This window comes from Paenibacillus sp. FSL K6-2524, from assembly GCF_038005525.1.
Taxonomy (GTDB): Bacteria; Bacillota; Bacilli; order Paenibacillales; family Paenibacillaceae; genus Fontibacillus; species Fontibacillus anaericanus.
This window is the reverse complement of sequence record NZ_JBBOSP010000001.1, coordinates 2532297-2589967: the sequence shown is the minus strand read 5'-3', so window position 1 is coordinate 2589967 and position 57671 is coordinate 2532297. Positions and strand designations below refer to the sequence as shown.

The window sequence follows — 57671 nt, the reverse complement described above, 5'->3', positions numbered from 1 at the left end:
CTGCAGGGTTTGCAGACTGATTTCTTGCCAATCTTCCGGTAACCCTATCGGGCTGATTTCTGACATCAAATCGGGATTACGGAACATTTGAGCATACAGATTAGTCACATCAACAAACCGTAAACCTTTCACCCATTTTCGAAGTGGCTTCAGGCGATCGCTAACAATCATTTTTGCGAGGATATCCCGCTCCTGTTCGTATTCTCCAAAGGAATCCGCTTTACCTTGTTGTTGCTTGCGCCGCAAACGTTGATAGGCCTTCTGAAAATCATCGATATCGAGTAATTGAATCTGCTCCTCAACCCAAGGTAGTTCCAACTCTCCCACCGCAAAGGTTGCCAGCTCCTTCAATAGCCAATCCTTAAGTAATTCACAGCGATTAGCTAGCCGAATAGCTGAATCAAACGAGTAAAATTTATCTTTAATGCGCTCTGCACTCACGAACTCTTTGCCTTGGAACCTAAGTGGCTTGAACTGCATTCCTTCCTTCTCCAGCAGTTCCTTATAACGATTAATTGCATCTAAATAAATGGATGACGACTTATAACGAATGCCGTTAATACGTGAAGCATAGTGCTCATCCTCTTCTCCAGATAGTACATATTCAATTTGCAGAAAAGGATCCTCAAGCTGAAATTCTCTGCCAAGCCGATGCTCAAGGTATTCTTGAAATGTCGTTTGTCGCATGTTCTCTTCCCCAAGCTCGGGGAGAACGGTAGACACATAGCTATTGAACATTGGATTAGGTGAAAATAGGATCATTTGATCGGCCCTTAGATGCTCTCTATGTTTATAGAGTAAATAAGCCACACGTTGCAATGCAGCAGAGGTCTTGCCACTGCCAGCCGCGCCCTGAACAATCAGCATTCGACTTCGATCGTCGCGAATAATTCGATTTTGCTCGCGTTGAATTGTTGCCACGATACTCCGCATTTGAGCATCAGAACTTCGACTAAGCACTTGCTGTAATAATTCATCACCTATCGTTACTCCGGTATCAAACATTACCTTAATTTTTCGACCCTGTATAACAAACTGACGCTTAAGCGTCAAATTTCCTTGAATAGTTCCCGAAGGTGTTGAGTAAGATGTTGGTCCTGGGACGCTATCGTAATACAGATTTGAAATCGGCGCACGCCAGTCATATACAAGAAACGTTTCATCTCCCTCTTCCATCAGCGAGGCAATCCCGAGATAAATACATTCTGCTTCTTGGCCCTCTTCAGCAAAATCAATTCTCCCGAAATACGGTGATTGCCGTAGCCGTTTCAACTTTCCAAGTGCTGCCGAAGTATGCAAATGACTGCGCTCACGTTCTGAGAGCACCTGCGATTGTTGCCGTAAGCTGGTCGAGGTTTCCCCTACATCATCCTCTTCACCAAAGTTAACTGTTACCTCGTCCCAGTAGTCCTTACGCATCTTAACTACATCGTCCCGAACGACGCCAACTTCTTGCTCCAAACTAGTAATTCTCGATTCAATTTGGTCGCCTACATACTCTACTCGTAGCTGTTCTTCTTGCCAAGCTTTATCCGAATTACTCAATTGTAATCGCCCCTCTTGATTTCTAAAAATATATTGTTGACCAAATTAATTAAATATGATATAATTTTATAGGATGCGTATTTATACATAAACCTTTAAGGTCCAGTCATTATCATAACAATTTTACGTAAGGATTACAATCTTAGCTTTATCCTTTATTTATAATGAAAGTCCCGCCGACTGGCGGGACTTTTTAGATTGAAGTAATAAACTTATTTCTCTCCATGTGCAACGGGAGAATGATCTGCCAGCCGGTTTAGCCTTTCCAACTGATGCCCATATTCATACATTTCAGCAGAAACAATCGACAGACGTAATACACCTTCTCGCTGTTCAGCAAAACGATCCAACATTCTTCGCATAAATTCGTCATTCTCCTGCTCAAATTGCATACCTTCCAAAAAGTTCGGCTTCAGCTTATCGTTAAACTTCAACATAATATGCTCATGAAACTTGATCATTTTCTCCAAATGCATATCGAACTCATCATTAAGCTCAGGTGATCGAACGGCTTGAAAATAATGTTCCTCCACTGCATCTAGTACCTCATATCCCTTGCGCAGAACTTTAAGCATCTGTTTGTAAACCACAAGCTGACGGCCTTCGCTGAACCTAGCTTTAGCCGTTTTTAATTTTTTCGAATCCTCATCCATAAGCTTATATTTGTCACTTAGCGAATCAATCGTTTCTTCTAATGAACGCTTTTCACTTCGATAGACCGTTGCTTTAATCTCATCTGAAACAGCTGTGCGTAGCAGCAAAGACAATTGTTCAAATGTTTGGCGGATTTGCTGATCATACTGCACCTTGGGTTTCGGTGGATACACGATAATGTTGATAATAAACGCAGATAAGATACCAATCAAACTGAGCACAAAGCGATTAAGTGCAAATTCCCATTGACCATTAGCTTCCATTACCGCAACCACGGTTACCAGCGTAATCCCGATCGTATCTCCCATTTTGAATTTAAGACAAATCATGATGACAAGAATACATACTAGCCCGACAGCAATAGGTTCATTGGACAATAACATCCCACCTAACACCGCCAGTATCGCACCAAACGTAATCGTCTGAAGCTGATCCATCAAATAGCGCCATGACCGATAAATAGATGGTTGCATGGCAAATATGGCAGCAACCGCCGCTATAACGGGCGAAGGCAAATTAAACCAAAGCACTACATAAAGTGCAAGAGTTACCGCTAATCCTGTTTTGAGCATTCTCGCGCCAAATGTCACTTCTAATCCCTCTTTCTCTAACTCCATATACTGTTACAGGTTGTACTAAAGTTTATACTAACCGCATCCCATATAGACTTGATATAGGAATAACAAGAACACTTTATTCGGTTCAATCGGTTAGTTATTTATTTATTACCCCATTCGCGGATATATTGGATCATTTTTAGTCACCCTGTTTATTATAGGTGTCTACTTGTCAAAACTATATGACAGTAAGACCCAATAATTTTAAACGAAGGGGTGACAAATGTCTAATGAAAAAGCTTAAGCGTCTCATTATCAAAAGCACTCTCGTAGCATCCATCTTAGCTACAGGAGGCATCACAGCTACAAGCAACATCTACGCGGAACCCCAGCAGGATCCAAATCAGGCTGGAATACCACGCGCGGAACATCGCGAGCCTGGACAGCGGCACCATCACAAGGGTCATCTCAAAGGCGGTCCGATTATCACAGATACAGCAAGCTTAATTGGAACCGAGCCCAAATTACTGCTTGCACAATTAGAACAAGGGAAAACCTTGTTGCAAATCGTACATGCGAAGAAGGGCTGGAGCGAGAAAGAATATTTACAGCAGCTGACAGTTAAGGCGTTCCAGCATATTGATAAAGTAGTTGCAGAAGGAAAACTCACCAAAGAGCAAGCTGAAAAGATCAAAGCAGACCTTCCTACGAGATTAAAAACTGTAATCAATCGTACGTGGAAAAGCGCTCCTCCAGGACATCCTGTTTCTGAATATAAAAACAATACTATTCAATGGAATGTGTCCGAATAGAGAACCGATTTATTAAAAATGGCAGACCAAGAGGATAATCCTTGGCCTGCCATTTTTAGTTTTCACTTAGTCTTTCTTGGTTACCTGAGCTGGAGGGCTCGGTAATGGAATAGGAGGGTGTAACCCCACGGGTACTTCAAGAATGTCGAGTAAGAACATAAATACAGGGACACCTACGATCAATCCCCATACTCCGAAGAAATGCTCCGAGACTAACAAAATAAGAAAGGTGTAGAATATAGGCATATGCGTCTTATTGGACATGAATTTCGGATTCAAGAAATATGTTTCAATAGCATGTATAACAGCGATCATCACTAGTACATAAACGATTTTTAATAATCCGCCTATTTTGAATGCAATAGCACATAACGGAATTAATGAAATGATAACACCCATTACTGGAATGAGACCGAGTAAGAAGATCATGATTCCAAGAGCAATTAGATTCGGAAATCCGAAAATCCACAGAAAGATCGTGGATAATATAGCGTTAACCAAAGCGATTAAAAACTGCACTTCAATAACTTTACCAAAAGAGAGCACAAATTTTTTACCGAAGTACTCTAATTCATTAAACAGGAATGCTACCCGGCTTTGTTTGAATTTAGCGGTGAAATTGGTCACCTTTTCTTTCTCAAGCAAGAAGAACAAGCTCAGTACAATTGAAACAAACAAGTTCAAGCTCCACTTGCCTATATCAGAAACAGTCTTAAGTAGGAAATCAAAGCCACTGCCAATATAAGCTGACAAATCAATTTCTTTCATTGAGTCAACTAGGAAGTTAAGTAGAATATTATCCGGAAGGTTCTCGGGAGGATGATCATAAAATGATAGGACTTGATTCACCAAATCATTAAGTTCAGCAATAAAGATTGGTAAATAATTATAAATTGCTATCACGAGCAACGAAATAATTAAAATATAAATAAATAATATCGTGATTCTTCGATTGATGCGTATAACCTTCTGTACATTCCGACTAATAGAATTATGTAGACGATTAATCAAATAAGTCAGGATAAACGTAATCAGAATCATGTCGAGCATGCTGCGGGAAAAATATAATACCAATACCACAAACAATAATGCAAGAATTCTGCGGAATCCTGCAAGTTGAGAAAGTTCTCTGAAAAAATTCATTATAAGCAACCTGCTCCTTTATGATAGTCTGACAAAAACCTATGTATTAATATTATGTCAGCACATGCAACAAAGCAAGAAGCTATCCACCTCTTTCTAAATATATAATGCCTATTTTTTTTATTGATGTACAGCGTGTCGGACATTACTCCTACCAATCAGACCTCCAACACTTTAATACAACACAGCTTCTAAGTTGCATAACTGAGATGTAAGTTCTTGCCAATTGGTAAAGTGCAGCATATAATTTCGTATAAATCAAATGACAATGACGGAGAGAGTAAGTGGATGCGTTCTTTACAGGGACGGTGGTGCCATAGATTGAGAGCACACCGCATGAATCGTACCAACTGAAGTTCACTCCCGAGTTGACTCCTGAAATGCCACTGTATGTGGTTACGTAGGGAAGTCCGGTCACACACCGTTATCTGTGTCTAAGCTGAGAAACTTAAAGGTTGTCTAACGAGGGTGGTACCGCGGAATTATTCCGTCCCTTGATAGGCGGCCTTTTCTGTTTAATTTGATTGAAATGTACTTATTCCTACACTAAAGGAGAGAGAAAAATGAAGGATCATTTAGAAGAGTTACGTGTCAAACTAGGTGGAATTAACAAGGAATTACTGAAGCTGTTAAATGAACGCGCTGAAATCGTACGTAACATCGGTGAAATTAAAGAAAAGCAAGGTGTGCCGAAATTTGATCCGGTGCGCGAACGGGCCATGCTAGAGGATTTGACTAGTCAAAATAACGGGCCATTTAAAGATGCAGAGATCAAACATATCTTCAAAGAAATCTTTAAAGCCTCTCTCCATTTGCAGGAAGAAGACCACAAGAAGTTACTAATCGTTAGTCGCAAGAATCAACCTGATAATACCGTGATCAAAGTGCAAGACTGCCTAATCGGCGGGAGCGCTCAAGTGATGATCGCGGGTCCGTGCTCTGTGGAATCATATGAGCAATTGCGAAGCGTTGCCTCCGCATTGAAAGATGCAGGAGTGAAAATTATGCGGGGCGGCGCCTTCAAGCCAAGAACATCCCCCTATGATTTCCAAGGGCTTGGTGTCGAAGGACTCCGTATGCTTAAGGAAGTAGCTGATGAATTCGGATTGGCAACGATCAGTGAGATTGTCCATCCTGCACATATGGAGCTAGCCGAACAGTATATCGATATCATTCAAATCGGTGCTAGAAACATGCAAAACTTCGAATTGCTTAAGGCTGCAGGAGAAGCGAAAATTCCAGTGTTACTTAAACGAGGGATCGCCGCTACCTTGGAGGAATTCGTTCACGCAGCAGAATATATTGCTGTTAAAGGCAACACTAATGTCATGCTTATCGAACGCGGCATTCGTACTTACGAGAAATGGACGCGTAATACACTCGACATCTCTGCCGTACCACTGCTGAAGCAAGAGACTCATTTGCCGGTGCTTGTCGATGTCAGTCATTCAACGGGTCGCAAGGATATCCTACTACCTTGTGCAAAGGCAGCATTGGCGGCAGGAGCAGACGGTGTGATGGTCGAAGTCCATCCAGATCCACAAACAGCCCTCTCAGATGCAGCTCAGCAGCTTGACATCCCTCAATTCCAGCAACTATGGGAAGGTATAAGGAATTCCGGACTGTTCAAGGAACAGGATTAATCATTTATAGCCTATAACAATCCAAAACACCCCTATCCATTTCTGATCATGGAGAGGGGTGTTCTAAATTTATATTCCATACACTTCATTTTACAAATTAAATAGGACAGGCTGTACGCATACAGGTTTAGATACATGCGCTGTTTGACCTGTATAACTTAATCTTCCTTGCAGCGGGTCCACTTTAAAAAGGTTCAGCCCGTTTGTATCCCGATTAGCCACAATTAAATAACTACCGTCTGGTGTTAACGCGAAATGACGGGGATGTCCCCCCTCTGTAGACACATGCTCTACATACGTCAGTTGTCCGGTATCCGGATTAATCGTAAACAAGACGATACTATCATGACCACGATTTGAGCCATACAGAAATAATCCGTCTTTAGAAATAGCAATTTCCGCTGTCGTATTCTCATCCAGGAAATCTGCTGGTAAAGTTGACACCGTCTCTATCTCTGTTAGCTGACCCGCCTCTGCATCATATGAGAAGGCCGTAATGCTTGAATTCACTTCGTTGATGGAATATAGCAGACGTCCGTTCGGGTGGAACGCCAAATGACGAGGACCACATCCTGGCGGAGTATGCGTTTCTCCGTGGTAAATCAATTGATCTTTATCCTGATCAAGCCTATAAATTTTGATGATATCTAGGCCTAGATCGGATACCAATACAAATCGGTTATCTGGACTACACAGTGTCGAATGAGGATGTGGTCGGTCTTGTCTTACCGAGTCTGCCCCATGACCTGTATGTAACTTCTCATCCGTCAACTGACCAACTGTTTCTTCATCATTTAGCTTAACGAGACCTACATTACCACCATGGTAACCGGACAATATTAGATATTTGTCTTCTCTGTCTCTTTGTATATGAGAAGTTGAGGGTTTTAGGGTCAATGACCGGTTACATTCAGTCAGACTTCCTAGAGTAGGATCAATCTCGAAAGAGATCACTTCCCCTATTCTCTCCCCTTCCATATTTTTCGTCTCTGCAATGGAATAGAGTTTCCGGTTCGGACCGTCCACATTAACGAAAGTTGGGTTCTTCATTCCAGATACTTGATCAAGAAGAGTCATCTCTCCACTGGACTGATTTAATTCATACACATATATTCCGGGATCCGCTTCTTCCGCATAAGAGCCCACAAACAATAATAGACGTTGATGTTGTTCAGACAAAGCATATTCCTCCTTTAAACGTTGGTGTTATGGTGTTTCGTCCTTCTATTTTTCTCTATTTTCACTCAAAAGTCCAGCTTGTCTATTTACAAATAAATTTAAATTTTTAACAAACCCCTACCCAAGCAATCAAAAATATGGTATACTGCAAGCGCTTCCATTAATCATCTGAAGGGGGATTTTGGAATGATGAATACCGTAGTAGAGGAGCAAAACGTTTATGAGGATCTCGATCCACATGATACGTATTTCTTCAAGATTGGGGTTCGTGGACTTGTTTGCTTTCATGGCAGGAATTATAGTTTAAAAAAGAGATTATCCGCCGAACAAACATCCAAACTAATCTCTGACTCCTCGTTTTACCGAATTAGCACGAACTGTTATGTCAATTTATTTAAGGTTCATGCTGTTCAAGACAATGTTCTACTGTTTAGAGATGAGTACCACGGGATTAAGACAATTAACGTCTCCAGACGCAACATCGAGGGAGTCAAACGACTACTTCCAGGGACCGATCGAGCTTTAGCATCTAGGATTCATTAATCCCACACTCCAGCTTAATTTTTCGGGAAAGAAACAGCAGCCCGGGAAGTCAATCGACTTCCTAGGCTGCTGTTTCTGTATATCCGCTATATTATGAATGCAATTCCCCTATTTTACATATATACGAGCTGTTTCTTCCCATATTTCGCCTGGAGCCAAACTGAACAACCCGATCTCATCAGCTGGAAGATCCACCTTTGGTGCGTTCACCAAATTGATTTGTGGTTCAGGACAGAAGAAGCCTTCCGTCGCCCCATTGTTCCAGATCATCCATTGCTTATAAGAAGTACCCACGTCATAGACAAGAGTTACTCCATGTTTTGTATCTCGTAATTCCATCAGATTTCTACCGTTCTGTGGTGCCACCGTATAATGATTATCCAATGGAGCAAAGAATGGATTCACACCTTCACCTTGGAGCGCCTTCTCCTCTTCACTCAAAGGCTGGAATTTACCTGTCGGTAACATGCGCTCATTTAACTCCCAACGCTCTCCAATGGTCGCCTTCACTAGATAGTCTCCTGCCACCCCATTTGGTGCGAAAGGTGCATTTATAGCAGTATGGAAGGCTAGTAAGCAAGGCATCTCATTCGTACCTTCATTACGCACAAACAAATGCTGCGATAGTCCGTTCTCACTGAGTGTGTATTTCAATCTTATCGTAAACTTGAATGGCAGATATTTAAAAGATTCATGTTTCTCATCTACTACAGCTTTGACGGTAACATAACTTTCAAATGGAGTTGTCCCGAAGTCCTCTACTAGCCAAGGTGTTGTATGTAGAAAGCCGTGTAAATGATTCCCCGTAGCTTCCTCGTTCACTGGCAGTTGATACACTTCACCGCGCCATGGAAATTTTCCATCTTCATAGCGATTCGGTGGGAACAGCACCGGAATACCATAAATTCCAGGGTTGCTCTTAAAGTCTTCAATCTGGCCTTCTGCCGGTTCACGAAGAAAATTATAACCGCTTTCAAGATCACGAAATGCAATCAAATTCCCACCGATTTCGGGTAAAATAGCTGCTTCATATTTTCCAAATTGTAACCATACTGCTTGCTCCCCTTGAAAAGATCCTTGATAAGCCTTATTGTCTGTCATCTAACTAAACTCTCCCTTCAATAGTTGCTTAATAAGTACCATATCACTCACTTAGAGTAATAGGCAATCTCTTAATTCACCTTACTTTACATATAACAATCTCATGCATCACGCAAAATACGTCGTCCCAAACTCATCATTAATAGAATCATAATAATACCAACCACTAGCTGCATTCCATATATTTGAGTCCAATTTGGCCAATGATCAATCCATCCATATACCTTACCACCTATTAAAGGTCCGAAGAAGGAAGCAACCCCAGTTATAGCAGAATACATCGCCGTATACATCGGCCTCTCCGATTTTGGTGTGTCACCGATCATAAAATTAAAGGCAAGCTGGTTAAACCCGCCAACACCCACTCCAAATATCATCTGAGCTGTAAATAGTATCGGAAGTAACGGAAATATCGATAACGTTCCCCATAATAAGATAGAAGTCGCAATCACGGGTAGTGTCCAGAACAACAGTCGCCTGTTGCTATATCTAGCATTGAGGTTACCCCACACATAAAAACTTGCCATCATAAACACCGTCTGCGTCACATTGATCAATGAGATCGTCTGATAGTTAATATGTAGCAGTTCCAGCATGACATAAGAATATAAAGGAACAACCAAATTTTGTAGAAATAGAAAACTAGCTAGAAACAACGTCGGCTTCATAAAAGACGAGTCACGAAGTGGCTTCTTAAGCATGGGTATAAATTTACTCTCAGTCGAACGCTCAAATGGGATATCCGGATAGAAGAAGAACACAATGATATTCGCTGTGATGCAAATCCAAATAATTATATACAGATACAGAAATCCTTGACTACCGGGATAATGATCTAGAATCATTCCCCCCAAGAACATGAACAACGTACCGAGAGCGTTAAGCATCGTATTCCTAATTCCGAAATATCGCCCCCTAACCTTAGGTGGGACCATATCACTGATCGTTGAGTTCCAGAGCACCGCTCCCACTGTATTGAACAGAAACGCTGCGACATAAAAAACAATAAACGCTTGTACCCACTTATCCTGCGAGAAAAGAAAAGGGACTAGTCCTGTAAATCCCCACAATAACCTATGCATTCCAACAAAAAAGACGAGCGGCCATTTTCGGCTATTCAGTCTCTGAATGAGAAACGCAACGGCTAGCTGAGCTATATTCACAAATGTTGTGATCGCTAGCACAAAACCTATTTGCTCTGAGTTAGCTCCTAAATACAGTAAAAATCCTGTAAGAAATTGTCCCCCGAGCAATGTTTGAAAGATAACTGAAGGAACACCTTCTAAAGTTGCAATCGTCAAATGCCTACGCTGTTGAGAAGTTTTTCGACGTTTGTTAAAAAGCCTCATTTTTACGATGCCTCTCATGCTGCATACTCCTTTTACCGCCTTTGCCGAAGGGAGTTCCTGCGGATAAAGCGATTATATTTGCTCCCCATACATAAAAATCAGCAAGTTTTGCATACTTCAAATAATGCGGTTTTTCTAGGCCGTAACTAAACCTCTTAGAATGGAGTGCAAGCTTAGAATGCATAGCTCAGGAATTAGATTGTTATTTCCCCGTTTGTTAACTGGAGCGCTACTCATAGCTTTGGTGGCCTGCAGTAATCAGTCATCTCAATCTCAGTATGATATTCGTGACCATTCTCGTGATCCTTATGAACCGAGTATCCAATCGACAAATAAGAAGCCCATTACCGTGATTCCAACTGAAATTCTGACCAATACCGGTCACACGGCCTGGATTCCCCTTCAGCAAGTAGTCGAGAGTTTGGGACTCCGGCAGAAAGAAACTAAAGACTCGATAAAAATAGGGTTTTCGGATGTTATGTTTCAGGTACAACCCGGTCAAAATTCCGCCATTTCTAATGGACGCACTATCACATTATCTCAAGCCCCAATAGTGCAGAATGGTCAGGTATACCTCACCGCGAAATCACTATCTGAGCTACTCCAAACCCAGGTTCGGGTCGATTCCTGGACAAACTCACTACAGATCTTACCAATCAATAATTACAGTAAAGTAGAAGATACCCCACAGCAAACAGAGCAAAAATACGGTATTCTAGGTATTGCTGAGAACCGGAATGAACTTGTTACTTACGCCAAAAAATTTATGGGGGTTCCCTATGAATTTGGAGCGGATCCTTATGAAAAATCTAAAACATTTGATTGCTCCTCTTTCACCCAACATGTGTTCAAGCGCTTTGGCAGCAGTCTCCCAAGACTTGCGAGAGAACAGGCCAAAGAAGGTACCCCAGTAAATCGAAGCGAACTAGTTCCGGGAGATCTTATCTTCTTCACAGTTAAAGGTCGATTCGAAAGTGACAAAATACCAGGTCATGTCGGAATCTATATCGGCGACGGAAATTTTATCCATACTTGGGGAGATCCAGGAGTCCAAATCAGCCCGTTAGATTCTGGATATTGGAAGGACGTGACCCTCTTCATGCGCCGAACAAAATAACCAGGATAGAATCCTAATCACCAGGGGGCTTTGTGCCCCTTGGCCCCCTTTCTATCTTTTTATTACAAATTTCCTTTACTACTAATTACACAGTATAATGAATGTAAGCAATACTTTCTATATAATAAAATTACATACTGAAATGAACCTAGAGGAGAATAATAATGGATAATTTGAAACAGGCATACGAAACCCTGGGACTTCCCGAGAACGCTTCCAGAGCAGATGTGGAGAAGGCCTTTGAAATCGAATTAAGAAAAACTAAAAACCGCCAATCTACGACGAATTTGAAAGATGGAGAAGAAAGTGAATACAGCATAAAACTCAAAGCCTATAAACAAATTGTTGAATATGAGGATCGATTAATCATAGAGGATAAGAATCGAGAGCGTTATCGAAAATGGGGTAAATTTGCTGGTCCTGCTGAGAAAGTAGATGATTTCTTCCGGATATATAAAGCTCGTGTCATCATTAGCCTAGTAGCAATTATCGTTCTTATTTTTGGAATAAATGCATTCATTGATCACCGAGAAGAACAAAAAAGACTTGCGGCGCTTCCTCCGGTCGATTTGTCCATACTTTATGTTGGCAACTATATGACGAATGATTCAAGTGGGAAAACGGAGGAACTTGAGCAAGCTTTCCTAACGCAATTCCCCGAATTCAAGCGGGTAGAGGTTACGCTGACCTACCTTCCCTCTAGTGAAAGTGGCGGTCAGTCTGACTTAGCCTTTCAACAGAAAGCAATGGCTATGTTGGCTACCGAGAAACCAGATATCTATATTATGGACAAGCCATCCTTTGAATGGCTAAGCAACAGCGGTGCCTTACAGCATCTCGACGTTGAAGCCGAAGGCGTCCTAAAGCCGCTATTACCTCCTGGCGCAGCGATTATAGCTCGTACAGAAGATGACACTTCGGATCATGTTTATGGTGTGGATGTATCAAACAGCACTCTATCTAGCCAACTTCCAATCAACAATAAGAACATGATCATCACGGTTCGTGTAGATCCGAAGAAAATGGATAATGTCCTCCTATTCACACAGCGATATTTGGAGAATATGAAATAATATCTTATATATCCCTTCTATCCCAAAGCCAAAGTTGGCTTTGGGATAATTTATTTTCCCCTGAAAATCTGTTATTGATTTATTGAACTACATCATCTATTATACTGGTATAAACGCGCGTTTATAGAAAGAAGGACTACCATGCGCAGCGAAGATATTGCTAAGTTAGCCGGGGTGTCCCGTAGTACGGTATCCCGCGTTATCAACAACTACCCTAATGTTCCAGCAGCTACCCGGGATAAGGTACTCAAGGTTATTGAGCAACACCATTACGAACCGAATAGCTTCGCTAGAGCGTTAGCGGGTAAAAGTACAGACACCATTGGTTTGTTCGCCATCAGTATGAATGAAAATGCAGACGCAAGCCGGATTTACCAGAACAGCTATTTCGCCCCTATTGTCGACCTCGTCGTCGATACAGCGAACGCCCAAGGGTTCTACGTACTGATTCATACGATTTATTCACCGGGTGATTTCCAAAAGGTAAAGCAGGCCTTTCTGCAGAAGCGAATTGACGGAGGCATTCTAGTTGGTACGCAGAAAGACATCAATTTCGTGTCTGATATGGTGGGACATGGCGCTCCATTGGTACTTATCGACTATGACATAACCGAGATCATAGCGGAGCGTCTCGATAAGAATCATTTGTCGATCATTAACTCCAGGGACTACGAGGGTACTGTCGAAGCCATCGAGTATTTGATCAAGCTAGGTCACCGCGAAATTGGTATCATCAAGGGACGAATGAGCACATTCTCAGGGCGCGAGCGTTATTTAGCTTATGAGAGCACTATGAAGAAGCACGGGCTCGCTATTCAGGATAACTTCGTTCTAGCTGGCGACTTTCTGAAAGAAAGCGCTTATCGTGAAGTCTTGAATCTACTGCAATCAGGGAAATTACCAACTGCTCTATTCTGTTCAAATGATGCGATGGCTGTATCGGCTATGGAAGCCTTGATGGAACATGGGGTTCACGTTCCAGATGATATTTCCATCGTTGGGTTCGATGATGCACTGCTTGCTTCTCATGTCAGCCCGAAATTAACCACAGTACGACTGCCAATTGATGACATGTCCAAAGCAGCGGTCGAGAAAATCATTGAGCTATGTCAGTCTGGACAGCCTGCCTTCAGTACTGCTAGCTTTCCAACTCGTCTCGTGGTTAGGGATTCCTGTAAGCCGCCCGCCATATAATATGCGGGCCCCTCGTTAGAGGTATATTTTTCGCAACAAAATAAACGCGCGTTCACAAACGGAAGGAGAGTTATTATCCATGAAATTTGGTACATTTGATGACGTTCGCAAAGAGTATGTTATTAACACCCCTAAGACACCTTACCCTTGGATTAACTATTTAGGTAACGAGCAATTTTTCGGTCTGATCTCCAATACGGCCGGTGGGTACACTTTCTACAGAGATGCACGACTTCGCAGATTGACACGTTACCGCTATAATAATATTCCTTTAGATTCAGGCGGTCGTTACTACTATCTCTATGATAATGGTGATTTCTGGACCCCTGGCTGGATGCCAGTTAAACGGGATCTCGATTTCTACGAATGTCGTCATGGTCTTGGATATACCTCCATTACTGGCGAACGGAATGGGATTTCCGTGAATCAATTGGCCTTCGTGCCACTTGGCCATAATGCAGAAGTTCATCGTCTCGTCGTTAAAAATACTGGAAGTGAATCGAAATCAGTAAAACTCTTCTCTTTTGCCGAGTTCTGCCTGTGGAACGCGCAAGATGATATGACCAACTTCCAACGCAATCTCAGCACTGGGGAAGTTGAAGTGAAGGATTCCGTTATTTATCACAAAACAGAATATCGCGAACGTAGAAATCATTATGCTTTTTATTCCGTAAACAAACCTATCAACGGTTTTGATACTGACCGTGAATCATTCGTCGGTATGTACAATGGACTCGACAACCCACAAGCTGTAGCTGCCGGAGAAGCAACCAATTCTGTAGCTAGCGGATGGTCCCCTATTGGCTCTCACGCCCTGAACATTACGCTGGAACCGGGTGAAGAACAAAGTTTCATATTTGTACTTGGCTATATCGAGAACGAAGAAGATGACAAATGGGAATCCCTTAACGTTGTCAACAAGAAACCAGCATTAGCGATGATTGAGAAGTTCGCTACTGACGACCAAGTTGATGCTGCCCTCGCCGATCTAGCGGCTCACTGGGATAACCTCCTATCCAAGTATCAGATTCAAAGTGGAGATGACAAGCTGAATCGGATGGTCAATATCTGGAATCCGTATCAATGCATGGTCACTTTCAATATGTCTCGTTCAGCTTCTTACTTCGAGTCCGGTATTGGGCGCGGTATGGGCTTCCGAGATTCCAATCAAGATCTGCTTGGATTCGTACATCAAATTCCAGAGCGTGCGAAAGAACGTATTCTTGACATCGCCGCAACACAGTTCGAAGACGGTAGTGCCTATCACCAGTATCAACCGCTAACGAAAAAGGGTAATAATGAAGTCGGAACCGGATTTAACGATGATCCGCTCTGGCTCATCCTTGGTACATCTGCTTATATTAAAGAAACAGGTGATACCAGCATTCTAGATGAACAGGTACCGTTCGACAGTAATCCAGATAACACGGCTACCCTGTTCGAACATTTGAAGCGCTCATTTGAACATGTGACTAACAACCTGGGACCTCATGGTTTGCCATTGATTGGTCGGGCAGATTGGAATGACTGTCTGAACCTGAACTGCTTCTCCAAAGAACCGGGAGAGTCTTTCCAAACAACTGCAAACATTGAAGGTCGTGTGGCAGAGTCTGTCTTTATTGCAGGACTGTTTGTCTTCGTTGGCCCAGACTATGCTGAAATTTGCCGGATGCGTGGACTTGATGATGTTGCTACTGATGCGGAAGATAAGATTGACAACATGCGTGATATCACACTGACACATGGTTTCGATGGAGACTGGTTCCTACGTGCCTATGATCATTACGGCGATAAGATCGGTAGCAAAGAAAACGAAGAAGGTCAAATCTTCATCGAACCGCAAGGTATTTGTGTTATGGCTGGTATCGGCGTGGAGAACGGAGAAGCCCAAAAGGCACTCACTGCAGTGGAAGAGCATCTTGATACAAAATACGGTATCGTACTGCAACAGCCTCCTTATTCGAAATATTATTTAAACCTTGGGGAAATTTCGACGTATCCACCAGGATACAAAGAGAATGCAGGTATCTTCTGCCACAATAACCCATGGATCATGATCGCGGAAACTGTGCTTGGACATGGGGATAGAGCTTTTGATATCTATGCTAAAATCGCTCCTGCTTATTTGGAAGATATCAGTGAAATTCACCGGACAGAGCCTTACGTCTACTCGCAAATGATCGCAGGTAAAGATGCTGTTAATCATGGGGAAGCGAAGAATTCATGGCTGACAGGTACCGCCGCTTGGAACTATGTCGCCATTACTCAATCCATTCTTGGGGTGCAAGCAGACTTTGCTGGTCTTAAAGTGGATCCATGTATCCCTACTGCGTGGGATGGGGTTGAAATTACTCGTGTATTCCGTGGCGATGCTTACGTGATCAAGGTAAGTAATCCTGATCATGTATCTAAAGGTATAAAGAGTATTACAATAGACGGGGTATTGGTAGAAGGCAACATTATTACTCCTGTTGGTGACGGCGGAACTCATAACGTCCATGTTGTGCTCGGTTAACTCTCAACGACTAAATTGTAAATATACTTCTTAACACAGGGAACCCCAGTCCCTACCGATCGATGGTAGTGGAACTGGGGTTCCCTGTGTTAGTTCAGATCATGCTGAACATACCACTCTTCGATAATTCCGATTATCGTTTTGTTGCTTCAAAAGTCATGATCCCACCGGCATGCGTTGGGGCAGTTCCATATGAATAATCTGCGCTGATAGAGACCTCTGTGTATCCAATACTTTCAAGAAGTAGTTTAAATTCGTGAATTCCGTACCAGCAAAGTGGAAACCTCTGTAACTCCGACTGAAGTAGATTCCCCTCGCTCCATTTCTCGTATTTCAATAGAGAGACTGTTCTTTGCTTAAGAAAATCTAGTTCAATGAGTCGACTCTCTAACGTAATGACCTCACGAGGCGGAATTTCCCATGTCCGCATAGACACCTTTCCTACCTCAAGCTCGACATCAAGAAATAAATCAAGCGTTAACCGTCCACCAAATTGTAAATGGTTATAAAAATTTTGTAGAGCTTGAACGGCTTCCCTTCTGTTTTCTATTAATTGAAAAGATCCCGCCGGAATAATAATGTCAGCGTACATTTCATCGAGTGAAAAATCCTGCATATTGCCATGATATAATACGGTGGATAATCCTCGTTCATGGCACTGATTACGACAAGATTCAAGCATGGCATCAGAATAATCAATTCCTTCGATTGCAATCCCAGATTCCAATAATGGCACCAGCACTCTACCAGTACCACATCCTACCTCAAGCGTCTTTCCCTCACGTCCAGTCAGTCTCTCTTTGTAATATTCGACATCGCCAGTAGAATAACCGACTGGTTTACTAAGTTCGTAAACTTCCGTACAGAGGGTTCCATATGAACTATATATAATTATCAAACCTTTCATTTAGTAATGATAGCGTTTCTGTTACATGCTCTCACGAAGCTTGGATCGTACATATTTACCAGATGGTGTCAGATCTTGATCACTCCAGTTCCCTTGTGATGCAGCTCCAGGCAATAATACTGCCGAATCCTCAATACGGTCGGACAGATTCCAATTGATCCAACTAATCCCCTTCTCATTTAGAAAGTTCAGCCACACATCAGACTCTTGCGTAAATACTCCTCCATCACCGGATGCTAGTGTAGTGCCCCATTCACTTACAAAAATCGCTGCCCCCTTATCAAGCGCATACTTGATCTTATCGCGGAGCTCCTGACCATGGGTTCCAGCGTAAAAGTGAGCGACATACATTATATTATCCTGCGCGAATGGATGATCCGCTGCATGATGAACATCTTGACTCCATGTGCCAGTACCTACCAGTATTACGTTGTCTTTATCGTACTGCCTAATAACCGAAATGAGTTCCTCTGCATAGGGCCTAATCACATCATTCCAAGTCACGTTGACTCCATTAGGCTCGTTACAAATTTCGTATATGATGTTTGGATATCCTGCGTACGATTGGGCCATCTCGGCGAAAAAGACCATGGCTTCTTCTTTATGTAAGTTGGGATCATTGTCTGATAGAATGTGCCAGTCAATGATTACATATAGCCCAAGTTCAATTGAAGCCTCCACAGCTTCTTTAACCTTGTTCTTAAGCTCTGGATGCTCGATATATCCGTTCTCCCCTGTATACATCGCAACCCTGTACACGTTGATATTCCAATCATCACGCAACCACTGGATCGTGTCCTTGTTAACGTAATGAGGATACCATTGAAGTCCATGTGAGCTAATCCCCCGCAATTGTACCCTTTCGCCTTGCTCATCATACAGTCCTGTACCTTTGACATGCAGCTTTCCTATAGGCATAATTATTTTCTCCTTCCATAGTTTTCGTGTTTTTTATATATTTCACATATATTTTAATTTTTAAGAGGAGCATTTACTAGTCCAAAATCGTTCTTATTAGGTATAAATACTTATTACAAAAAAACAGTGTATCCCCTTTTGTCTCTCAATGCTATAATCATGGTATACATATCCAATATCTCAGGGAGGTCATAATACCTATGTCATGGTTTAACAAACTACCCTTTTCTCAGAAGATCACAACTGCCTGTTACCTAATTGCTGCGTTATTTGCAATACCTACGCTGATAGCATTTATTCTCGCAGGTAAAGCCCTAATCGGAATAATACTTATCGTTTTATTGGCAGCGCTTACCTACCCTATTTCCAATTATTTCAAAACAGCATTAACGGATACTTTTACCGAAATTTCCAATGCTTCCGCTAAAATTGCAAAAGGTGATTTCACAAGCAAAATCGCAGAGTCTAATAATATGGACAGCCTTACCCTCTCCTTCAACAGTATGGTGGACAAGCTGCGTAAGATTCTACAAGAAACATCTGATATTACCCGCAAAGTTATGGATTCTAGCCGTGGTATATCTGAGAAGAATCAGAATCTAATCGGTGTTATGACACAAGTTGCCATATCGTCAAATGAATTGGCGCTTGGTTCCAATGAAATCTCCGAAGATGTTAGCGGTATGACCGATTCTATCCGCGATATTGAAGAGAAAGTAACGAATTATACGAACTCTACGCAAGAAATGAACCATCGTTCTATTGATACACTTAAGCTAGTAGAAAAGGGCCGTGAATCCGTGTCCCTGCAAGCTGAAGGTATGCAGAGGAATATTGAAGCTACGGAGAAGGTATCCAGTTCCATCGCAACACTCGCCATAAACGCAAAGGGTATTACTAAAATTACTGCGACAATCTCAGAGATTGCCGAACAGACGAACCTACTATCTCTAAACGCATCCATCGAAGCTGCCAGAGCTGGTGAGCATGGGGCCGGCTTTGCGGTAGTTGCACAAGAAGTTCGCAAACTGGCAGAGGAGTCTACCTCTGCTACGAAAGAAGTTTTCAATCTAGTCCGCAGTATCGACAATGATGTAAAGCAAGCTGGGTTGAACATCAAGATTAATGAAGAAGTAGTTCGCCAGCAAAGCGAGATGATCAAGGAATCGGAAGAAATTTTTCAACAGATTGTCCAAAGTGTACAATATATCAGCGAGCAAATTGCTGAATTCACCAAGGAAAGCGAAGCCATGTTGGTAGCTGCTCATGGCATTTCTTCGTCAATCCAGAATATATCTGCCATCACTGAGCAGTCAGCTGCAGGTACTGAAGAAGTGTCCGCATCCATGAATGAACAGATTACTTCTATTCAGCAAATGGCCGAAGATACAGAAGCGATGAAAAATGCTGTATTCCAATTACAAAAGACGATAACTATTTTCAAATTCTAATTCTATAGTTAAACGGACAATCATCACATAATGTGATAAAAGAGGCTGACCCACATGTAAAAGGTCAGCCTCTTTCGTTGTTATAGACCCTGCAAAGGGACACTGTTCACCTGCCACTGGATCATGGATTATCTATTATCATTTCTCAAGGTCGTTCTTAACTTCCTTCACTTCACTGCTAGGATCAGAATGAGAATCTAACAATTCTCCGACTTCTGGTTTGAACTTTTCCGACAATATAGTATGATTCATCTTTGCTTCTTTACGCTTACGGTCTCTGCGTAGTAACCACCATGGGATACCTATCACTGCACCGATTATAATAATTGGTAAAGCTCCCGACAATACGACAATTCCCCATTGTAGGATCATAGACAATACTTCAAGGCTTCCACTTAAAGCATTTTTAGCCCGTTCTAACAGTGGAGTATCTTCTTTTGCTTTTGTAATAAGACTCTCTTCCGGTTGATACAATCGAATCTCAACTGTTGAGAAAGAAACATTCTTATCAATATAGCGCATTCTACCTTTGATTTGCTCAATCTCCGTTTGAATTCGTTCAAGTTCATTAGCAAATTCTACTAATTCATTCGTTTTGGTCGCTTCATTGATAAATTTAAGATACCTAGCTTCCATCGCTTCCTTCACTTTTAGGCGAGACTCCATATCCACATACTCTTCAGAAACATCCTGACCTTGGATACTGCGTTGCTGTGATTCAGATTTCATCTTCTCCAGTTGATCCAGAAAGGAAGAGAAGCCGGATGCTGGTACTTTGAGAATAAAGGTACCTCCACGTTCATCCTGCGATTGACTCTCCGAGAACTCAACAATGTACCCACCTGATAAAGTTACAAGGTTACGTACCGCGGATTGAGCTTTACCGTAATCAGTCACTTCCATAACAACATTCGCCTTATACATCAACTTCTTGTTCAGACCAGCCGCCGAATCCGCAGGCATAAATCCTGAAGCAGCCCGATCAGAAGCTTCCGCAGCAGATGTATCTGAAACCTGCGACTCTCCACCAAGATCTGCTGCAGGGGCTGCTGCAGGAACTTCTGCCTCTTGAGAAAACGATAAACTTTCCGTAGAAGTGGTAGTGTTTAACATCATATCTGATGTTTCTGTACTACTTCCACCATTCGCCTTCGAATCACTGGCCATGTCTCTGTTAGCGCTTCCGCAACCCCCAAGCAATAAAGATAAAGCTAAAATCATAACGGTGAAAAATGTTCCCCATTTGCGCATTTTTATGCCCCCTATATATATATATGTCTTGAGGTGCTTCCACGATGCGACTTCACTTTATGTACTTCATGACTGGAAATATCCTCTTGTATCTCTTGACGTTTCCATACTTTGGAATGTTGCCGAAAAATAATAAAAACCCGCAAAAAATGCGGGTCCATTGAACAGAATATCATAAATTTTTGAGTTTATAGAATTCACCTTTTTGTTTGAGAAGTTCTTCATAAGTTCCACTCTCAACAATGCGCCCCTTCTTCATCACGACGATCTTATCGGCATTTTTCACCGTAGATAAGCGGTGAGCCACGATAAATGTAGTTCTTCCCTTCATCAATTGCTCCATGGCCTGCTGCACATGACGTTCAGATAAATTATCCAAAGCCGAAGTTGCTTCATCCAAAATGATAATTTGTGGATCTCGGACTAAAGCGCGTGCAATCGCAATACGTTGACGTTGTCCACCTGACAAACGTCCCCCATGCTCGCCGACAGATGTCTCAAGTCCGTCCGGAAGATTCTCGATTACGTCCTGCAAGTTCGCCATCCAGATCGCTTGCTGAACCTTCTCTTCTGAAATATGCGGTAACCCATAAGTAATATTCTCACGGATGGTTCCAGAGAACAGGATGTTATCCTGCAGTACAATCGCGAGGGATTGTCGGTATTTTGCCATGCTCAGTTCACTCATAGAAATACCATCTATCCAAATTTTACCACCTTGCGGCTTATAGAAACCAATAATCAGGCTCAAAATAGTTGATTTCCCTGAACCTGACTCCCCGACAAATGCAACCGTCTCTCCCGGTTTCACTTTCAAGGTGAAATCATCAAGTACGTGTCTGTCTGAATCTTTATATTGAAAACTTACGTTCTCAAATTTGAATTCACCACGAACAGATTCAGGTTTCTGACGACCTTTGTACTCTTCGGTCTCATCGGACATAAGCACTTCGGTCACGGAGTGCAGTGATTCGAAACCTTTCACCAAATTCGGGTAAACATTTAGAATAGATGTAACTGATCCAATAATCATGTTAAAGAAGCTTTGGTACATAACAATGTCACCAATTTGCATATAGCCAAGGTGAGCCAGGTAAGCACTGAAGAACAAACACCCTACCTGGAACAACTGAAATACAACCCAGCTCGATGAGCCGAAATAGGCTTCGAGTACATCCAAACGATGCCCGCGCTCCCGAATCCCTTCCAGGGCAGCATCAACTTTGCGGATTTCCACATCTTCCAAACCGTGTGCGCGCGTAACCGGAATCATCTCTACCGTCTCGGAGACTTTGCCGGACATTTCCTCTATATTTTTCCGAACATCGTGGTTGCGTTTTGACATTTGAGCACTGAAGAAACGTACCAAAAAAATGGATGCTGGCGCCATTAACACAAAGAATAAAGCAACGATCCAGCTATGATACAAGGTTAAGCCAATTACAATAATAAGATTGATTCCGGCTGGAATGATTGTCATCAACATCTGTCGAGAAAGGAAGTCGATGGCCTCGACATCTCGAAGCACTTTGGACTGCAATCGCCCAGCATTCATATCTCCATGATAACTTAACGACAACTGTTGCATTTTCCTAACTAAGGTACTCCGTAACCCCGCCTCAACATGCCGAACTGCTTTACTGACATAACTAACATGAAGTGTATGTGTTGGTATGTTCTGAACAATCACTACAATAGCAACCACCAGATTAATCCAAAATTCATTCATAGAATGCTTATCAGGATAGCTGATGATGTTAATAATATTGGCTGTTATGATTGAAAGCACCCACATTGGTGAAGCTTTAACCGTATAATATAGGGCTGATAATGCGACTTTTCCGAAATGATCACGGAATAATTTGGTTAGTAAACTAAATGGCTTCATTTTAGCCGACTGCTCGTTCTCAAATACTTTGGAATAATCTAATGAAATCTCGGTCTTACTCATGTAATCCACCCACCTATAGCTTATAATAAAATAGTATGTCTATGAGCTTAGCCGCTTTCGACCAGCAATAACACCAGAGTTAAGTATAGAACTCCTAGTTCTCTTTCTCTATAACATATTCGGTCTGTATTGCTCATAATCATTAACCAAATCGGACATCAAGGAGCTTTCATCTATGAATACAATCTATCCCGATATTATGTTTCCTCATATTCGTTCTGAAATTTGTTTGTTTGCTCCGCATACTCGAACGGTCGACAAAGGCTGGATCTGCGGACGACATGTCCATCATATGATGTTCGAAGTTTTACTGGTGCTGGATGGCGTTCAAACTGCCATACTTGGAGCCTCTGAATATGAACAACAAGCAGGCGACTTAATTATCGTCTCTCCAATGCAGCCTCACGATTTCCAAGTTCGTCAAGCAGAAAAGGTCTCCTTCTTCACCCTTCATATTCATATCGAAGAACCTGGGCTCCTGCATTTAATCGGGGCGGAGAATCAAGGGTTCTATCCAACGGATCATCCATTAAATAAAACACTGGTTCCATATATTAGAAACTTGATGGATACGTTATTCGAACGCCCTGATTCAAAAATGTCCTTGCTACGGGGTTTGTACACCATTCTGGACGAATTGCAAAACTATATGATCTCTGGAAGTAATAGATTTCACCCTGCTTATCATTCCGAACTATCTTCCCGGATTGCTCGAGAGATACAAAGTTTAGTCCTTAGATCCGATGATGCGATCACTTTAACAGAGGATAATTTAACAGGTGATTGGCTGGAGGGAATTGCACGGAAACTAGGAATAAGCCGGCGACACTGTCACCGGCTATTCCGAGAATCCTACGGCATACCGCCGCAGAAGTATTTAATGATGTTGAAACAGCAAGAAGCGATGCATATGCTCGTAACGAGCAACGATTCAATTGAGCGCATTGCTCACCGTATCGGTTACGAGAACGTACAAAGCTTCAGTCGCCAATTTACTTCGTGGGCTGGCTGTACACCGGGGGTGTTTCGGAAGAATAACTCCTCGGAATCCTTCGAATTCAAGAATTAGATCTATATGGAGGCGAGTTATGGAGTGAGTTTCAAGTTACTTGCGATATTCGTCAGCTAGAATACTCATCATAATGACATCGACATACTTACCATTTCTAAACAACTTTTGCCGTTGTCGACCTTCTTCCTTGAAGCCACAACTGAGATAACAGTTTTTGGCTCGCTCATTGAAATCATATACTTCCAATTCAAGTCGGTTCAGGTTCAAAGTTTCAAACACAAATGACTTCATTAAGTTAATAGCTTCTCCGCCATAGCCTTGTCCCAGCAAATCTTTACGGCCAATTACGATGCCGAGAACTGCTGATCGATTTATCCAATTTAGCTTATGTAGATCAATCTGCCCAATATAGTTTAAATTTTCTTTCTCAGAAATAATAAATCCTTTACTTTGCGTCTGACCTTCAATCATCATTCGTAAAAAGGACTCCGTACTATGAAGAGTCTGAGGAAATGTGAAAATATCGCTCAAATTGTCGACGATGTCCGGGTCGTTAACCCATTGACGTATGGATTCCAAATCTTCGATCCGATATTCCCTAAGCGTAATCCGATTTCCCGTAATGTGTGCCATAAGCTGACCCTCTTTCTTCCATTTATAATATTTCGGATATTATATCCTATAGTAACTACTAAACATAGAGACATATATCATTCATTCAAAAAAAGCAAAAATCGGGATAACCCCGATTTTTGCTTATCTACCACGATGTTTCTCTTTCGCCTTTTGCACTTTTAATTTCCGTTTGAAATCATCCACACGCTCTCGCTCTTCCTTGCTCTTCACTTGTCTTTCTTTCTTCCGTTGTTCATATTCTTGTCTAAGAGCTTCCTGAGCAAATGAGGATACCCCCCGTGCGCTTATCTCCCGAGCCGCTAATCGTGCCAGTCGCTTCGGGCTTATTCGTCCGGTTGAGTTCATAACATCCTCTACTCCTACAGCTTGCGTTATCCCGTTAATCACTGACAATAAACGAAAATTCACAAACTCCAGAATTTCAGGATCCTTAGGCTCAGCTCCAAAAATATGCCGATAAGCCTTAAGTTTCCCTTCCACCGTAACCTCTACTACCCCAACCCAGTACTGACCTTCAAAATAAACAGTTAACTTCAAGTGAATCCCCCTCTACAACCGATCAGAACAATGGACATCCCGAGGGGGGAAGGTTACTGACATGGACTACTCCATGCTTCTGGACTACCGACCAGAATGTGTTTTTGTGTTCTGCTAATCATTATAAATTAACAACTACTTCCAATCAACATATTCTAATAGCGCTTGATAAGGATTGCCTTCCAAACCAAGAATCTGAGCAAAAGCGGGCTCCGTTTTCACTCCACTTTGTTTCAGCGTTCTCACTCTGTCCTTAAATTGCTTCCCATGTACCTCCAATATTTTATGCTCAATGATCATATGTCGGTAACCATTCTGCTCCTGCGTGGGAATGTCTTGACCAAAGAGTTCAATCGGCCAGTGCCCACACTGAAAATTAACTTTGATTCGTTGTACAGCATCTACATAACGGCGAATACAAGTATAACCCTCGTACGCACCAAACTTTATTTCAACATATCGCTCAAAAGAATCAAAGTCACTGACTTCACAGATAATATCCAAATCACTGCCCTCGACGTTGATATCTAGCGGAATCGTCCCCACGAGAATCGGCGAATAACCCTCTAGCTGTTCCATGATTCGTTCTTGTTTAAGTAGCTGATATACTTCCTTTTGATTCGGAGTACCCACAGCTAAATATTCAATATTCATGTAATTGATGTTCAAATCCCCCCATCGGAGCAACTACTCTATATTTCACACCATCTCATTTAAAATAGTTCTAAGCTCTTGTTTGCTTCTATTGCTATCTAATTGCGAATTGTCCAATAAAGTTTTGTTCATTTTGAGCAAGCTCAATATATGTAGTTCGAGTTTCTTTCTTTGCCGAAGTACCTCAATCGTTCCCTCTATTCCACTTAACCCTTCATTTTTACCGAACCCTTGATTCGTATAATAATCAATAAATCCGTCTGACCACTCCTGAGGTCTCTCCCCGACTGCTTTCTCGAAAGAGGCCTTTACATCACTTTGATTCATATAGATTATTAATGGTTTTAAATCTTTGATCGCTGTTTCTAACTGTAATATGTAATTGAAAATATCCCATTGATGTGTATCATACTTCACTAACCCTATGGTCATTGGATTCTGAATGAAGCAACACTCGAAGATATACGTGACGGACCCCTGAAATGCTTCTTCGGCAAATCGAGCCCACTTATCTGTAATTAGTTGCACATGTTCCGCAAATGGTAGTTCATAAATATCCTTTTGAAAGATCTTATTCATTAGTTCATCTGGAAAATCAGCCCCCTCCTCCTGCAGTTTGCGATAAGGGATCAGATAGTGTTGTCCTTGTCTAAGTGTTCTATCTTCTAAAATGTCTTTATAGCTCGGAAATTCTGATAGCAAATTCATAAATCCATCCTGTTTAAAACATGCCACTCCATCGTAATCCGCGGGATGATCCAGGTTTCCTTCAGTAAATAATCTTGCATCAATTCCTTTCTCCATCAATAACTCCTGTACCCACTTGGCATGGGTAGATTTGCCCGAACCTGGTAATCCCTCTATCATCACTAATTTGCTATTCATAGTTATAGAACGTCCTTTCTAATCCATAAAAGGTTCAAGTATAATCTCACCGATGTCCTCTACAATAAAATCAGCTTGGGATAGATCCTGATTACCCGAGTTTGGATTAACGTATCCAATACATCTCATCCCGGCCGCTTTAGCTGCGGTAATCCCATTTCGTGAATCCTCTAATACCATACAATGCTTCACATCTACACCTAGCTGCCGTGCTGCTTCAATATACACATCTGGTGCGGGCTTCCCTTTGTCAACTTCTTCACCACTAACCACACAATCAAAATCATTCTCCATTCCAAACTTGGACAATACTTCTTCAATGAAAATCCTTGGAGATGAAGAGGCGATGGCTACCGGAATATCAAACTCTTTCAAATTGATTAGCAGCTCTTTGATCCCATCAATAGGTTCAATTGCCAACCCTCGCAGCGTGCTGATCTTCTTAGCTAATTGATATTCAATAATCTCCTCTACCGTTTGATTCAGATTAAATTCCTGTCTAATGGATTTCCACATTGCGGGATTCGTCATACCTACGTAAATTTCCAATTCTGCCTCCGTAATATCATGTCCCAAATACTTCATCGTCTGGATATCCACATCAAAGTGTATTGGTTCACTATCAATAATTACGCCGTCCATATCAAAAATAAAGGCTTGTAACATTTCAATCACTCCTTATTATTTGATTCAACAATATTTATTCATACACTCCAACTATACTACAATTTGGAATAGTTCATCTAATGACTTAATAATATAATCAGGCTTAATATCTTGGTTCCATGGCTGCTGATCTCGGTTAATCCAACAAGCAGTTATTCCTGCTCGCTTGGCTCCTAACACATCCGAAGCGGTATCACCGATATGAATTACTTTTCTCGGGTCGACACCATAATGTTGAATGACTTCCTTAAACATTTTGTTCTCATGATCATTCTTATAAGACTGATATTGTTCAGAGGCAAATAAATGAATCGGATAATTCTTATAAAAATCAGGTAACATGACAATATCCGTATCACTTACAATGCAAACTTGAAACTCCTTAATTAAACGCTCCAGGACATCCTCTGTCTCCTCATATAATGCTGACAATCTGTGCTCCTGAAATAATATATCCACGGCAGCAAGGCTATCATACGAAATATTATGATTCATAAATATCCTCTCAAAACTGCTTCTATATATATCACACGTTAGAACGAATTGATTGGACTTCCTTGCCTGGGTAGATACAGAATAATAATGACTCAACAACGCTCTACCATGTTCACACGCAATTTCATATGTATATGACTCTTGTAAAATCCTCTTCCAAATCTGTTCCTTACGACTTTCTACATTCACCAAGGTTTGGAACATATCCAAGCTAATCACTTCAAACGATCCCATTCTTACTCCCCCCATAATCTTTATTTCTATATAACATAAACAAAGGAGTCCCGATATTAACGTCGGCACCCCTTGTAATGTTCTTTCATTATGAATTAGCTGATTTTTTTAACACAGTTATAAGTTCAGTCGCCTTGTAATAGCTATGCTTGTCCTCATTAAATACAGAATAGCGACCTTTGCCAAGGCGTTTGGCTTGATACATAGCCATATCCGCTTCTTTGAATAATTCGGAACGCTTTACCTTGCTCGCCCGATTGAAACTAATGCCAATACTTCCTGATATAATTACCTTCTGTCCTTGAATGACAAACGGATTACTTAATCTATCTAACACTCGTGCCGCCATGGATTCAGCATTGTCTAGAGTAACATTCGTCATGATGATAACGAATTCATCGCCACCCAATCGAAATACTTGCTTGTTATGTTGCGTTACTTCTTGTAAACACTGACCTACTTCTCTCAGCAGCAAATCACCAGCCTGATGGCCTAATGTATCGTTGATATCTTTAAAGTGATCTAAATCGAGGAATAGTACCGCAAGTGCTCTTTTGTCAGAACATTTCCCCCAGAAACGATCCATCGCATTACGGTTCAATACCCCAGTAACCCCGTCTCGATAGGCAAGTTTCTTAAGTAGGGTTCTCTCCATTAATAGCACTCGCAAAATAACTATGAAACTTAATAACATTACGATAGATACGATAGAAATAAAGAGAATCATCACCTTATCACCTGCCTATATTCATTATATAGAGTAATGCGCTAAATCTAGTTATTTATTTATATGCCGTAAATCTATGTAATAGACCAGTTGTAAGCGTTATATCCATGTTAACACACCAATATCTCATATCTATATATTGATTCGACAAGAGTTTATATAATCCCTTTTATAAAGGATAAAAAAGAGTAACTTTCCTCTACACCCATATACAGGAAGTGTATCCCAAGGTCATTATTTCCTAGCTCCTTTTTTATTACTTATAATCGCAATGATAGCGAAGATTAGAATAAATAAGGTTAATATCAATATATATTTAGGAGTCGCAAACCATAAATGTCCTTTTTCCATATAAGTTGTTGCTTCTATTACCCATCTTGTTGGACTAATTGCACTGATGTACGTTAACAGGGTTGGCATTCTATCAACAGCTACAAATGTTCCTCCAATAAGGGATAACACTAGCGCTATACAAGATGAGAACAAATTAGCATACATTTCTTTCTTAAATAATGAAGCGATGCATGTGCCAAAGGCAGTTGCTAAAGCTGATACCCATATTCCCATCAATAGTAGATTGTAATAATGAATACCTATATCTACCCGAAAGAGAGAAATCATAAGTATGGCAATCACAAATTGAATATAAGAAATTGTAAAATTATAAAGAATATTTCCTACTATATAGGTGACTACCTTTTGCGGAGAATACAAAAATCTTGTAAATGTTCCAGTGTTCTTATCTTTGATCATGATTGAAGCCGTTACTGTGGATGTAAGCATTAGCACCATGACGATAAAGGCCATTGTTCGTTGAGGAATACCTAAGGAAGTTTCTTGTAGACTGTTGATATCGATGATGGACACTGGATCAGCCATATAACGATTGATCAATTGTTCCAGTTCTTTTGTTACGGATTCATTTTTACTCGATAAAAGTGTGAAATGGCCTTCTTCTCCTGAAAAGTCCACTACCGCAGTAAATTTACCCGTTATCAGATCTGTTTGAAGTGTACTGCTGCTGGCGAAACCCACTTGTATTCCCTTTGTGTCCTTCAATGATTGAACGACTTTCTGAGATACATCCGATTGTTCCGAATTTAGTAATCCAATATTGAAAGAAGGTTGACTGAAATAATTAGCACATATACCAAGAATAATAACCACTATTGGAATGAAAGCTGTGATTAGAAATGTGACTTTATTGCTCAAACCTCTTTTGAAATTATTAGTAAATACGATACATGTGCTCATTATTTGAAAGCCTCCTTTTTAAAGAACAGAATCGTTAAGCCGGTAAAAATAACACCTATTAGAACAAAAATAATCGTTACTGTCCATAGGATCTGCGCATTATTATCATAGATACTCGATACGATTCCACGGTTCACCCAAGTTAAAGGGGAGGTGTTTATAATACCTGCGAAGATTGGATTTAACGAACCGATAGGGAAGAAAGCACCTCCTAGAAAGCCAAATATGCAGAGTGGCAAATTTAGAAAATTGCGAACCGCATTCAAGTTTTTAAAGGCCAATCCTAGATAAACACCTATCCCTGAAACCATGAATGTCTCAGCAGTTAGCAAAATTATGATGTTAAAAAAATTACCTTTAAAGTCCATTTGAAATAATAGTTTGGCAGCTCCCAAAGTGACCACGTTACATAAAGACAATACAATCGCACAAGAAAATAATTTCGATAAAATCAATTCGACTTTGGTAATAGGTGCTGTTAGAAATCGAAGAGATGTATTAGCCATCTTTTCATCTTGAGTAGCATAGGAAACGGTGCTAACAGCCATTAGACTGCAAAACGGAACCGTAACAATGGCATAATAGTGATAAGAGGACAGCACATTGCCGTAAGATTTCGAAGATAGATAGCCTAGCAGCAATATAACAATCATCGGAAATACAATGCTATAAAATAGGACAAAAAAATCTTTGCTTCTTCTTTTCAAACCTAGACTCAGTAATGGAAGAAAGTGATCCATCTGGTTATACCTCCATATCTCTAAGATCTGTGCCTGTAAGATGCAAGAAAATTTCTTCAAGGCTATGGAGCCCTTGAGCAGCATACTTGCTCTTGTAAACTTGCTTATCCAAATCCTCTACAATAACCCCTTTATCCATAAGCACAATTCGGTTACACAAAGTCTCAACTTCCTCCATGTAATGAGAGGTATAGATTATAGTTGTTCCTTCTTTATTAAGTCTTAACACTGCCTCCATAATGTTGTTTCTAGATTGTGGGTCAATTCCTACAGTAGGTTCATCCATTATTAAAAGCTTAGGGCTATGTGCTATGGCGCAAGCAATATTTAACCTTCTCTTCATCCCCCCGGAGAATTTAGCCGGAAGCTCCTTTCGTCGATCCCACAATCCAACAAATTCTAAAGCCTCTTTAACCTTTTCCTTTAATTGATTGCCCTTAATGTTATATAAGGAACAAAAGAACTTAACATTGTCATAAGCATTCAAATCCTCATAAATAGCGAGGTCCTGAGGAACAATTCCTAAAGCTTTTTTATAGTCCTTTTCATGTCTGCGAATGTCCCTACCTAGATACATAACATTACCTTGATCAAATTCAACAATAGTCGATATCAAGTTAATTGATGTACTTTTCCCTGCTCCATTTGGACCAATAAAGCCAATAATATCGCCCTCATTAATTTCGAATGAAATCCCGTCCACAACGGCCTTCCCTTCGTATTGTTTATGTAAGTTCTTCACTTCAAGCACTGCATTACTCATTATTACCCCTCCTATATAATTAATCTTGTATATCCAATGTTGGATATTGTGGTTTAAATAAACACGAGCTTGCGACTCGTGTGATTTAAGTTATTTTTTCTTAAGTTCTTCAATTAATTTATCTAAATTCTCAGCAGCGCTTGCAGGATTATTGATAATCTCATTTCTTAACTCCTGAATATAGACTGTTTCATTTAGCTCAGTTGTAGAAGAATACTTATCATCAATATTGGAAAAATCAATAGACTTGATTAAGTTTTGCATTTCGATACCCACTTCAATATATGAGTCTGTATTATTCAATATTTCCTCATGCCAGAGGATTTGATAATTCAAACTATCGATCGTCATGTCGAAACTAATTTTATCTGCTAATAAGCTTTTATCACTTATTTTAGCTTGCTTCCATTTTTCCCAAAAAGCTTTTTTCTCTTGCAATTCAGTAATATGACTTCTTAAGGCGTGTTGCAACACATCTTTGGGTAGTTCATTCAACATACTCCCAATTAAAAATTTATCTGCATCTGCTGATACGATGGGTTTGGATAATTCTTGCTTCAATTCATGGACTAATTCTTTCTGCCCAGTCTCGGTTATCTCATAAATCTTTCGCACCCGTGAACCGGTTCTCTCTTCTCGCAAAGTTTGAATGCATGCTTCTTTTTCTAATTTTGCCAAGGCATAATAAATGGAGCCAGACTGAATCTTGGTCCACGTATCTGCACCTGAAACTTGGATAAATTTCTGAATTTCATATCCATGGGTCGGTTTGATACTTAAATAATATAAAATCAGAGCACGAATCACCTAACTAACTCCTTCCATATACCTTATATTGGATATACTATATCCAACGTTGGATATTGTCAAGGTGTTCAGGCTACTTCCATCTATAATGATGGAGTGCTTTCTACTTTTGCTGAATAAATCGTTGAAAATAGCCATCTTGATACGGGTCCCACAATGATCAATTGTAATGGTAAGGCAAATATAAAGTTCCTACCTATGTTTGTAAGATACGTCCTAGGTAACTCGGGTGAAAGACCCCCATGAATGAGTGCTCCGTATAACGACATACAAAGAACCATACCTGAGACCATAAATAATGAAGTTAATAAGATTCTTTTAAATAATGGATCGTTGTCTTTCAGCATTCTATGGACAATTCCTTTAGCTATCTTGCCAACTATAAATATCTCTACTATTAATGCAACAATAAAGGTTGGAATATAGCCAATCAACACATCCTTTATTACTTCGTTCGTGAATCCCTTGATCAAAATCACATTATATCCACTCATTCCCAATACCATTAAAGCGCACATCATTAATGTGAATACAAATGCTTCTTTTTTATTCTTGCCCAAAATTAAAAACCCCTTTGTGTAATGTTTTTTGTCAACTTGGTTTACATTATCACAAAAAGAGTTTTATCGTCAACTAAGTTGACAATAAAAAATCTGTAATTTATACTATCAGAAAATACGTACTGGAGACATTTACAATGAAGAACTATATACAACACCTGGACCTAATAGATTTACTTAGTGAAAAGCATTCCTATTTACGGAAAAAGATAAGTGAAAAAAGCGTGGATGAAATTAATAAAACTGAATCACATATATTGGCTATGTTAGAAGTGTATGAACGACTTTCCATCTCTGAGCTTAGCAGAATAATTGGGATATCCAGACAAGGTACACATAAAAATGTGCAGGGTTTATTGGTTAATGAATATGTTGAGGGGGTAGTTGTAGATGGGAATCTCCGTGATAAACATATTGTCCTCACAGAAAAAGGTATACGATGTTGTGAAAGATTGCGGGTAGTGAGGCAACAACTTGTGCAACAAATAGAAGATAAAATCGGTAAAGAACAAGTCGAATCACTTAAAAATATTTTAAAACAAGAATGGCTCTAATCATGTCTTTGGGTAGCCCCGAGTTTCATATATGCTCTAGGGAAAATGGAGAAATAGCATGTCGAACTAAATAAATATAAGTTCTCATACGCTTTCTCCCTCCTCCTTCAATATTCCTACAATGAATAGATCATCCACGCAACCAGTGGACCAACAATCGAGCCAACAATCGCACATACGGTCATTGCCACTGAGCTCATCGATACGGACTGTTCACCGTATTCTAGCGCTTTTGCAGTACCTAGAGCATGAGAAGCAGCCCCCAAACCGATCCCGATTCCCACTGTACTTTTTATTCTAAACCAATTAATAATGTAAGGTCCTCCAATTGCACCCGTGAATCCGGCAATCATGACAAATACTGAAGTTAAGGAAGAATCGCCGCCCAGATTACTAGAGATCTGTATGGCTACAGGTGTCGTAATCGATTTAGGTAACATGGAGAGAACATACATTTTCGAAAATCCAGCTGCCGCCGCCAACAACATCCCGCTTAACATCCCTACGAGTAGACCCGTAATCGTTCCTCCCAAGATGGCAGGAAGATTGTGACGCAGTACATGGCGTTGCTTATATAGAGGGTACGCTAAAGATACTACAGCAGGGCCTAATAATTTATTAATCCATTGACCACCGATCATGTATGTATCATATGGAATCTCAAAACATAATAGCAGTACTACAACAGCAACGGTTGCCGTTAGGGCAGGCAAAAGTATAGGAATGTGAAATCTTCTGTAAATCCTAGACATCACCAAATATATAGTTACATTAAGTAGAACAATTCCAGCTGCAATAAAAAACATTATGATTCGTTCCCCTTTTCTCTCTTACTCTTCTTACTCAACATGGCAATCCAGTGACTGGAATGCGCTGCTGCTACCATGGTTAAGACGCTACTCACAATAATAATAACGATCAACAGTAGCCCTCTTCCGCTAAAAATGTCCATATGATTCACAATCCCAGCTGTTGCTGGAATAAAAAATAACGGAAGGTAAGCAATCACCGTAGTCGATCCGTCCTCAATCCATTTTACAGGTACGATCTTACATAGTAATAATACAAAAAGTATTAATAGGCCCACAATACTGCCTGGAATCGGGAGATGAAGAAGCTGTTGTAGATAATCACCTAAGAGGTAAAATAAATACAACAACACAACTTGGGCGATGATGCGCATAATTCTCATGACGTAAAATCCCTTCATTAGTGAAATAGTGTCTATTGGTAAAAATACTGACTCTATTAGAGTAACAGAGTTTTCATGAAACTTTCAATCTATAAACTCATAAAGGCCGTAAACTCTCAACTAGAATTGAGATTTACGGCCTTTATCATCTTAATATCTATTCAATTACGATATAGCAGTTACGCTAATTTCCACTTCTACCCCTTATAACTATCTTGCCATTTGAGGAGTTTCCGCTCTAATAAACGAACGAAAGAATCTGTCAGTTTGCCGACAGCCGCGAATAGAATGATACCAACGAACACTACCTCCGTCTGCATGAACGAACGTGCATCTTGGATCATATAGCCGACCCCTTTGTCAGCTCCCATTAGCTCCGCAACGACTAGTACAAGCCAAGCAACACTTACTGACAAGCGCAAGCCGAGTAACACGTTAGGCATGGCGGCTGGAAGAACAAGGCGAGTTATTTGGTGAATACGACTGAATTCCAGCACTTTAGACACATCAAACAGCTTCGAATCAACATTTCGAACACCTAGAAATGTGTTCACATATAACGGAAAAAAAGCTCCAAGCGCAATTAACAATACCTTAGACAATTCCCCAAAACCAAACCAGAGGATAAACAACGGAGTAATCGCAAGTAGCGGAACTGTCCGCAGCATTTGCACAGTGGGATCGAATACTTCCTCTGCTCGGTTGAACATCCCCACGATGAGACCTAACAATAACCCTAAGCTACCGCCAAGTAGGAAACCGAGTATAGCTCGTACGACGCTGATCTGTAAATGTTCATATAGAACACCAGTCACAATCAAATCATAAAATGATTTCACAATGGTAGTTGGAGCTGGAAACAAGGTCGCATCTACAATCTCGTTTGCGCTAGCATATTGCCACACTACCAAAGTTAGCACTGGCAGCACGCTACCTAAGACGAGTTTTCTCACCTTTGAACTACGATTCTTCTGGGTTATTCTTAAGGCGGGAGCACTGCTCTGGTTTTTTAGCGTCTTCAGAACGGGCTTACCAGACTTCTCTATCAAATTAGATGCCGTATCAGAAGGGGTTAAGGACATAATAAATCATCTACCTTTCTATGTTGAATTTATATTTCCCAGCTTTCCTTTTCCGGTTCTGTATGCTCTAATGTTCGCAGGACAACGGTACGTAGTTCCTGAAATGCAGTACTCGTACGTTTACGCGGTAAGGTCAAGTCATTTGTGATGATCGACTTAATCCGTCCCGGCCGAGAATCTAGTACAACAATGCGATGGGATAAGAAAACCGCTTCATCTATATCATGAGTGACGAATAGCATCGTCGTACGATTTTCTCGCCATATATCAAGAAGTGCTTCTTGCATATGACTCCGCGTGAAAGCATCTAAAGCGCCGAAAGGTTCATCAAGTAACAATACCTTTGGATTACGCAGTAATGCTCGGGCAATAGCTACCCGCTGGGCCATCCCACCGGATAACTGTTTCGGATATGTCTTCTCGAATCCTTGCAATTTAACAAGTGTAATCAAATCATCCACTTGACGGCGTACAGCCGGGTCACGCAGAGAAAGATTTCCAGCAATGTTACGTTCAACATTTAACCAAGGGAATAAACGATGCTCCTGAAAAATAAAACCCTTTTCACGGGAAGGACGAGTAATGGGTTCTCCTTCCAACAACACATCTCCTTCAATATCTATGTCTAAACCTGCGACAATTTTGAGCAATGTACTCTTACCGCAGCCACTCGGCCCAATAATAGATACAATCTCTCCTGTATTCACCGCTAGACCAATTTGATCCAAAGCTACTGTATCTCCTCCATCTGAATGGAAGGTTTTACTTACCTCTCTGATTTGCAGCAAAGCTGTAGACATTAGAATACCTCCTTGTGATATAAATGGCTAAAGAGGACAGGTGACTATCCTCTCTTTGCCGTGTATATCCTTTATTATTTAAGAACCTTGTTTATAAATGAGTTGTCGATAGAATCAGAATATTTGACTTTCTTTTTTAGAAATTTAGCATCGTACAAAAGATTTACCGTTTTCTGTTGGGCGTCAATTGCCTCCTTTGTAATCGGAGTCAGCGTATAGTTAAAGCTATTATTGAGTATTTTAATTATCTCAATTGGATACTTTTTCTTATCAGCTACTAATTGTGCCGCTTCCTCTAGATTGTCATCACGCCAAGCGATCGCTTCTTTGTACACCTCCAAGAAGGCCGTTACCAACTCTGGATGACTTTTGATAATTGAAGAACGGGCTATAAGTGCTGATGGTGCAGGAATGGTAGTATCCAATCCAGGTAACAACTTTGCTGTTTTTGCGCTAATTAGTTGGGTTACATATGGTTCCGGAGTTACCCAAGCGTCTACTTTTCCGCTAACGAAAGCTGGCAATCCGTCGGCTAACTGGAGATTAACAAGCTTTACATCACTTTCTTTTAACCCATTTTTGATCAGTGCTTTAAGTAAAAACACGTGAAACGTTGTACCTTTGGCCACAGCTATTGTTTTGCCTTTTAGATCCTTTACACTCTTAATTTTGCTATCTGTAGGAATAAGGATTTTGGAAATTCCCTTGCCATCGCTAATGAGTGCAATATTCTTAAACTTAAGTCCAGCGGCTTGCCCTTGCAGCGCAGCACCATCACCCAAGAAGGTAAAATCCACACGCTTAGCAGCAAACGCTTCGAGAATTGGAGGACCACTTGGGAATTCAGACCATGTAACCGTGGCATTGTACTTTTTGAATTCTGCTTCTAACCAACCCTTTTCCTTAATGATCGATAAGATGCTTCCTCCACCATTGTCCGCAACGTTAATCGTCAACTTATCTTTGTCTGCCTTGGTCGCCTGGGCAGGAGTAGCACTTCCAACAAATATCGTGCCCAGAAGTAAGAAGGATGCCAGAAGAGTAAATATAACTTTATTAAACACATTATTTTTTTTCATAAGTAGGAAGTCTCCTTTTATTTTTTATTAAGAATTAGGACTATGAAGCGGATTCTGTAGATTCGTCTGAAACTAGAGCCAATGGCAAATGGGTAACACTCCGTTTACCGTCGACACTAATTGGTACTTCTCCGGCCAGCGTTACGCGTCTCACAACACGATGTTGGTCGCCATAATCATTAACAGCTACGTGTTGTGTATTGCGATTATCCCAGATGACCACATCTCCAACAGCCCAATGCCAACGAACCGTATTCTCAAGTCGTGTAATATGTTCTTGAAAAATTTCGTACAGTCGCGTGGATTCTGTGGCGGAAACACCAGAAATTCGTTTGACAAAGCTGCCGAGCAACAGCGATTTTTCACCCGTTTCTGGATGAACGCGAACGAGTGGATGTTCAGTTTCATATACCGTAGATGCAAAAGTCTTCCCATACAGGCGCGCTGCCTCTCCCTTTAACTGAAAGGTTGCCGCGTAATCGTAAGCGTTGGTATGGATCGCCCACAGACTTTCCGCTAGAACTTTTAATTCTTGTGGAAGACTATCATAAGCAGCAGCAGTATTGGACCATACCGTATCACCACCAGTAGCAGGGATTACGATAGACCGCAGAATCGAAGCACTTGGATATGCATCAATAAACGTGACATCTGTGTGCCATGCATTTGCACGCCCGCCATGCTGAGAATCCAGTTCCAGAATACTTTGACTTCCTGGCTTTGTGGGGACCGTTGGGTGGCTGTAAAGTTCTCCCAACAATTTGGCGAAGGCTTCATGATCGGCATCATCCAGGTGTTCTTGACCACGGATAAACAAAACTTTGTGCTTAAGCAAGGCCTCCCGAATCGAATCTAGGGTAGGAGCATCCAGCTCACCAGATAATCTTACTCCCCTAACCTCTGCGCCCACACGCCCACCAATAGGTACAATCTCCAGTAATTCCACACTTTCATTTGGCTGAATGCTCATTTAAATTTCCCCCTCGTTTTGTTTTTTTACTATTCGTATGCAATTACTTGGTTTTACAGCGTGAGAACTCCCTTTCTTCTGATTTTTAGAATCATGGTAATAAAAAAAGACTCAACGTTAGCCTAAGTCGCATACTCAAGGATTGAGTCGCAGCCATCGGCTTTCCGTTGAATCTCTAGATAACTAGTTGATTCATGATCAATTTGCTTTTGTTGTGATTCTGATCATACTGGGAGATCGAACTACTGTCAATCCCTTTTTTTCGGATCGGAATTAAATCACTTCGCTGTTAACGGTTTCTTCCACAACCCGAGAATCAACCCTGAGATGACCGAACCGATGATAACAGCCAATAGGAACAGTAATGCATGACTCGAAAGAGCGGCTACGAAGATCCCACCATGCGGTGCCGGGACGTTAATATTCCACAGTTGAGTGAGACCACCAGCAACGGCCGAACCCAGAATACAGGAAGACAGTACACGAAGCGGATCAGCTGCGGCGAATGGAATCGCTCCTTCGGTAATGAATGACAGTCCAAGTACATAATTTGTTAATCCTGATTTGCGTTCCGATTCGGTGAATTTATCCTTGAAAAACGTAGTTGCAAGCGCTATGGCAAGTGGTGGAACCATCCCGCCCGCCATTACAGCAGCCATCATAAACCCATTTGTATTTCCACTGGTAGTGAATACCCCGATAGCGAATGTGTAAGCCGCTTTATTAAAGGGACCACCCATATCAATGGACATCATTCCAGCGAGAACCATACCTAGAATAACTGCATTCGTAGTTCCAAGGTTGTTAAGTCCATCAATTAAACCCACGTTAATCCAACTAAAAACTGGATCAATCAGATAATACATGATCCCCCCAGTAATCAGTAGACCGAATACTGGATATAACATAATCGGCTTCAAGCCCTCGATCGCTTTTGGCAGACCAGCGAACACTTTACGTAATCCAATGATAACATAACCTGCCAAGAAACCTGCAGCCAGGCCGCCAAGGAATCCAGCATTGGAATTCAGGGCCATAATACCACCAACCATACCCGGCATCAGGGCCGGACGATCACCAATACTAATAGCTATAAATCCAGCAAGCACCGGAATTAGGAAATGGAAAGCACCATCCCCTCCACCAATCGTCTGTAATAGCTGGAATAATGGGTGGTTGTCGCCCCCTATCTGTTCGATCAGGAAGGAAATTGCCAGAAGGATACCACCACCGACTACAAACGGCAACATGTGAGATATTCCGTTCATCAAATCCTTATATATTTTGCCACCAATACTAACGGATTTCTCGGCTGTCTCCTCAGTACTGCCACCGCGTCCTTCACTGTGGTAGATCGGAGCTTCACCATTCATCGCTTTCCGAATCAACTCTTCTGACTTACGGATACCGTCACTTACCGGTCTTTGCAGCACTGGTTTTCCATCGAAACGGGCCATCTCTACATTTTTATCAGCTGCGACAATAACACCGCTTGCGCGCCGGATCTCATCAGCGGTCAGTACGTTCTGGGCACCCTCTGAACCATTCGTCTCCACGCGAATGTTAACGCCCATTTCTAGAGCCTTTTTCTTGAGCGCATCTTCTGCCATAAAGGTATGGGCAATTCCCGTAGGGCATGCAGTAACAGCGACAACGAAGGCTTGTGAGTCCGGATTGCCAATAATTTCACGTTCAGGCTCGGACTTCTCGTTTACCTTTTCGAGTTCCTTTGCTTTCTTTCTTTTCTCTTTCTCTTGCTCTTTAGCAAATTGTTCCTCCTGCTTAGCATCAAACAACTCTGATACTTCATCAGGTGTCTTAGTAGCCATCAACTTCTCGATAAATTCACTATCGATCAATAGTCTGGACAATGCGGCCAATGTGCGAAGATGCATAGTACCAGCCCCTTCAGGAGCGGCAATCATAAAGAAAATTCGCGCTGGCTCATCGTCCAACGATTCAAAGTCCACACCATTTATGCTCTTTGCAAATACAACAGTTGGTTCATTTACAGCTTTGGTTTTGGCGTGCGGCATAGCAATCCCACCACCAATCCCGGTGCTGGACTCTGCTTCACGCTTCAAAATCATTTCCTTAAATAGGACAGGATCACTTATACGTCCGTGTGCTACAAGACTAGCAATCAATTCATCAATTGCCGCTTCTTTGGTTGTAGCCTTTAAATCCATGATCATTGTATCTTTGATCATTAGATCCGTAATTTTCATTTTTTACAGCTCCTTTGAATACTTAGAGTTCTGACTGACTTACAGTTGTGATATCTGAATCAACGGGCGTAGCTGCTCAATGTGTTCTCGTTCTGCCAAATCGTCAGAGAACGCAGTCGCACTTCCCGAAGCAACCCCTGCCCGAAAAGCTTCAAGCAAATCTCCGGTTAGCGAAAGAGTACCGACGAAACCGGCGATCATAGAATCACCTGCACCTACCGAATTCTTCACGTTACCCTTAGGTGCATTTGCGTGGTAGACCTCATTTCCTGTGATGAACAGCGCCCCTTCACCTGCCATCGAGACCAGTACATGCTTTGCTCCCGCTTCTAGTAACTTACGTCCGTAAGTGATAATCTCTTCCCGAGAGTTTATCGTTACACCGAACAGTTCTGCGAGCTCATGGTGGTTCGGTTTGACGAGCAGAGGCTTATGGGCCAGTGCTTCTTTCAATGCAGTACCGGTAGTATCTATAACAAATTCTGCCTTACTCTGCTTGCATACAGAAATTAACTTGTCATAGAAATCTCCACCTAGTGATGGAGGAGCGCTTCCGGACAAAATAACAATATCATCGGCGGACAACATGGCTAGCTTCTGCACTAAGGCATCAGCTTCAGCCTCTCGAATGGCTGGGCCAGTGCCGTTGATCTCTGTCTCATGCCCAGCTTTAAGCTTAATGTTAATCCGGGTATCATCAGCGACGAACACGAAATCGCTTGAAATCGATTCTTCACGCAACCATTCCTCAATATATCGCCCGGTAAATCCTCCGAGAAAACCAATGGCTTTATTCTGAATCCCAAGCTGATTCAACACACGTGAAACGTTAATGCCTTTCCCTCCCGGAAGCTTCAAATCTCGTTTCATCCGGTTCAAATCACCTAGTCTGAAATCTTCAACTTCCACGATATAATCAATGGAAGGGTTAAGTGTCACTGTATAGATCATGATTTATCCCTCAATTGTTTTTATTTTCTGTTTTGATTTTCGAATTTCGCATCGTTCTACACTAAAGTAATACCAACGCCTATTTCTATGAGCTTCTGAATGAAGCTGTCCGGCGCACCCGAATCCATAATCAAATGATCTATTTCGGAAATGTCAGCCACTTTGCAGAAAGAAACCTGATCGATTTTACTATGATCAGCAACCAGAATTACCTGCTTTGCTATCGCAATCATTTTACGCTTCGTAGCTGCTTCTATGATATTCGGTGTAGAGATACCTTCTTGTAAATCCAAACCGTTTGTAGCAAGAAATGCTTTATCTACTCTCACCATATCTAAAGAACTCTCGGTCATAGGTCCAACAAAAGCCATCGTATCCGGACGCAACATCCCACCAGTTATCGAGACTTCAATATTGCGGCAATCCTTCAACTCATTTAGTGCCATGATCGAGTTGGTGATAACCTTAATATTTGAGAAACTCTTTAATTCTTTGGCAATCTGCAATGTTGTCGTTCCTGCATCCAGCAGGATCGCATCACCTTCCTTGATCATCTCTACAGCCTTGCGGGCAATCCGCAGCTTCTCTTCCAAGAAACGATCTTCCTTATCGGAATAAAGCGCTTCGAAGTTAACGCTTTGAAGTGAAACTGCTCCGCCATGCGTACGTTTCAGCAGCTTTGCTTCTTCGAGTTCCTTAAGATCGCGTCGAACAGTAGACTCAGATACGCCTGTTTCCTGACTTAGCTCCTGTACCGATCCCCTAGAGTGCTTCTCCAGAAACTCCACGATTCTTTTCTTTCTTTCTTCCTCAAACAACATCATGCTCTCACTCCTTCAGGGACTAGTGCAGGCTATATCTCTTACAATCGTTTTATTTATTGATTTATATGATCACCAAATGATCAATACATAATTTATTATGATCATTATTGATCGTTTATGCTCATTTATGATTGTAACAGCGGTTTCATTATCTGTAAATGGGTCATTTATCTGAAATATTTACCACAAAACGATCAAATAATAAGATCAAGCACCCATTTTGAACAACAAAACGAGAGCGGCCACTTTTGTGTAAAGTGGCCGCTCTCGGATATAGAACTCTTATCAAACTCGTCTTTTTTTGTAATTTACTATCTTGCAGATAATACTTCCTGCTCATAAGTTTTGACTTCAGCCAGCCATTGTTCCCGTACCGGAGTACCTTGAGAAGCACAATAATAATCCCAAACCGCTCCAAAAGGATAAGATTTAAATTCCTCCACTAGTGTTAGCCGAGTAGTGTAATCACCCAACAATTCAATTTTCTTGAGTTCCTCGACTGGCTCCAACATTGCACGGAGCAAAGCCTTAATGGTGTTGCGGGTGCCGATAACCCAAGCAGCAATATGATTAATGCTACCATCAAAGAAATCGAGGCCAATATTTGTGCGTGGCAACAAATCTCCACGCACCAGTTCACGAGCGATTTCGAGTAGTTCGTCATCCATCGTTACCACATGGTCACTATCCCAGCGCACCGGTCTGCTTACATGCAACAAGAGTTGTTCGCTGAACATCAGTATGGATGACAGTTTGTTCGAGATCACTTCGGTTGGATGGAAATGTCCTGCATCGAGGCAAATTGCTTTACCACGAGTTAGACCATACCCCATATAGAACTCATGTGACCCTACGACATAACTCTCAGATCCAATACCGAACAACTTGCTTTCCACAGCGTCAATATTGTATTGCGGATTAATTTCCTCACTAAATACTTCATCGAGTGAATTTTTCAACCGTTCACGAGGGGCTAAGCGATCCACCGGTGTATCCTTGTATCCGTCCGGCACCCAGAAGTTAGTCACACATGTTTGACCTAATTCACGACCAAAAGATTCGGCAATTTTGCGGGAGGCTTTGCAATGTTTGATCCAGAAGTTGCGGATGTCATCGTCCGCGTGGCTTAAAGTGAAACCATCTGCTGCTTTCGGATGGGAGAAGCAAGTCGGATTGAAGTCCAGCCCAAGACCTTGTTCCTTAGCCCAATCAACCCATGTTGCAAAGTGCCGTGGTTCCAATTCATCCAGATCCACTTTCTCGGTTGTATCAGCATAAATCGCATGCAAATTAACTTTGTGTTTGCCTGGAATAAGCGACAAAGCTTTCTCCAAGTCCTGACGGAGTTCATCTGGGGTATTAGCACGACCTGGGTAGCTGCCAGTTACGGCAATACCACCGCTAAGTTCCTTATCTTTGAACAAAAAACCTCTAACGTCGTCGCCCTGCCAGCAATGCAGAGAAACTTTAATTTGAGACAGTTTTTCTAATACTTCATCCACATTAATACCGTGTGAGGCATATAGTTTTTTGGCTTCGTTATAGCTGTTGATGATACTTTGATCCATGATTTTCTTCCTCCTAAAATTATTGTTGTATCCTTTAAAACCGCGATACTAAGTTCCAACGGTTAATGAGTTCGCTGAAATTTAGCACTTCTCTTGGTAGATAGGATTTAATCTCAAATGAATTTCCTATTATCTTTCTAACCTCGTGAATTCCCGAAATATCCCTAGTGCGAATGAGTTGTACTGCTATATTCCCCAGAGCTGTAGATTCTGTCGGTCCAGCTAGAACTTCTCTCCCCGTAACATCAGCAGTTAATTGACATAGCAGTTCATTATTCGAACCACCGCCAACGATTTGCACCACATCAATGGGTGTACCCGTAAGCTCTTCAAGCTCATTGAGATAGGAATAATATGAAAGTGCCAGGCTGTCAAAGATACAGCGTGCCACTTGGCCAATTGTTGTCGGCACATGTTGACCACTATCCTGACAAGATCTACGCATCTCTTCAATCATATTGTGGGGGTTTAAGAACCTAGTATGATTGCAGGGAATCAAACTTCGAAATCCTTCCTCATTAGCTGCGAGTTCGGCTAATTCTGCAAAGCTGTAGCGATCGTTTTCTAGACGACGGACTTCCTGAATAAGCCACATCCCCATAACATTTTTTAAAAAGCGATAAGTACCAAATGCTCCCCATTCGTTTGTATAGTTCGCTGTCCTCGCATAATGATTATTTATTGGATGGTTTAACTCAACTCCTAGCAATGACCAGGTGCCACTGCTTATATAAGCTGATGAACGACCCTCTTGTACAGGTACGCCAAGTACGGAAGAAGCTGTGTCATGTGTTGCGGCACAAATGAGCAGACACTCTGGTAAATCGTATTGTTGTACTATAGCTTCACTAACAAATCCAAGTACTTCCCCAGGTTCTGTTAGTTCGGCGAATTGCTCTCTTTTAAGATGCAAGAGTTTTAATAAATCGGTATCATAATCGCGCGTATGTAGATTTATTAACTGGGTCGTGGATGCGTTAGTTACTTCATTAATCATTCGGCCTGATAACCTGTAATATAAATAGTCCGGCACCATCAGTATTTTATCGGCTTTCTCCAACTCTCTTTGATCATGGACATAAAGCTGGTACAGCGTATTAAAGGCTAGTTGCTGAATTCCAGTCTTCTTGTACACTTCTTCTGGAGATATTTGAGCTGCCACTTTTTCCATAACATTCTCTGTACGATTGTCACGATAGGAGTATACTTCTTGAATTTTTTCACCATTTTTATCGATTATCACATAATCAACGGCCCAAGTATCAATGCCTAGTGAGCATTTTTGAACGCCATAAGTCTTGGCTTTTTGTAATCCAGCAATGATTTGATCAAATAGATAGTCAATATCCCAGAAGCAGGAACCGTTTCGTTCAGTAAAACCGTTGCTAAACCTATGGATTTCTTCCAGCGAGATTTTACCATCCTCTAATTTACCGAGCACAAGTCGTCCGCTAGAGGCCCCAATATCGACAGCGATGTGATTAGATGGCATATTTATGTTTCCTCCCGCCTATGCGATAATAGTATATATTCATATTGTAAGTGCTTATATTTATGAATACATCCAACTTTATTGTTGAAAAATCATAGAATCTTGGGAGGCATTTTATAGATGCAAGCCTATTGGGAGAGCGCAGAACATGCGTGGTCGGAAGATTCGATTCGTTTAATTAATACGCCTTCTGATTTTGCCAGAACTGCTCTTTTTTATGTTCAAGAAATCGGTCATTTTAAGACGCTATCTACGTATTACACTGAGCGTGAATATTTGGATTCCTTTCTCCTGGTCTACACCATTTCAGGCCAAGGTAGGTTGAGTTATGGCGGGAAAGTGTACCCTATACTCCCACAACAGATTTTTCTAATAGACTGTATGAATTATCAACATTATGCGCCCGCTAAAGATCATGTATGGGAAAAATTATGGATTCACCTGCACGGCGCGTCTGCGCGAGCTTATTACGAACAGTTTTCACAGGGAGACGGACCGGTTCGTTCAACTTCGCAGGAGACTCCCATTCCTGAGATATTACGAAATTTAATCGAGTTGCATTATTATAAAAGTTTAAGGAATGAATTATTATCCTCCAAACTCATTGTCGAGCTGCTGACGGAAGTCATCCTTTCAAGCCCTCTAACGGATAATTCAACTATGGATACACCGCAGTTAGTAATGGAGGCTCTTGACTTCATCTATAAAAGATACAATGAAAAATTATCATTAGATTATTTAGCAAATAAATTATCTGTAAATAAATATCACTTATCTAAATTGTTCAAAATACATACCGGGCTCTCTCCGGGTGAATATATCATTAATTTACGTATTACTCGGGCCAAAGAACTGCTTAAGTATTCTGAGCTCACGGTCGCTGAAATCAGCGAAAAAATTGGAGTTGATAATGTAAGCCACTTTATCAATTTGTTTAAAGACCGGACAGAGCTAACACCGCTATCCTTTCGAAAAACTTGGAAGAATCAACTGAAGAGTGAATTTTCACGTTAGATACATGTACGAAAAAGAAGAGGGAAGGCCACTTGCGGCCTTCCCTCTTCTTCTTCAATTTCTTTTCCCGCACATATCGTACTGGCCATTTACTCAGGTACCGATCACGGAAGTAACCGCTTGCTTCCATCCGTTCACATAATATGCTCTTTTCTTAGAATCCATAGAAGGATTGAATGTGGAGTTCTCTGATTGAACAGGAATTTCCGTAAGGGAATCCCAAAAACCGATTGCCAGACCACCCATGTAAATCGATCCCATTGCAGAGAGTTCAGCTACTCCTGATCGACGAACACACTTCCCAAGAATATCCGTTTGAAATTGCATCAATATATCGTTATCAGTAGCTCCTCCGTCAACACGAAGCTCGCGCAAACTATTGTCCGAAACTGACTGCAAGAGATCTATGGCATCATTGACTTGATAGGCAATGCTTTCGATCGCTGCCCGAATGATATGGGCCTTACCGGTTCCCCTGTTCATCCCTAGTATTGCGGCACGTGCATCTGGGTTCCAATAAGGTGCGCCCAAACCTCCGAAAGCAGGCACAAGATAGACTCCCTCGCTGTCAATAACCTGTTTAAGAATATTGTCCATTTCTTCATAAGTTGCGAACAATCCCAGATTATCACGAATCCACTTAATACTGTCCCCAGTCGTACGGATAACCGCTTCCAAAGCATAGGTCACCGTGCCGCCCGCTCCCCAGGCAATGGTAGTAACAAGTCCCTCTCCCCCATTGATTGGCTGCTCCCCTGTATTCATCATGATAGAGGTCCCGGTCCCATAAGTAGCTTTGGCAGTTCCTGATTCAGCACATAAATGACCGTAAAGCGCGCCTTGTGAATCTCCGATAATACCCGAAATCGGGATCCTCTCCACAAATAATTCGTGATCTGCTGTATATCCGAACAGGCTATCCGAGGATTTGACTTCTGGCATCAGCGAGAGAGGCACGCCAAACACATCGGCAAGTTCCTCATCCCAAGAAAGGTTATGGATATTGTACAAGGAAGTACGGCTGGCGTTGCTGTAGTCCGTTGCGTGAACCTGTCCGTCAGTCAACTTCCAGATGAGCCAGCTATCCATATTTCCTGCCAGCAATTCGCCTTTACGCAGCATTTGGTCAGTGTCTTCCGTATGATCTAAGATCCATTTGAACTTGGTCGCCGAGAAGTAGGGATCAAGCATAAGTCCTGTTTTGGCCCTAACCACGGACTCGAGGCCGGTCTCCTTAAGTCCAGTACAAACATCTGCAGTGCGTTGGCATTGCCATACAACAGCGTTGTATATCGGCAAACCGGTACGCTTATTCCACACTAACGCCGTCTCACGCTGATTGGTAATGGTCAGTGCAGCAAGCATGGACGGCTCAACACCAGCCTGATTCAGCACAAGTCTGGCAGTCAGCTTAACATTTTCATAAATCTCCAGTGGGTCATGCTCCACCCATCCGGGTTTTGGATAATACTGTCTATGTTCCTTGGCAGCGCGGGAAATGATGTTCCCATGATGGTCGACTAAGAGTGTTTTCGTGCCCGACGTGCTCTGGTCGATCGATAGAATATACTTTTCTTGCATCTTCATATTTCCCGCCCTTTATTTCTTAATCAGTTCCAACGCAACCTGCTTCAGATTCTCGCTGGTAATTCCGTAATGACGGAACACTTCCGCCGTTTTACCGGCAATAGCCGGTTCATCTGGAATACCGATTACCTTCATCGGCACAGGGTGGTTCTGCACGACAACTTCCGCAACCGCTGCACCCAGTCCTCCGTAAATGCTGTGTTCTTCGACTGTAATAATTCCACCTGTCTCCTTGGCAGCTGCAATGATCGCCGCATCATCTAACGGTTTGATCGTATGCATATTAATCACCCGGCAGGTAATTCCTTCTTCTATCAGTCGATCCGCTGCATCTAGGGCAACACGCACGGTTTCCCCAACCCCGATAATCGTCACATCTTGACCTTCCCTCATGGTCACCGCTTTCCCGATTTCAAAGGGATAGTCATCCGAATCATATACATCCTCAACCGCATTCCGGCCGATTCGCACATAAGCTCCTCCATCGTACTTCACAAGCGCTTCTGTCATTTTCTTAGTCTCATGGCGATCGGAAGGAAGTATTATCGCCAAACCCGGAATTGCTCTAGCTACAGCAATATCTTGGACCGAGTGGTGAGACATCCCCAGCGCTCCGTAACTCACACCACCACTAATGCCGATCAGCTTTACATTCGTCTGTGAATAAGCAACATCCACCTTTACCTGTTCAATGCTACGCATGCTAAGAAAACAGGCTGGGGAAGTTACGAAGGGCTTCTTCCCGCTGTGGGCAAGACCGGCCGACATTCCTACAATGTTCTGCTCAGCGATACCTACTTCCACAAACTGTTCCGGAAAAGCTTTGGCAAACGGCGCCATCGCTGCAGAACCACGCGAATCACTGGCCAGTACCATAATATCGCGATCATCCTTAGCGAGTTCAAGCAAAGTTTCACAAATCACTTGTCTATTAGGTATGTTGTTCATTGCTAATGCACCAGCCCTTCGTTCCGGAATTGTTCTATAGAAGCTTTAAGCTCCGCATGAGCGGTAGCCAATTGTTCATCACTCGGCACATGATGATGCCATGCAGGAACATTCTCAGCAAATGACACACCTTTGCCTTTAACTGTGTTCGCAATAACAAGGGTAGGTTTTCCAGATACAGTTGGAGCTTCACGGAAGGTTTTCACCAGCGATTCCATATCATTTCCATCGATAGATACCACATTCCAGCCAAAAGCAGCCCACTTGTCTTCCAATGGCTCAAGACCCATAACTTCCTCTGTAGTTCCACTGATCTGCAACCCATTGCGATCAATAATACCGATTAAATTGTCCAGCTTATAATGAGCACCTGACATGGCGGCTTCCCAATTTGAACCTTCCGCCTGCTCTCCGTCACCCATTAAGCAAAATACTCGATACGAGAGACCGTCACGTTTGGCTGCAAGCGCCATTCCGACAGATATAGGTAGCCCATGACCAAGCGCACCGGTATTCATTTCAATGCCAGGTACCTTATTGTTGGGATGGCCAATCAAGCGGGTGCCGAATTGACTGTACGTTTCCAGTTCTTCTTTGGGGAAGAAACCTTTGTCGGCGAGAATACACCAGATCGATTCCACAGAGTGGCCCTTGCTGGCAATAAAACGGTCACGATTCTTCAACTTCGGCTGTGCTGGATCAATATTCATAATTTCATAATAAAGTGCTGTTAAAATATCGGTGTTGCTAAGTGATCCACCTGTATGTCCCGTCTTCGCTCGGTGGATAATGGTAAGCAAATCCATACGTATTTGCGCTGCTTTGATTTTTAGCTCCCGAATCTCCATGTTGTCCTCCTCGAAAAATAATAATGTTGATGAATGCATGAAAACACCTATTAATTCTTCTGGAACGCGACGAATCCAATCTTTCAACTAGACCAGAATATTAGAATGTGAAGTACGCGCCAAATCAGAGCCTCTTAACCATCTTTGAATTTCCTGTTCGGTGGGATCGACTGGATCCGGTGTCAGACCCGGAATATAATTACAAGCCTCATAGATAGCTGGAATGACATTGGCGTGGATGCCAACCGAATGATGAACATATGGCCCCTTCACAAGCTTTTCCTCCCAAAGTGGCCAATCGTTTACTTCTACCCACACATAAGAACCTCGTGTATAAGGTCCCTCAATTCCACGGGCACGTCCAAGGAACATAGAGTATTCGCCATGGTCACCGTCAAAACGGGCAATGGTCATATCTCCCCCCCGTATCTGACCCTCGTGAGTTCCCGGTGCATGGTCATCAAACAGGAAATGCTCGCGGAGCCTCGGCGTTTGTTCCTTCGAAAGCGAGACCGGGAAATTCCCACAGTGAAATAGCAGCTCTCCATTATCATTTTCCGGGTGACGAACAGTGATATCGGCAAAGAAAGTCGGCATCTCATTCATGGCTGCAGCCTGCACCATAATCGAGGTTATAGCCCCGTGAATATCCGTTTCACAGGTTACAGGAATCTGTTCATCGGTAAGAATAGCATTCGCCAAGCATGGCATAATGGATAAGCTTTCCTGTAGCGCTGACCAACATTGGATGGCAATAGCACTGCAACCGGTCTCCTGAGCAAAAGATTTCATTGCAACTTTCAACGCGGCTATTCGTCTTACATCCTCTTCAGTTACTTCACTGTAATCGAGCTTTGCTTTGATGTAATCGATCGTTTCCATAAGTTCCGAACTGTTGTTTGAGGCAATCTTCTTTGTACGCAGATGAATGTCAACCAAGGTAATCGGATGAATCTCAATGCCGAAACGCTCTAGCAGTTCGCCTTCATTACACATCATCGTCCAAAACGAAGCTGGACGTGGACCAATCTGTAGAATGCGCAAACTCTTGAATTGACGAACTACATTGGCAGCAGCAATAAAGTTAGTAAAGCCGCGTTCAAATACAGGATCAGTAACCCAGCTGTTCGTAATATAGGTAAAAGGGACGTTAAAACGGCGAAGCACCTTCCCGGTGGCAAAAATACCGCACTGGGTATCGCGCAGGCGCATTCCATCGGCCAGAGGAGCTTCATCACGAGGGCCCCAGAGTAGTGCAGGTTTCCCCAGTTCCTTTGCTACGCGAGCCACTGTATCTTCAGTACCAAAATTACAGTGTGGGAAAAAGACAGCATCCACTTCCTCCTCTTTAAAGCGCTTAGCAATCAGATCCGCATTAATATGGTCATCATAAAGCAGCCCCTCCTGGTTAAGACCTTCCAGATCGACTATTTCGATATCCATGCCGAAACTTTCAATTTGTTTGCGAATTTCCACCTTGTACTTGAATGCGTCCTCAGCACTAAACGTAAATCGACGTGTTGGTGCATAACCAAGTTTTAGCTTTTTCATAAACTAACGCCTCCTCTTTCACTTAAGTTAAGATCTAAAGTAAAGTAAATTTAACTTAACAACTAAAATAAACATATAATCGATCTTCTTCTCGCTCAAATAGTACCATTCATCTCTGATCAGGTCAATCAATTGTTTAGTTATTTTTAGCGAATTTTAACTAAACAATAAACTAAACTAATATATTTCCACTTAAATAAGTACTTTTTCGCTTGATTAACGAACTAAAATAATATAAACTCAGTTTATTGTTTATCTAAATTAACGAGAGCGGAGAATATAACAATGAAAATGGAGGACATTGCTAGATTAGCGAATGTATCGAAAGCGGCCGTGTCTTTAGCCTTTAGCGGTAAGCCCGGGATAGGACCAGAAACTCGTGAGCGCATTCTCCAAATTGCCCGTGAATCCGGATATAAACCCAAAAATAGAACAACCACCTCAAATTCAAAGTCTACTAATTCTTTGCTTTTCCTTGTGTTTACAAACTCTGGAATTGTCTTGGAAGAATATTATCAGCAGCCCTTTTTCAAAGAACTGATTCACTTTGTCGGGGAGCGTTGCCGTCAAAAGAATTACGAGCTTATTTTTTCAACGATAGATATGGAATCTTTTGAACAGGGCATTGAAAATTTGGCCAAGGAGAACCGCAGTGACGGGGTGATCGTGCTTGGAACAAATCTAACAGAAGAGCAAATCTCGGTTATCGGAGAACAGATATCAAATTTGGTCGTGCTTGATACTTGCTTTGAAATACTGCCTGTTTCATTCATTCAAATTAACAATGTGATGGGTGCATATCATGCCGGCAAATATCTTATTAATAATGGACATACCTCCATCGGGTACATTGCTTCAAATGTCCGAATCCATAATTTTGATGAACGGGAACGTGGGTTTCTTAAGGCGTTAAATGAACATAACCTCAGCGTCTCCGATAAATGTAGACTCTCGGTCGCTCCCACAATACTAAGTTCACAAGAAGCTTTAAAGAAGCAGCTAAGCACCTATATGACAAGCGGGCTTCCATTACCTACCGCCTGGTTCTGTGAATGTGATTATATTGCAATAAGCGCTATGAAGACCATGTTTGAACTAGGCATTAAAGTTCCTCAGGAATGCTCCATTATTGGATTTGATAATATAACCGAAGCCATGGTAGTTACGCCTGAATTAACGACCGTTCAAGTTGAGAAAGAGAAAATCGCAGCTCATGCAGTTGACTTACTAACTGATAATATTGAGCAAGGTGAGAATCTTAAAATTAAAATTATGGTGGATACGACATTTATTGAACGTAATTCCTGTGTCCCTTTGCACGTTAACTAAAGCATTTATAACGATTCATGGCTCAGAAGTTCCCCTACGGTTCACTCCAATATACAAAAAGGTACCCACACTCGAACCACTATTTAGTGTCCCGTGTATGGGTACCTCTTTTATTTTTCACTCGTAGTTTTGTAACATTATATTAGCTTCGCCGATTGATCCGACTTGAGTATAATGAACTCTTAACTATTTTGATTTCTGTCTTTTCAGCAGTAAACCACATAGCATTAACGCCACAAAAATCACAAATAATAAGTACCATAAATTTTTAAACTGAAATCCATTATCCAAGATCAATTGATATCCCCAAGAGGCAGGAAATATTTTTCCTATAACCTCAAGAGCTTTAGGAAGTAAGTTAATCGGAAACATAATTCCAGATAGCATAATAGACGGTAAAAATATCAGTTGTGCTATCATTGTTAACTTTGCTTGATTTTTAACCACTAACCCTAAAATACTTCCAATACTTAAAGATACGGCAATATAAATGGCAAGTGCCGCAAAAAATAAGGGAATATTGGTCGGTAGCGTGGCATCAAAAGCGATAGGTGCAATCAGAAATATAATTACGCACATAATCATCAAATGGACAAATGCTGAAATAAACATAGATACCAAACCGAGGTATAGTGGCACTCCATTAGCTTTGTAGACTTTCTTAATGTCACTTCCGTATGTTTCAATAAGAGAAGGCGGCAAACCTATGAACGCTCCCATTGACACGCCCATCACAACCATTGACTGTATGAGGGTATGCTTCATTTCTGGAGTTATTGAAGTAAATATACCACCCATAAGAGCAAAAAATATAAGCGGTACTATATAACAAGTAACCAACAGCGATTTACTTCTTATATCTAATTTCCATTGTAATGATACGCCATATAGAAAAGCACTCATTCCTCCGTCCTCCTTGCTATTTCAATAAAATGTTGTTCAAGTGTACCTCTGTCCACTTTAATATCTAACACCTCAACATTTTTTTGTTTTAAATCTTCAAGTAAAGTCAGCAACATATCTACAATTTTGTCAGTTTCAAAGATTTCGTTCCCATGTTCCGTTTTTATATGAATGGCGTATCGTTTGCTTATTCTGTCAGTTAATGCTGAAGCAGTACCGCAAAATACGATATTTCCGTCATTCAAGATAGCAATTCTATCACACAGGGCTTCAACTTCTGCCATATCGTGACTTGCCAAAATGATTGTTTTTCCATGTGCTTTTAGTTTGCGAATTTGGTCGTGAAGTGATATTCTTCCTTCTACATCAAGTCCTGCTGTTGGCTCATCAAGGAAAACAATATCTGGATTATTGATTAAGGAAAGAGCAAGGTGTAAACGTCGTTTTTGTCCTGTTGACAGTTCAGCATATTGCTTTTTTAATTCGTTGATACCGAGAGCTTCAAGCATAGAATAATCTATTTGGGTTTTGTTCCATTTTGCAAATAATCTCACTGCCTCTATTGGTTTAATATGAGCAGGCAGAGAGGATGATTGTAACTGAATACCCATTTTACCATTTATCGTGACGTTTCCACTGTCATACTTTCTCAAGCCCTCAATACATTCAAGTGCGGTTGTTTTCCCAGCACCATTGACACCGAGCAAGGCAAAAATTTCGCCTTTTATAACGTTAAAATTAAGCCCTTTGAGTACGGTATGATTGCCGTAACTTTTCATTAATCCGTTAATTTGTATCGCATTAGTCATTTCGTTTCCTCCCCAAATGGATTAACGCCCAACTTCGAAAAATATATTTCTAAAGCAGGCTCAAGATAGGTATTGGCAAGTGCTTGCTTTTGTTCCCACTCATTCTTTGTGCCGTCAAAATTACCTATTTCCATTAGTTTGGGCAACATACTCATATCTCCGTTAGTAAATTCAATAATCATATCCCAATATTCTTTGACAAGATGTTGGCTCCTTTCACTTTCGGGTGGTACATTATCTTTTTGCAGTTGCATTACTTCATCACTCAGACGATTGAATTTATTCATAAAAGCCAAACCACTCTCTTTATCAAAACGATCACGGATATGGTCAAGGGTTTCATCATCAAAATGTTTAATGAGATAATAAAATTCGTTTTTCATTTGAAGATTAACAATAATGTCCGCATATTTTTTGAAATCTACCGTCTGCATCTGCAATACTTCTGCTTTTAATTTTTCAATCTCTGTCAAAGAGTCCGCCAAAGCTTCAATTTTTCTTCGTATATCGGTAGCTTGTTCGTTTAGTGCATTAGCAACTTCCGCCGGAGTATCAAGAGAAATTAATCTCCCTCTGATGTCATTCAATGAAAAGCCCAGAGATTTTAATGATAGAATTTGATGGAGCTTAATTAAATCCTTATCTGTATAAAGCCTCCGTCCACCGTCGCTTTCTGCTGAAGGAGAAAACACTCCCTCTTTATCGTAATATTGCAAGGTGCGAATGGTAATTCCAATTTTCTTTGCAACCTCGCCAACCGTCATATAGCCTTGTGGTATCGCTCTGTATTTGCCCATATTGATTACCTCCTGTTTCATATTGTAACTCATTACGCTACGTCATAAGAAAGACCTTTTCTCAATTTTTCCATATAGTAAAAGCAGAAGAGATTTCTTCCTACCGCCTTTGCCTTATGCGTAAATGATTTCGCTGTTCACCATCGCCATCGCACACGTCCGTATGTTAAGATTTCGTCTGATTGCGAGCTTTTCAACGAGTTTCCTTTTCCCTGAACAGATGGGGTTTACAGCCTTGTCGAAAAACCAGAGTGTCCGGTTTATGCTCTTTTTTAACTAGAACAAAGTTTGAATTCAGTTTGTGGTATTGAATAGATACCGGTCCAATAATATGATTGAAATTTCGACTCCCCTTGTTAGTTAAAGTGAACTCCAAAATCAAAAAAAGCCCAAACCATCAAGGGTTTGGGCGTTGACATTAATATTCAAATTATGGTGACATTTTATATGACAAAACTAATTACAGCGGACAATAAATTCCACAATGTTCTTTATTTCACCTCAACACACTGTGTGGTGTCATAATTCTTGAGAAAAACAAATCTAAAAACGTTGATTTATCAATGGCCATTTTCATAATTAGTGAGAAGAACTCTTCCCTAAATACTTGAGAAAGCATAGATTTTCATAATTAATGAGAATATCCGCAAATACAAAACTGTATATTTATTCAAAATTGTTTATATCCAACGAAGAAGTTCTTAGGTCACCATAATTATGATTTAGATACAAATAAGGCTTAAAGCTGACTTCCCAAGCGCTTTAATTTAGAATTCCAAATAAGAATAATTGATTGTCGGCGGATGTTTATACAGTCTCGCAATTTTTTAAAATTAATTCTCAATAATTATGAAAAAATTCTCATTAATTATGACACCACACATCTCCTGTGTGGTGTCATAATTCTTGAGAAAAACAAATCTAAAAACGTTGATTTATCAATGGCCATTTTCATAATTAGTGAGAAGAACTCTTCCCTAAATACTTGAGAAAGCATAGATTTTCATAATTAATGAGAATATCCGCAAATACAAAACTGTATATTTATTCAAAATTGTTTATATCCAACGAAGAAGTTCTTAGGTCACCATAATTATGATTTAGATACAAATAAGGCTTAAAGCTGACTTCCCAAGCGCTTTAATTTAGAATTCCAAATAAAAATAATTGATTGTCGGCGGATGTTTATACAGTCTCGCAATTTTTTAAAATTAATTCTCAATAATTATGAAAAAATTCTCATTAATTATGACACCACACATCTCCTGTGTGGTGTCATAATTATTGAGAAAAACAAATCTAAAAACGTTGATTTATCAAGGGTCTTTTTCATAATTAGTGAGAATAACTCTTTCCTAAATGCCCGAGAAAGCACATATTTTCATAATTGATGAGAATATCTGCAAATTTTAAATTGCATAATTATTCATAATATTGTATATTTTCGACAATGACGGTTTTAGATCAATAAAATTATAATTAAAATACAAAAAATGCTTAACATTGACTTATCTAAAGTCAACGTTAAGCACCGTTATTATTTCAATACGAATAATTTGCAGTAATCCAAAACAAAGTGTGGGGCTACTTATTCAAGTACTTTTCTATGTTGCAGGTTGCAGGTGCCTTACAAACAACGTGGCACATATTCTTAACATTGAAATCTAGATACTTCAATCGCTTTTTCAAACTATTAAAGGCTTCAGATCATTACTAATACTAATCTTTCTGTCAATTGCACAAGCAAAGTCAGCCAATAAAAACTTAATAATAATCAATGAATCGATCTTATCTGTATTGAAAAAATGGACCTTTCCGCTTTCCATTTTATTGTTCTCCTTTAAACTATTGGTTCTCAATTAACAAAGGACTACTGTAGTATATATGAGAAAAAAGCAACCCTCGCGCTGTTACAGTCACAATTCCTACCTTTAATTCTTGATTTCTCTGAAACATAATAGTCTCCTCATCATAATTATTAACAAAGAATTGACTTTTAATACGTATATACATTAATTTACGCATTATCGGGCAAGGAACTGCTTAAATATTCTGACCTCACTGTCGCTGAAATTAATGAAAAAGTTGGAACAAATAATGTAAGGCCACTTCATTAATTTATTTATAGACTGGACAGATCTTATACCACTATCCTTTCGAATAACAGGGAAGAACCAATTGACGCGTGAATTTTCGCGTTAGATACATTTAAGAAAAATAAGAGGAAGGCTCCCAAAGGCCTTTCCTTTTCTTGGTCAAACTACTTACATAT

General features: G+C 41.1%; 52 protein-coding genes and 1 pseudogene (1 of these 53 only partly in view). 12 read left to right on the top strand and 41 right to left on the bottom strand.

What is annotated here, in order from left to right; all coding sequences use genetic code 11:
• Together helD and NST85_RS11565 are read right to left on the bottom strand one after the other, a co-directional pair.
• A protein-coding gene (gene helD / locus NST85_RS11570) for an RNA polymerase recycling motor HelD (RefSeq protein ID WP_341189379.1) crosses the window boundary here: on the bottom strand, positions 1-1545 show its 5' portion. It extends 801 nt beyond the left edge of the window; 1545 of the gene's 2346 nt are visible here — the first part of the coding sequence; its start codon is at positions 1543-1545; its stop codon lies beyond the left edge, outside the window.
• A gap of 212 nt (positions 1546-1757) precedes the next feature.
• Positions 1758-2789, bottom strand: a complete 1032-nt coding sequence (locus tag NST85_RS11565; RefSeq protein WP_307392948.1) for an FUSC family protein — start codon at positions 2787-2789, stop codon at positions 1758-1760.
• 257 nt (positions 2790-3046) lie between these two features.
• Here NST85_RS11565 and NST85_RS11560 point away from each other — a divergent pair, with 257 nt between their 5' ends.
• Entirely contained in the window at positions 3047-3568 is a 522-nt protein-coding gene (locus tag NST85_RS11560) for a hypothetical protein (protein ID WP_127191856.1), read from the top strand.
• A 66-nt stretch (positions 3569-3634) separates the two neighbouring features.
• On the opposite strand, the gene NST85_RS11555 is transcribed toward NST85_RS11560, so the two are convergent.
• Positions 3635-4711 carry an AI-2E family transporter gene (locus NST85_RS11555; RefSeq protein ID WP_341189378.1) on the bottom strand — a complete coding sequence of 359 codons (1077 nt, stop codon included), beginning with the start codon at positions 4709-4711 and terminating at the stop codon, positions 3635-3637.
• Positions 4712-5274: 563 nt separating this feature from the next.
• Here NST85_RS11555 and NST85_RS11550 point away from each other — a divergent pair.
• Complete coding sequence (locus NST85_RS11550; RefSeq protein WP_341189377.1) at positions 5275-6354, top strand: bifunctional 3-deoxy-7-phosphoheptulonate synthase/chorismate mutase; 1080 nt, start codon at positions 5275-5277, stop codon at positions 6352-6354.
• A gap of 90 nt (positions 6355-6444) precedes the next feature.
• On the opposite strand, the gene NST85_RS11545 is transcribed toward NST85_RS11550, so the two are convergent.
• On the bottom strand, positions 6445-7533 hold the full coding sequence (locus NST85_RS11545) for a lactonase family protein (protein ID WP_341189376.1): 1089 nt from the start codon (positions 7531-7533) through the stop codon (positions 6445-6447).
• 186 nt (positions 7534-7719) lie between these two features.
• On the opposite strand from NST85_RS11545, the gene NST85_RS11540 reads away from it, so the two are divergent.
• Positions 7720-8076, top strand: a complete 357-nt coding sequence (locus NST85_RS11540) for a LytTR family transcriptional regulator DNA-binding domain-containing protein (RefSeq protein WP_307392963.1) — start codon at positions 7720-7722, stop codon at positions 8074-8076.
• 108 nt (positions 8077-8184) lie between these two features.
• Here the strand turns inward: NST85_RS11540 and NST85_RS11535 are convergent, their stop codons facing one another.
• A complete protein-coding gene (locus NST85_RS11535; protein ID WP_127191861.1) occupies positions 8185-9177 on the bottom strand; it encodes an aldose 1-epimerase in 993 nt (330 codons plus the stop codon).
• 101 nt (positions 9178-9278) lie between these two features.
• Positions 9279-10544 carry an MFS transporter gene (locus NST85_RS11530; RefSeq protein WP_341189375.1) on the bottom strand — a complete coding sequence of 422 codons (1266 nt, stop codon included), beginning with the start codon at positions 10542-10544 and terminating at the stop codon, positions 9279-9281.
• A gap of 160 nt (positions 10545-10704) precedes the next feature.
• On the opposite strand from NST85_RS11530, the gene NST85_RS11525 reads away from it, so the two are divergent.
• The 4 genes from NST85_RS11525 to NST85_RS11510 all read left to right on the top strand — a co-directional run bounded on the left by NST85_RS11525 (position 10705) and on the right by NST85_RS11510 (position 16425).
• Complete coding sequence (locus tag NST85_RS11525; protein ID WP_127191863.1) at positions 10705-11643, top strand: C40 family peptidase; 939 nt, start codon at positions 10705-10707, stop codon at positions 11641-11643.
• A gap of 164 nt (positions 11644-11807) precedes the next feature.
• A complete protein-coding gene (locus tag NST85_RS11520) occupies positions 11808-12716 on the top strand; it encodes a molecular chaperone DnaJ (RefSeq protein WP_341189374.1) in 909 nt (302 codons plus the stop codon).
• Between the two features lie 141 nt (positions 12717-12857).
• Positions 12858-13910 carry a LacI family DNA-binding transcriptional regulator gene (locus NST85_RS11515; RefSeq protein WP_341189373.1) on the top strand — a complete coding sequence of 351 codons (1053 nt, stop codon included), beginning with the start codon at positions 12858-12860 and terminating at the stop codon, positions 13908-13910.
• Between the two features lie 79 nt (positions 13911-13989).
• A complete protein-coding gene (locus NST85_RS11510) occupies positions 13990-16425 on the top strand; it encodes a GH36-type glycosyl hydrolase domain-containing protein (RefSeq protein WP_341189372.1) in 2436 nt (811 codons plus the stop codon).
• A 133-nt stretch (positions 16426-16558) separates the two neighbouring features.
• Here NST85_RS11510 and NST85_RS11505 read toward each other — a convergent pair whose 3' ends face one another.
• A complete protein-coding gene (locus tag NST85_RS11505) occupies positions 16559-17314 on the bottom strand; it encodes a class I SAM-dependent methyltransferase (protein WP_127191943.1) in 756 nt (251 codons plus the stop codon).
• Between the two features lie 48 nt (positions 17315-17362).
• A pseudogene (locus NST85_RS11500) lies at positions 17363-18241 on the bottom strand (glycoside hydrolase family 5 protein); the annotation flags it as partial.
• Between the two features lie 209 nt (positions 18242-18450).
• Here NST85_RS11500 and NST85_RS11495 point away from each other — a divergent pair.
• Positions 18451-19701 carry a methyl-accepting chemotaxis protein gene (locus NST85_RS11495; RefSeq protein WP_341189371.1) on the top strand — a complete coding sequence of 417 codons (1251 nt, stop codon included), beginning with the start codon at positions 18451-18453 and terminating at the stop codon, positions 19699-19701.
• A 138-nt stretch (positions 19702-19839) separates the two neighbouring features.
• On the opposite strand, the gene NST85_RS11490 is transcribed toward NST85_RS11495, so the two are convergent.
• Together NST85_RS11490 and NST85_RS11485 are read right to left on the bottom strand one after the other, a co-directional pair.
• A complete protein-coding gene (locus NST85_RS11490; RefSeq protein WP_341189370.1) occupies positions 19840-20952 on the bottom strand; it encodes a DUF4349 domain-containing protein in 1113 nt (370 codons plus the stop codon).
• A gap of 172 nt (positions 20953-21124) precedes the next feature.
• The gene (locus tag NST85_RS11485; RefSeq protein WP_341189369.1) at positions 21125-22903 is read right to left on the bottom strand and encodes an ABC transporter ATP-binding protein; all 1779 of its coding nucleotides are present in this window, start codon (positions 22901-22903) and stop codon (positions 21125-21127) included.
• A gap of 175 nt (positions 22904-23078) precedes the next feature.
• Between NST85_RS11485 and NST85_RS11480 the strand changes: the two genes are divergently transcribed.
• Positions 23079-23972, top strand: a complete 894-nt coding sequence (locus NST85_RS11480) for a helix-turn-helix domain-containing protein (RefSeq protein WP_341189368.1) — start codon at positions 23079-23081, stop codon at positions 23970-23972.
• A 36-nt stretch (positions 23973-24008) separates the two neighbouring features.
• Here NST85_RS11480 and NST85_RS11475 read toward each other — a convergent pair whose 3' ends face one another.
• The 12 genes from NST85_RS11475 to NST85_RS11420 form a co-directional block, all read right to left on the bottom strand.
• The gene (locus NST85_RS11475; protein ID WP_341189367.1) at positions 24009-24548 is read right to left on the bottom strand and encodes a GNAT family N-acetyltransferase; all 540 of its coding nucleotides are present in this window, start codon (positions 24546-24548) and stop codon (positions 24009-24011) included.
• Positions 24549-24671: 123 nt separating this feature from the next.
• On the bottom strand, positions 24672-25088 hold the full coding sequence (locus NST85_RS11470) for a YjdF family protein (protein WP_341189366.1): 417 nt from the start codon (positions 25086-25088) through the stop codon (positions 24672-24674).
• A gap of 135 nt (positions 25089-25223) precedes the next feature.
• Entirely contained in the window at positions 25224-25757 is a 534-nt protein-coding gene (locus NST85_RS11465; RefSeq protein WP_341189365.1) for a DUF4269 domain-containing protein, read from the bottom strand.
• 30 nt (positions 25758-25787) lie between these two features.
• Positions 25788-26627 (bottom strand): hypothetical protein, encoded by an 840-nt coding sequence (locus NST85_RS11460; protein ID WP_341189364.1) that lies wholly within the window; start codon positions 26625-26627, stop codon positions 25788-25790.
• Between the two features lie 18 nt (positions 26628-26645).
• Entirely contained in the window at positions 26646-27293 is a 648-nt protein-coding gene (locus NST85_RS11455; RefSeq protein WP_341189363.1) for an HAD family hydrolase, read from the bottom strand.
• Positions 27294-27344: 51 nt separating this feature from the next.
• Entirely contained in the window at positions 27345-28022 is a 678-nt protein-coding gene (locus tag NST85_RS11450) for an HAD family hydrolase (RefSeq protein ID WP_341189362.1), read from the bottom strand.
• Positions 28023-28110: 88 nt separating this feature from the next.
• Positions 28111-28749 (bottom strand): GGDEF domain-containing protein, encoded by a 639-nt coding sequence (locus tag NST85_RS11445; RefSeq protein WP_341189361.1) that lies wholly within the window; start codon positions 28747-28749, stop codon positions 28111-28113.
• Between the two features lie 234 nt (positions 28750-28983).
• A complete protein-coding gene (locus tag NST85_RS11440; protein WP_341189360.1) occupies positions 28984-30003 on the bottom strand; it encodes an ABC transporter permease in 1020 nt (339 codons plus the stop codon).
• Entirely contained in the window at positions 30003-30743 is a 741-nt protein-coding gene (locus tag NST85_RS11435; RefSeq protein WP_127191880.1) for an ABC transporter permease, read from the bottom strand. The genes NST85_RS11440 and NST85_RS11435 overlap by 1 nt, the downstream gene beginning before the upstream one ends.
• 4 nt (positions 30744-30747) lie before the next feature.
• Entirely contained in the window at positions 30748-31506 is a 759-nt protein-coding gene (locus NST85_RS11430) for an ABC transporter ATP-binding protein (RefSeq protein WP_341189359.1), read from the bottom strand.
• Positions 31507-31596: 90 nt separating this feature from the next.
• The gene (locus NST85_RS11425) at positions 31597-32313 is read right to left on the bottom strand and encodes a PadR family transcriptional regulator (protein ID WP_341189358.1); all 717 of its coding nucleotides are present in this window, start codon (positions 32311-32313) and stop codon (positions 31597-31599) included.
• An 83-nt stretch (positions 32314-32396) separates the two neighbouring features.
• The gene (locus NST85_RS11420; RefSeq protein WP_341189357.1) at positions 32397-32873 is read right to left on the bottom strand and encodes a DUF2798 domain-containing protein; all 477 of its coding nucleotides are present in this window, start codon (positions 32871-32873) and stop codon (positions 32397-32399) included.
• Between the two features lie 137 nt (positions 32874-33010).
• Here NST85_RS11420 and NST85_RS11415 point away from each other — a divergent pair, with 137 nt between their 5' ends.
• Positions 33011-33427: a MarR family winged helix-turn-helix transcriptional regulator gene (locus tag NST85_RS11415; protein WP_341189356.1), complete on the top strand. Its 417-nt coding sequence runs from the start codon at positions 33011-33013 to the stop codon at positions 33425-33427.
• Positions 33428-33543: 116 nt separating this feature from the next.
• On the opposite strand, the gene NST85_RS11410 is transcribed toward NST85_RS11415, so the two are convergent.
• From NST85_RS11410 to rhaB, 11 genes are all read right to left on the bottom strand, one after another.
• Positions 33544-34233 carry an LrgB family protein gene (locus NST85_RS11410; protein ID WP_341189355.1) on the bottom strand — a complete coding sequence of 230 codons (690 nt, stop codon included), beginning with the start codon at positions 34231-34233 and terminating at the stop codon, positions 33544-33546.
• The gene (locus tag NST85_RS11405) at positions 34233-34619 is read right to left on the bottom strand and encodes a CidA/LrgA family protein (protein WP_341189354.1); all 387 of its coding nucleotides are present in this window, start codon (positions 34617-34619) and stop codon (positions 34233-34235) included. Before NST85_RS11405 ends, NST85_RS11410 begins: the two co-directional genes overlap by 1 nt.
• 197 nt (positions 34620-34816) lie before the next feature.
• A complete protein-coding gene (locus NST85_RS11400) occupies positions 34817-35701 on the bottom strand; it encodes an ABC transporter permease (protein WP_127191887.1) in 885 nt (294 codons plus the stop codon).
• A gap of 29 nt (positions 35702-35730) precedes the next feature.
• A complete protein-coding gene (locus tag NST85_RS11395; protein WP_127191888.1) occupies positions 35731-36501 on the bottom strand; it encodes an ABC transporter ATP-binding protein in 771 nt (256 codons plus the stop codon).
• A gap of 74 nt (positions 36502-36575) precedes the next feature.
• On the bottom strand, positions 36576-37580 hold the full coding sequence (locus NST85_RS11390; RefSeq protein WP_341189353.1) for an aliphatic sulfonate ABC transporter substrate-binding protein: 1005 nt from the start codon (positions 37578-37580) through the stop codon (positions 36576-36578).
• A gap of 40 nt (positions 37581-37620) precedes the next feature.
• A complete protein-coding gene (locus NST85_RS11385; protein WP_341189352.1) occupies positions 37621-38550 on the bottom strand; it encodes a TauD/TfdA dioxygenase family protein in 930 nt (309 codons plus the stop codon).
• A 278-nt stretch (positions 38551-38828) separates the two neighbouring features.
• Entirely contained in the window at positions 38829-40778 is a 1950-nt protein-coding gene (locus NST85_RS11380) for a PTS fructose transporter subunit IIABC (RefSeq protein WP_341189351.1), read from the bottom strand.
• A 39-nt stretch (positions 40779-40817) separates the two neighbouring features.
• Positions 40818-41729: a 1-phosphofructokinase gene (gene pfkB / locus NST85_RS11375; RefSeq protein WP_341189350.1), complete on the bottom strand. Its 912-nt coding sequence runs from the start codon at positions 41727-41729 to the stop codon at positions 40818-40820.
• A gap of 56 nt (positions 41730-41785) precedes the next feature.
• Complete coding sequence (locus tag NST85_RS11370) at positions 41786-42553, bottom strand: DeoR/GlpR family DNA-binding transcription regulator (RefSeq protein ID WP_341189349.1); 768 nt, start codon at positions 42551-42553, stop codon at positions 41786-41788.
• 311 nt (positions 42554-42864) lie between these two features.
• Positions 42865-44121 (bottom strand): L-rhamnose isomerase, encoded by a 1257-nt coding sequence (gene rhaA, locus NST85_RS11365; protein WP_341189348.1) that lies wholly within the window; start codon positions 44119-44121, stop codon positions 42865-42867.
• 34 nt (positions 44122-44155) lie between these two features.
• A complete protein-coding gene (rhaB, locus tag NST85_RS11360) occupies positions 44156-45613 on the bottom strand; it encodes a rhamnulokinase (protein WP_341189347.1) in 1458 nt (485 codons plus the stop codon).
• Positions 45614-45733: 120 nt separating this feature from the next.
• Here rhaB and NST85_RS11355 point away from each other — a divergent pair, with 120 nt between their 5' ends.
• Positions 45734-46627: an AraC family transcriptional regulator gene (locus NST85_RS11355; protein ID WP_341189346.1), complete on the top strand. Its 894-nt coding sequence runs from the start codon at positions 45734-45736 to the stop codon at positions 46625-46627.
• Positions 46628-46720: 93 nt separating this feature from the next.
• Here the strand turns inward: NST85_RS11355 and glpK are convergent, their stop codons facing one another.
• The 4 genes from glpK to NST85_RS11335 form a co-directional block, all read right to left on the bottom strand.
• Positions 46721-48214 carry a glycerol kinase GlpK gene (glpK, locus tag NST85_RS11350; protein WP_341189345.1) on the bottom strand — a complete coding sequence of 498 codons (1494 nt, stop codon included), beginning with the start codon at positions 48212-48214 and terminating at the stop codon, positions 46721-46723.
• A 12-nt stretch (positions 48215-48226) separates the two neighbouring features.
• A complete protein-coding gene (locus NST85_RS11345) occupies positions 48227-49162 on the bottom strand; it encodes a transketolase family protein (protein ID WP_341189344.1) in 936 nt (311 codons plus the stop codon).
• Between the two features lie 2 nt (positions 49163-49164).
• Positions 49165-50010 (bottom strand): transketolase, encoded by an 846-nt coding sequence (locus tag NST85_RS11340; protein WP_341189343.1) that lies wholly within the window; start codon positions 50008-50010, stop codon positions 49165-49167.
• A gap of 87 nt (positions 50011-50097) precedes the next feature.
• Positions 50098-51561 carry an L-fucose/L-arabinose isomerase family protein gene (locus NST85_RS11335; RefSeq protein ID WP_341189342.1) on the bottom strand — a complete coding sequence of 488 codons (1464 nt, stop codon included), beginning with the start codon at positions 51559-51561 and terminating at the stop codon, positions 50098-50100.
• A 285-nt stretch (positions 51562-51846) separates the two neighbouring features.
• Here NST85_RS11335 and NST85_RS11330 point away from each other — a divergent pair, with 285 nt between their 5' ends.
• Positions 51847-52890, top strand: a complete 1044-nt coding sequence (locus NST85_RS11330; protein ID WP_341189341.1) for a LacI family DNA-binding transcriptional regulator — start codon at positions 51847-51849, stop codon at positions 52888-52890.
• 186 nt (positions 52891-53076) lie between these two features.
• Here the strand turns inward: NST85_RS11330 and NST85_RS11325 are convergent, their stop codons facing one another.
• From NST85_RS11325 to NST85_RS11310, 4 genes are all read right to left on the bottom strand, one after another.
• Complete coding sequence (locus NST85_RS11325) at positions 53077-53793, bottom strand: ABC transporter permease (protein ID WP_341189340.1); 717 nt, start codon at positions 53791-53793, stop codon at positions 53077-53079.
• On the bottom strand, positions 53790-54602 hold the full coding sequence (locus tag NST85_RS11320) for an ABC transporter ATP-binding protein (RefSeq protein WP_341189339.1): 813 nt from the start codon (positions 54600-54602) through the stop codon (positions 53790-53792). The genes NST85_RS11325 and NST85_RS11320 overlap by 4 nt, the downstream gene beginning before the upstream one ends.
• Complete coding sequence (locus tag NST85_RS11315; RefSeq protein ID WP_341189338.1) at positions 54599-55399, bottom strand: MerR family transcriptional regulator; 801 nt, start codon at positions 55397-55399, stop codon at positions 54599-54601. The genes NST85_RS11320 and NST85_RS11315 overlap by 4 nt, the downstream gene beginning before the upstream one ends.
• Positions 55400-57084: 1685 nt before the next feature.
• Complete coding sequence (locus NST85_RS11310) at positions 57085-57225, bottom strand: hypothetical protein (RefSeq protein WP_341189337.1); 141 nt, start codon at positions 57223-57225, stop codon at positions 57085-57087.
• Between the last annotated feature and the right edge of the window lie 446 nt (positions 57226-57671).

Coding starts and splice junctions, on each gene's coding strand:
- NST85_RS11345 (WP_341189344.1), bottom strand. CDS start 49,162: ATGAACAACATACCTAATAGACAAGTGATTTGTGAAACTTTGCTTGAA.
- NST85_RS11540 (WP_307392963.1), top strand. CDS start 7,720: ATGATGAATACCGTAGTAGAGGAGCAAAACGTTTATGAGGATCTCGAT.
- NST85_RS11460 (WP_341189364.1), bottom strand. CDS start 26,627: ATGAATAGCAAATTAGTGATGATAGAGGGATTACCAGGTTCGGGCAAA.
- NST85_RS11415 (WP_341189356.1), top strand. CDS start 33,011: ATGAAGAACTATATACAACACCTGGACCTAATAGATTTACTTAGTGAA.
- NST85_RS11380 (WP_341189351.1), bottom strand. CDS start 40,778: ATGAAAATTACGGATCTAATGATCAAAGATACAATGATCATGGATTTA.
- NST85_RS11530 (WP_341189375.1), bottom strand. CDS start 10,544: ATGAGAGGCATCGTAAAAATGAGGCTTTTTAACAAACGTCGAAAAACT.
- NST85_RS11480 (WP_341189368.1), top strand. CDS start 23,079: ATGAATACAATCTATCCCGATATTATGTTTCCTCATATTCGTTCTGAA.
- NST85_RS11395 (WP_127191888.1), bottom strand. CDS start 36,501: ATGTCTACAGCTTTGCTGCAAATCAGAGAGGTAAGTAAAACCTTCCAT.
- NST85_RS11340 (WP_341189343.1), bottom strand. CDS start 50,010: ATGGAGATTCGGGAGCTAAAAATCAAAGCAGCGCAAATACGTATGGAT.
- NST85_RS11515 (WP_341189373.1), top strand. CDS start 12,858: ATGCGCAGCGAAGATATTGCTAAGTTAGCCGGGGTGTCCCGTAGTACG.
- NST85_RS11325 (WP_341189340.1), bottom strand. CDS start 53,793: ATGAGTGCTTTTCTATATGGCGTATCATTACAATGGAAATTAGATATA.
- NST85_RS11355 (WP_341189346.1), top strand. CDS start 45,734: ATGCAAGCCTATTGGGAGAGCGCAGAACATGCGTGGTCGGAAGATTCG.
- NST85_RS11385 (WP_341189352.1), bottom strand. CDS start 38,550: ATGAGCATTCAGCCAAATGAAAGTGTGGAATTACTGGAGATTGTACCT.
- NST85_RS11390 (WP_341189353.1), bottom strand. CDS start 37,580: ATGAAAAAAAATAATGTGTTTAATAAAGTTATATTTACTCTTCTGGCA.
- NST85_RS11495 (WP_341189371.1), top strand. CDS start 18,451: ATGTCATGGTTTAACAAACTACCCTTTTCTCAGAAGATCACAACTGCC.
- NST85_RS11310 (WP_341189337.1), bottom strand. CDS start 57,225: ATGGAAAGCGGAAAGGTCCATTTTTTCAATACAGATAAGATCGATTCA.
- NST85_RS11525 (WP_127191863.1), top strand. CDS start 10,705: ATGCATAGCTCAGGAATTAGATTGTTATTTCCCCGTTTGTTAACTGGA.
- NST85_RS11370 (WP_341189349.1), bottom strand. CDS start 42,553: ATGATGTTGTTTGAGGAAGAAAGAAAGAAAAGAATCGTGGAGTTTCTG.
- NST85_RS11430 (WP_341189359.1), bottom strand. CDS start 31,506: ATGAGTAATGCAGTGCTTGAAGTGAAGAACTTACATAAACAATACGAA.
- NST85_RS11440 (WP_341189360.1), bottom strand. CDS start 30,003: ATGAGCACATGTATCGTATTTACTAATAATTTCAAAAGAGGTTTGAGC.
- NST85_RS11330 (WP_341189341.1), top strand. CDS start 51,847: ATGAAAATGGAGGACATTGCTAGATTAGCGAATGTATCGAAAGCGGCC.
- pfkB (WP_341189350.1), bottom strand. CDS start 41,729: ATGATCTATACAGTGACACTTAACCCTTCCATTGATTATATCGTGGAA.
- NST85_RS11405 (WP_341189354.1), bottom strand. CDS start 34,619: ATGAGAATTATGCGCATCATCGCCCAAGTTGTGTTGTTGTATTTATTT.
- NST85_RS11320 (WP_341189339.1), bottom strand. CDS start 54,602: ATGACTAATGCGATACAAATTAACGGATTAATGAAAAGTTACGGCAAT.
- NST85_RS11455 (WP_341189363.1), bottom strand. CDS start 27,293: ATGTTACAAGCCTTTATTTTTGATATGGACGGCGTAATTATTGATAGT.
- NST85_RS11520 (WP_341189374.1), top strand. CDS start 11,808: ATGGATAATTTGAAACAGGCATACGAAACCCTGGGACTTCCCGAGAAC.
- NST85_RS11435 (WP_127191880.1), bottom strand. CDS start 30,743: ATGGATCACTTTCTTCCATTACTGAGTCTAGGTTTGAAAAGAAGAAGC.
- NST85_RS11315 (WP_341189338.1), bottom strand. CDS start 55,399: ATGGGCAAATACAGAGCGATACCACAAGGCTATATGACGGTTGGCGAG.
- NST85_RS11475 (WP_341189367.1), bottom strand. CDS start 24,548: ATGGCACACATTACGGGAAATCGGATTACGCTTAGGGAATATCGGATC.
- NST85_RS11535 (WP_127191861.1), bottom strand. CDS start 9,177: ATGACAGACAATAAGGCTTATCAAGGATCTTTTCAAGGGGAGCAAGCA.
- NST85_RS11555 (WP_341189378.1), bottom strand. CDS start 4,711: ATGAATTTTTTCAGAGAACTTTCTCAACTTGCAGGATTCCGCAGAATT.
- NST85_RS11560 (WP_127191856.1), top strand. CDS start 3,047: ATGAAAAAGCTTAAGCGTCTCATTATCAAAAGCACTCTCGTAGCATCC.
- NST85_RS11335 (WP_341189342.1), bottom strand. CDS start 51,561: ATGAAAAAGCTAAAACTTGGTTATGCACCAACACGTCGATTTACGTTT.
- NST85_RS11550 (WP_341189377.1), top strand. CDS start 5,275: ATGAAGGATCATTTAGAAGAGTTACGTGTCAAACTAGGTGGAATTAAC.
- NST85_RS11410 (WP_341189355.1), bottom strand. CDS start 34,233: ATGTTTTTTATTGCAGCTGGAATTGTTCTACTTAATGTAACTATATAT.
- glpK (WP_341189345.1), bottom strand. CDS start 48,214: ATGAAGATGCAAGAAAAGTATATTCTATCGATCGACCAGAGCACGTCG.
- NST85_RS11450 (WP_341189362.1), bottom strand. CDS start 28,022: ATGGGATCGTTTGAAGTGATTAGCTTGGATATGTTCCAAACCTTGGTG.
- rhaA (WP_341189348.1), bottom strand. CDS start 44,121: ATGGATCAAAGTATCATCAACAGCTATAACGAAGCCAAAAAACTATAT.
- NST85_RS11510 (WP_341189372.1), top strand. CDS start 13,990: ATGAAATTTGGTACATTTGATGACGTTCGCAAAGAGTATGTTATTAAC.
- NST85_RS11490 (WP_341189370.1), bottom strand. CDS start 20,952: ATGCGCAAATGGGGAACATTTTTCACCGTTATGATTTTAGCTTTATCT.
- rhaB (WP_341189347.1), bottom strand. CDS start 45,613: ATGCCATCTAATCACATCGCTGTCGATATTGGGGCCTCTAGCGGACGA.
- NST85_RS11485 (WP_341189369.1), bottom strand. CDS start 22,903: ATGAGTAAGACCGAGATTTCATTAGATTATTCCAAAGTATTTGAGAAC.
- NST85_RS11400 (WP_127191887.1), bottom strand. CDS start 35,701: ATGTCCTTAACCCCTTCTGATACGGCATCTAATTTGATAGAGAAGTCT.
- NST85_RS11445 (WP_341189361.1), bottom strand. CDS start 28,749: ATGATTCTCTTTATTTCTATCGTATCTATCGTAATGTTATTAAGTTTC.